The 55,826-nt window shown below is 61.8% G+C and carries 55 protein-coding genes, 1 tRNA gene and 2 pseudogenes (1 of these 58 running past the window's edge); 28 read left to right on the top strand and 30 right to left on the bottom strand.

Features of this window, described 5'->3' with window-relative positions:
• Nucleotides 1-285 carry the 3' portion of a LysR substrate-binding domain-containing protein gene (locus tag QWI18_RS23160; RefSeq protein WP_065991377.1) on the top strand. The gene continues 636 nt to the left of window position 1, outside the view, so the window shows 285 of its 921 coding nt (coding positions 637-921); its start codon lies off the left edge, out of view; it ends in the stop codon at nucleotides 283-285.
• A 617-nt stretch (nucleotides 286-902) separates the two neighbouring features.
• Here QWI18_RS23160 and madM read toward each other — a convergent pair.
• From madM to QWI18_RS23110, 10 genes are all read right to left on the bottom strand, one after another.
• Nucleotides 903-1,667 carry a malonate transporter subunit MadM gene (gene madM / locus QWI18_RS23155; RefSeq protein WP_037018905.1) on the bottom strand — a complete coding sequence of 255 codons (765 nt, stop codon included), beginning with the start codon at nucleotides 1,665-1,667 and terminating at the stop codon, nucleotides 903-905.
• A gap of 1 nt (nucleotide 1,668) precedes the next feature.
• Nucleotides 1,669-2,103: a malonate transporter subunit MadL gene (madL, locus tag QWI18_RS23150; protein WP_369319960.1), complete on the bottom strand. Its 435-nt coding sequence runs from the start codon at nucleotides 2,101-2,103 to the stop codon at nucleotides 1,669-1,671.
• A 67-nt stretch (nucleotides 2,104-2,170) separates the two neighbouring features.
• Nucleotides 2,171-3,106 (bottom strand): malonate decarboxylase subunit epsilon, encoded by a 936-nt coding sequence (gene mdcH, locus QWI18_RS23145; protein ID WP_369319959.1) that lies wholly within the window; start codon nucleotides 3,104-3,106, stop codon nucleotides 2,171-2,173.
• The gene (locus QWI18_RS23140) at nucleotides 3,103-3,735 is read right to left on the bottom strand and encodes a malonate decarboxylase holo-ACP synthase (RefSeq protein WP_369319958.1); all 633 of its coding nucleotides are present in this window, start codon (nucleotides 3,733-3,735) and stop codon (nucleotides 3,103-3,105) included. Before QWI18_RS23140 ends, mdcH begins: the two co-directional genes overlap by 4 nt.
• On the bottom strand, nucleotides 3,729-4,532 hold the full coding sequence (mdcE, locus tag QWI18_RS23135) for a biotin-independent malonate decarboxylase subunit gamma (protein WP_369319957.1): 804 nt from the start codon (nucleotides 4,530-4,532) through the stop codon (nucleotides 3,729-3,731). The genes QWI18_RS23140 and mdcE overlap by 7 nt, the downstream gene beginning before the upstream one ends.
• The gene (locus tag QWI18_RS23130; RefSeq protein ID WP_065991188.1) at nucleotides 4,529-5,380 is read right to left on the bottom strand and encodes a biotin-independent malonate decarboxylase subunit beta; all 852 of its coding nucleotides are present in this window, start codon (nucleotides 5,378-5,380) and stop codon (nucleotides 4,529-4,531) included. Before QWI18_RS23130 ends, mdcE begins: the two co-directional genes overlap by 4 nt.
• The gene (locus QWI18_RS23125) at nucleotides 5,373-5,672 is read right to left on the bottom strand and encodes a malonate decarboxylase subunit delta (protein WP_369319956.1); all 300 of its coding nucleotides are present in this window, start codon (nucleotides 5,670-5,672) and stop codon (nucleotides 5,373-5,375) included. Before QWI18_RS23125 ends, QWI18_RS23130 begins: the two co-directional genes overlap by 8 nt.
• A 2-nt stretch (nucleotides 5,673-5,674) precedes the next feature.
• A complete protein-coding gene (locus tag QWI18_RS23120; RefSeq protein ID WP_369319955.1) occupies nucleotides 5,675-6,577 on the bottom strand; it encodes a triphosphoribosyl-dephospho-CoA synthase in 903 nt (300 codons plus the stop codon).
• Complete coding sequence (gene mdcA / locus QWI18_RS23115) at nucleotides 6,577-8,253, bottom strand: malonate decarboxylase subunit alpha (protein ID WP_369319954.1); 1,677 nt, start codon at nucleotides 8,251-8,253, stop codon at nucleotides 6,577-6,579. The genes QWI18_RS23120 and mdcA overlap by 1 nt, the downstream gene beginning before the upstream one ends.
• Nucleotides 8,254-8,351: 98 nt before the next feature.
• Nucleotides 8,352-9,500, bottom strand: coding sequence for a DUF4172 domain-containing protein (locus QWI18_RS23110; RefSeq protein ID WP_192135505.1), 1,149 nt, complete (start codon nucleotides 9,498-9,500; stop codon nucleotides 8,352-8,354).
• A 271-nt stretch (nucleotides 9,501-9,771) separates the two neighbouring features.
• Between QWI18_RS23110 and QWI18_RS23105 the strand changes: the two genes are divergently transcribed.
• Nucleotides 9,772-10,005, top strand: a complete 234-nt coding sequence (locus QWI18_RS23105; protein WP_083233185.1) for a CopG family ribbon-helix-helix protein — start codon at nucleotides 9,772-9,774, stop codon at nucleotides 10,003-10,005.
• 358 nt (nucleotides 10,006-10,363) lie between these two features.
• Here QWI18_RS23105 and QWI18_RS23100 read toward each other — a convergent pair whose 3' ends face one another.
• The 6 genes from QWI18_RS23100 to pilG form a co-directional block, all read right to left on the bottom strand.
• Nucleotides 10,364-10,852, bottom strand: coding sequence for a chemotaxis protein CheW (locus QWI18_RS23100; protein ID WP_369319953.1), 489 nt, complete (start codon nucleotides 10,850-10,852; stop codon nucleotides 10,364-10,366).
• Nucleotides 10,845-16,826, bottom strand: coding sequence for an Hpt domain-containing protein (locus tag QWI18_RS23095; protein WP_369319952.1), 5,982 nt, complete (start codon nucleotides 16,824-16,826; stop codon nucleotides 10,845-10,847). Before QWI18_RS23095 ends, QWI18_RS23100 begins: the two co-directional genes overlap by 8 nt.
• Before the next feature lie 90 nt (nucleotides 16,827-16,916).
• Entirely contained in the window at nucleotides 16,917-18,953 is a 2,037-nt protein-coding gene (locus tag QWI18_RS23090; protein WP_065991174.1) for a methyl-accepting chemotaxis protein, read from the bottom strand.
• Between the two features lie 69 nt (nucleotides 18,954-19,022).
• Nucleotides 19,023-19,562: a chemotaxis protein CheW gene (locus QWI18_RS23085; RefSeq protein WP_369319951.1), complete on the bottom strand. Its 540-nt coding sequence runs from the start codon at nucleotides 19,560-19,562 to the stop codon at nucleotides 19,023-19,025.
• Between the two features lie 17 nt (nucleotides 19,563-19,579).
• Nucleotides 19,580-19,945, bottom strand: coding sequence for a twitching motility response regulator PilH (gene pilH / locus QWI18_RS23080; RefSeq protein ID WP_065991171.1), 366 nt, complete (start codon nucleotides 19,943-19,945; stop codon nucleotides 19,580-19,582).
• A gap of 45 nt (nucleotides 19,946-19,990) precedes the next feature.
• Nucleotides 19,991-20,401 carry a twitching motility response regulator PilG gene (gene pilG / locus QWI18_RS23075; RefSeq protein WP_065991170.1) on the bottom strand — a complete coding sequence of 137 codons (411 nt, stop codon included), beginning with the start codon at nucleotides 20,399-20,401 and terminating at the stop codon, nucleotides 19,991-19,993.
• A 242-nt stretch (nucleotides 20,402-20,643) separates the two neighbouring features.
• Here pilG and gshB point away from each other — a divergent pair, with 242 nt between their 5' ends.
• The 9 genes and pseudogenes from gshB to QWI18_RS23030 all read left to right on the top strand — a co-directional run bounded on the left by gshB (nucleotide 20,644) and on the right by QWI18_RS23030 (nucleotide 27,629).
• A complete protein-coding gene (gshB, locus tag QWI18_RS23070; RefSeq protein WP_369319950.1) occupies nucleotides 20,644-21,600 on the top strand; it encodes a glutathione synthase in 957 nt (318 codons plus the stop codon).
• Between the two features lie 495 nt (nucleotides 21,601-22,095).
• Nucleotides 22,096-22,166 (top strand) — tRNA-Asn (locus QWI18_RS23065).
• Nucleotides 22,167-22,199: 33 nt separating this feature from the next.
• Nucleotides 22,200-22,448: pseudogene (locus QWI18_RS23060) on the top strand (glutathione synthase); the annotation flags it as partial.
• Nucleotides 22,449-22,726: 278 nt separating this feature from the next.
• A complete protein-coding gene (locus tag QWI18_RS23055; protein ID WP_296313134.1) occupies nucleotides 22,727-23,629 on the top strand; it encodes an energy transducer TonB in 903 nt (300 codons plus the stop codon).
• Between the two features lie 107 nt (nucleotides 23,630-23,736).
• Nucleotides 23,737-24,306, top strand: a complete 570-nt coding sequence (locus QWI18_RS23050) for a YqgE/AlgH family protein (RefSeq protein WP_369319949.1) — start codon at nucleotides 23,737-23,739, stop codon at nucleotides 24,304-24,306.
• Nucleotides 24,306-24,746: a Holliday junction resolvase RuvX gene (gene ruvX, locus QWI18_RS23045; protein ID WP_369319948.1), complete on the top strand. Its 441-nt coding sequence runs from the start codon at nucleotides 24,306-24,308 to the stop codon at nucleotides 24,744-24,746. The genes QWI18_RS23050 and ruvX overlap by 1 nt, the downstream gene beginning before the upstream one ends.
• 76 nt (nucleotides 24,747-24,822) lie before the next feature.
• On the top strand, nucleotides 24,823-25,344 hold the full coding sequence (pyrR, locus tag QWI18_RS23040; protein WP_065991161.1) for a bifunctional pyr operon transcriptional regulator/uracil phosphoribosyltransferase PyrR: 522 nt from the start codon (nucleotides 24,823-24,825) through the stop codon (nucleotides 25,342-25,344).
• Nucleotides 25,345-25,356: 12 nt separating this feature from the next.
• Complete coding sequence (locus QWI18_RS23035) at nucleotides 25,357-26,361, top strand: aspartate carbamoyltransferase catalytic subunit (RefSeq protein WP_369319947.1); 1,005 nt, start codon at nucleotides 25,357-25,359, stop codon at nucleotides 26,359-26,361.
• The gene (locus QWI18_RS23030) at nucleotides 26,358-27,629 is read left to right on the top strand and encodes a dihydroorotase (RefSeq protein ID WP_369319946.1); all 1,272 of its coding nucleotides are present in this window, start codon (nucleotides 26,358-26,360) and stop codon (nucleotides 27,627-27,629) included. The genes QWI18_RS23035 and QWI18_RS23030 overlap by 4 nt, the downstream gene beginning before the upstream one ends.
• A 202-nt stretch (nucleotides 27,630-27,831) precedes the next feature.
• Here the strand turns inward: QWI18_RS23030 and QWI18_RS23025 are convergent, their stop codons facing one another.
• Entirely contained in the window at nucleotides 27,832-28,248 is a 417-nt protein-coding gene (locus tag QWI18_RS23025; RefSeq protein WP_065991157.1) for an NINE protein, read from the bottom strand.
• A 250-nt stretch (nucleotides 28,249-28,498) separates the two neighbouring features.
• Here QWI18_RS23025 and QWI18_RS23020 point away from each other — a divergent pair, with 250 nt between their 5' ends.
• Nucleotides 28,499-29,230 (top strand): C40 family peptidase, encoded by a 732-nt coding sequence (locus QWI18_RS23020; RefSeq protein ID WP_369319965.1) that lies wholly within the window; start codon nucleotides 28,499-28,501, stop codon nucleotides 29,228-29,230.
• A gap of 74 nt (nucleotides 29,231-29,304) precedes the next feature.
• Here QWI18_RS23020 and QWI18_RS23015 read toward each other — a convergent pair whose 3' ends face one another.
• Complete coding sequence (locus QWI18_RS23015) at nucleotides 29,305-30,339, bottom strand: type IV pilus twitching motility protein PilT (RefSeq protein ID WP_065991152.1); 1,035 nt, start codon at nucleotides 30,337-30,339, stop codon at nucleotides 29,305-29,307.
• A 54-nt stretch (nucleotides 30,340-30,393) separates the two neighbouring features.
• On the opposite strand from QWI18_RS23015, the gene QWI18_RS23010 reads away from it, so the two are divergent.
• From QWI18_RS23010 to QWI18_RS22975, 8 genes are all read left to right on the top strand, one after another.
• Complete coding sequence (locus QWI18_RS23010; RefSeq protein WP_369319945.1) at nucleotides 30,394-31,080, top strand: YggS family pyridoxal phosphate-dependent enzyme; 687 nt, start codon at nucleotides 30,394-30,396, stop codon at nucleotides 31,078-31,080.
• Between the two features lie 24 nt (nucleotides 31,081-31,104).
• Nucleotides 31,105-31,923 (top strand): pyrroline-5-carboxylate reductase, encoded by an 819-nt coding sequence (gene proC, locus QWI18_RS23005; protein ID WP_369319944.1) that lies wholly within the window; start codon nucleotides 31,105-31,107, stop codon nucleotides 31,921-31,923.
• A 10-nt stretch (nucleotides 31,924-31,933) separates the two neighbouring features.
• Nucleotides 31,934-32,524 (top strand): YggT family protein, encoded by a 591-nt coding sequence (locus QWI18_RS23000; RefSeq protein ID WP_369319943.1) that lies wholly within the window; start codon nucleotides 31,934-31,936, stop codon nucleotides 32,522-32,524.
• Nucleotides 32,525-32,761: 237 nt separating this feature from the next.
• The gene (locus QWI18_RS22995) at nucleotides 32,762-33,901 is read left to right on the top strand and encodes a homoserine O-acetyltransferase (protein WP_369319942.1); all 1,140 of its coding nucleotides are present in this window, start codon (nucleotides 32,762-32,764) and stop codon (nucleotides 33,899-33,901) included.
• A 7-nt stretch (nucleotides 33,902-33,908) separates the two neighbouring features.
• On the top strand, nucleotides 33,909-34,529 hold the full coding sequence (gene metW / locus QWI18_RS22990) for a methionine biosynthesis protein MetW (RefSeq protein WP_065991140.1): 621 nt from the start codon (nucleotides 33,909-33,911) through the stop codon (nucleotides 34,527-34,529).
• A 137-nt stretch (nucleotides 34,530-34,666) separates the two neighbouring features.
• On the top strand, nucleotides 34,667-35,275 hold the full coding sequence (gene rdgB, locus QWI18_RS22985) for an RdgB/HAM1 family non-canonical purine NTP pyrophosphatase (RefSeq protein WP_369319964.1): 609 nt from the start codon (nucleotides 34,667-34,669) through the stop codon (nucleotides 35,273-35,275).
• Nucleotides 35,272-36,486, top strand: coding sequence for a radical SAM family heme chaperone HemW (gene hemW / locus QWI18_RS22980; protein ID WP_369319941.1), 1,215 nt, complete (start codon nucleotides 35,272-35,274; stop codon nucleotides 36,484-36,486). The genes rdgB and hemW overlap by 4 nt, the downstream gene beginning before the upstream one ends.
• A gap of 22 nt (nucleotides 36,487-36,508) precedes the next feature.
• Nucleotides 36,509-36,832: a DUF3392 domain-containing protein gene (locus QWI18_RS22975; RefSeq protein ID WP_065991135.1), complete on the top strand. Its 324-nt coding sequence runs from the start codon at nucleotides 36,509-36,511 to the stop codon at nucleotides 36,830-36,832.
• Between the two features lie 90 nt (nucleotides 36,833-36,922).
• Here the strand turns inward: QWI18_RS22975 and QWI18_RS22970 are convergent, their stop codons facing one another.
• From QWI18_RS22970 to QWI18_RS22950, 5 genes are all read right to left on the bottom strand, one after another.
• Complete coding sequence (locus QWI18_RS22970) at nucleotides 36,923-37,363, bottom strand: hypothetical protein (protein ID WP_065991133.1); 441 nt, start codon at nucleotides 37,361-37,363, stop codon at nucleotides 36,923-36,925.
• A gap of 206 nt (nucleotides 37,364-37,569) precedes the next feature.
• Nucleotides 37,570-38,283, bottom strand: coding sequence for a tRNA (guanosine(46)-N7)-methyltransferase TrmB (gene trmB, locus QWI18_RS22965; RefSeq protein ID WP_369319963.1), 714 nt, complete (start codon nucleotides 38,281-38,283; stop codon nucleotides 37,570-37,572).
• A 55-nt stretch (nucleotides 38,284-38,338) separates the two neighbouring features.
• Nucleotides 38,339-39,133 carry a thiazole synthase gene (locus QWI18_RS22960; RefSeq protein ID WP_065991132.1) on the bottom strand — a complete coding sequence of 265 codons (795 nt, stop codon included), beginning with the start codon at nucleotides 39,131-39,133 and terminating at the stop codon, nucleotides 38,339-38,341.
• Nucleotides 39,134-39,199: 66 nt separating this feature from the next.
• Nucleotides 39,200-39,400 carry a sulfur carrier protein ThiS gene (gene thiS, locus QWI18_RS22955; RefSeq protein WP_065991131.1) on the bottom strand — a complete coding sequence of 67 codons (201 nt, stop codon included), beginning with the start codon at nucleotides 39,398-39,400 and terminating at the stop codon, nucleotides 39,200-39,202.
• A 136-nt stretch (nucleotides 39,401-39,536) separates the two neighbouring features.
• A complete protein-coding gene (locus tag QWI18_RS22950) occupies nucleotides 39,537-39,920 on the bottom strand; it encodes a DUF423 domain-containing protein (RefSeq protein WP_065991125.1) in 384 nt (127 codons plus the stop codon).
• A 75-nt stretch (nucleotides 39,921-39,995) separates the two neighbouring features.
• Between QWI18_RS22950 and mtgA the strand changes: the two genes are divergently transcribed.
• Nucleotides 39,996-40,706: a monofunctional biosynthetic peptidoglycan transglycosylase gene (gene mtgA / locus QWI18_RS22945; protein ID WP_369319940.1), complete on the top strand. Its 711-nt coding sequence runs from the start codon at nucleotides 39,996-39,998 to the stop codon at nucleotides 40,704-40,706.
• Between the two features lie 259 nt (nucleotides 40,707-40,965).
• Here mtgA and rpoH read toward each other — a convergent pair whose 3' ends face one another.
• The 4 genes from rpoH to ftsY form a co-directional block, all read right to left on the bottom strand.
• Complete coding sequence (gene rpoH, locus QWI18_RS22940) at nucleotides 40,966-41,820, bottom strand: RNA polymerase sigma factor RpoH (RefSeq protein WP_065991120.1); 855 nt, start codon at nucleotides 41,818-41,820, stop codon at nucleotides 40,966-40,968.
• A 142-nt stretch (nucleotides 41,821-41,962) separates the two neighbouring features.
• Nucleotides 41,963-42,988: a permease-like cell division protein FtsX gene (ftsX, locus tag QWI18_RS22935; protein ID WP_065991118.1), complete on the bottom strand. Its 1,026-nt coding sequence runs from the start codon at nucleotides 42,986-42,988 to the stop codon at nucleotides 41,963-41,965.
• Nucleotides 42,985-43,656, bottom strand: a complete 672-nt coding sequence (gene ftsE, locus QWI18_RS22930) for a cell division ATP-binding protein FtsE (RefSeq protein WP_037018829.1) — start codon at nucleotides 43,654-43,656, stop codon at nucleotides 42,985-42,987. Before ftsE ends, ftsX begins: the two co-directional genes overlap by 4 nt.
• Complete coding sequence (gene ftsY, locus QWI18_RS22925; RefSeq protein ID WP_369319939.1) at nucleotides 43,653-45,206, bottom strand: signal recognition particle-docking protein FtsY; 1,554 nt, start codon at nucleotides 45,204-45,206, stop codon at nucleotides 43,653-43,655. Before ftsY ends, ftsE begins: the two co-directional genes overlap by 4 nt.
• Nucleotides 45,207-45,477: 271 nt before the next feature.
• Between ftsY and QWI18_RS22920 the strand changes: the two genes are divergently transcribed.
• The 6 genes and pseudogenes from QWI18_RS22920 (at nucleotide 45,478) to QWI18_RS22895 (ending at nucleotide 51,060) form a co-directional block, all read left to right on the top strand.
• A complete protein-coding gene (locus tag QWI18_RS22920) occupies nucleotides 45,478-46,830 on the top strand; it encodes a M16 family metallopeptidase (protein ID WP_369319938.1) in 1,353 nt (450 codons plus the stop codon).
• Nucleotides 46,831-46,934: 104 nt separating this feature from the next.
• Nucleotides 46,935-48,323: pseudogene (locus QWI18_RS22915) on the top strand (M16 family metallopeptidase); the annotation flags it as partial.
• Nucleotides 48,323-48,943, top strand: a complete 621-nt coding sequence (gene rsmD / locus QWI18_RS22910; protein ID WP_065991110.1) for a 16S rRNA (guanine(966)-N(2))-methyltransferase RsmD — start codon at nucleotides 48,323-48,325, stop codon at nucleotides 48,941-48,943. The pseudogene QWI18_RS22915 and the gene rsmD, both read left to right, overlap by 1 nt.
• Nucleotides 48,927-49,943, top strand: a complete 1,017-nt coding sequence (locus QWI18_RS22905) for a hydrolase (protein WP_369319937.1) — start codon at nucleotides 48,927-48,929, stop codon at nucleotides 49,941-49,943. Before rsmD ends, QWI18_RS22905 begins: the two co-directional genes overlap by 17 nt.
• A 68-nt stretch (nucleotides 49,944-50,011) precedes the next feature.
• Nucleotides 50,012-50,740 (top strand): AzlC family ABC transporter permease, encoded by a 729-nt coding sequence (locus tag QWI18_RS22900; RefSeq protein ID WP_369319936.1) that lies wholly within the window; start codon nucleotides 50,012-50,014, stop codon nucleotides 50,738-50,740.
• Nucleotides 50,737-51,060: an AzlD domain-containing protein gene (locus tag QWI18_RS22895; RefSeq protein WP_369319935.1), complete on the top strand. Its 324-nt coding sequence runs from the start codon at nucleotides 50,737-50,739 to the stop codon at nucleotides 51,058-51,060. The genes QWI18_RS22900 and QWI18_RS22895 overlap by 4 nt, the downstream gene beginning before the upstream one ends.
• Nucleotides 51,061-51,078: 18 nt before the next feature.
• Here the strand turns inward: QWI18_RS22895 and QWI18_RS22890 are convergent, their stop codons facing one another.
• From QWI18_RS22890 to QWI18_RS22880, 3 genes are all read right to left on the bottom strand, one after another.
• Nucleotides 51,079-51,933 (bottom strand): sulfurtransferase, encoded by an 855-nt coding sequence (locus QWI18_RS22890; protein WP_369319934.1) that lies wholly within the window; start codon nucleotides 51,931-51,933, stop codon nucleotides 51,079-51,081.
• Between the two features lie 63 nt (nucleotides 51,934-51,996).
• Entirely contained in the window at nucleotides 51,997-52,683 is a 687-nt protein-coding gene (locus tag QWI18_RS22885; RefSeq protein ID WP_369319933.1) for a TetR/AcrR family transcriptional regulator, read from the bottom strand.
• Nucleotides 52,684-52,755: 72 nt separating this feature from the next.
• Nucleotides 52,756-53,952: an MFS transporter gene (locus tag QWI18_RS22880; RefSeq protein WP_192135549.1), complete on the bottom strand. Its 1,197-nt coding sequence runs from the start codon at nucleotides 53,950-53,952 to the stop codon at nucleotides 52,756-52,758.
• A 146-nt stretch (nucleotides 53,953-54,098) separates the two neighbouring features.
• On the opposite strand from QWI18_RS22880, the gene QWI18_RS22875 reads away from it, so the two are divergent.
• Nucleotides 54,099-55,538, top strand: a complete 1,440-nt coding sequence (locus tag QWI18_RS22875) for a coniferyl aldehyde dehydrogenase (RefSeq protein WP_369319932.1) — start codon at nucleotides 54,099-54,101, stop codon at nucleotides 55,536-55,538.
• The last annotated feature ends 288 nt before the right edge of the window (nucleotides 55,539-55,826 follow it).

Genomic DNA, 55,826 nt, shown 5'->3' with positions numbered 1-55,826 from the left:
GCCCGGGTGTTTGAACAGGCCGGATTTGAACCGAAGATCGCCATGCAGGTGAACGACATCTTCACGCTGCTGAGCATGGTCAGCTCGGGTGTGGGCTACGCGCTGCTGCCGGGGAGGATTGCGGCCGTGTATGAAAATCGTGTGCGGCTGATCCCATTGCAACAGCGCTATCGCATGCAGCAGCACATCGGACTGGTCTTCCTCAAAGCCCGCGAACGCGACCCGAACCTGCTGGCGTTGCTGGCGGAGTGCCGGATGTACTCGAACCGGCTGGCCCAGGCCTGATCCCGGCTTCAGCTCGATCCAATCTCCACTGTGGGTGTGAGCTTGGTCTGGGCCGCATCGGGGCGAAGAGGCCGGGGAGTTCAGCCACTTTCTCTGCAGGCTGAATGCAAGCCTTCGCGAGCAAGCTCGCTCCCACAGAATCTCCGTCAATTTGATATCTCGGGCGAGTCGTAGAACTTGTGGGAGTGAGCTTGCTCACGAAGAGGCCGGGGCGTGCAGCCAATTTCTCTGCAGGCTGAATGCAGCCTTCGCGAGCAAGCTCGCTCCCACAGGATCTCGGTCAATTTGATATCTCGGGCGAGTCGTAGGACTTGTGGGGGTGAGCTTGCTCACGAAGAGGCCGGGGCGTTCAGCACTTTCTCTGCAGGCTGAATGCAAGCCTTCGCGAGCAAGCTCGCTACCACAGAATCTCGGTCAATTTGATACCTCGGGCGAGTCGTAGGACTTGTGGGAGTGAGCTTGCTCACGAAGAGGCCAGGACATTCAGCTGCTTTCTCTGCAAGCTGAATGTAAGCCTTCGCGAGCAAGCTCGCTCCCATGATTCCGACGCTCGCAGGTAGATCTGCAATCAGGCGCGCAGCGGCAGCATGTTGCTGAACACCGCGCATCCCAAAGCCTCAGCCCAGAATCCCGCGGACGATGAAGTACAGCAGCGACGGCCCCAGCAGACAGCCGAGCCCGGTGTGGAAGGTCGCCGTCAGCGCGCCGTAAGGCACCAGCCGTCGATCCGTCGCCGCGAGCCCGGCTGTCACGCCGCTCACGGTGCCGGCCAGACCGCCGAAGACCATCGCGGAGCGCGGGTTATCCAACCCCATCCAGCGCGCGGCCATCGGGGTGCCGACCATCACCAGAATGGCTTTGATCAGACCGGTCGCGATCGACAGCGCCATCACGTCCGAAGTCGCGCCCAGCGCCGCACCGGTCACCGGCCCGACGATGTAGGTCACTGCGCCCGCGCCAATGGTGGTGATGCTCACGGCGTCGCGATAGCCGAAGGCATACGCCACGCAGCAACCGACGATGAACGGCAGCAACGTGCCGAGCAGCAGCGAGAACGCGCCGACCCAGCCAGCTTTTTTCGCTTCGGTGGCCTGCACTTCGAAGGCCGTGGCGACAATGGCAAAATCACGCAGCATCGACCCGCCCATCAGGCCGATTCCGGAGAACAGCGCCAGGTCCGCCAGCCCTTTCTGGCCGCCGGTCATCGTGCCGCCCACCCACGCCAGGACCAGGCCGATGACGATCGCAATGGCCGAACCATGAATGCGCCCGAACGTCAGTCGCTTGGACAGCACCACCGAAATCCACATCACCACGCCCACGACCGCAAACGCGGTGACCAGGCCCTGACTGATCAGGTCTTTCTGAATGAGCTCCCACATATCAGCGGCCTCCTGCTGGGGAAACAGTCGGCGCGATCACCGGGAGCGGATTCGCCAGTTCGTCCTCTTTGGGCAGCGGCTCGCCCTTATTGATGCGGCTAATGACGGCAATGGTGCAGCCGCAGACCACCACCGACACCACCGCCGCGATGACCGCGATCGGCCCGACCTTGAGCGCCGTAACGACATTTTGCTGAGCGGCCATGGCCACGACCACCGGGATGTACATGGCGCCCCAGAAGCCGACGCCCATTTCGCAGCCTTCGCTCATGCCGCCGCGCTTTTGCATGAACAGTCGTGCGCAGATCAACAGGATCATCGCGATCCCGACGCCGCCCACGTTGGATTTGACGCCCAGCAGCACGCCGAGCAGATCACCGAGAATCACCCCCGCGAGGGTGCAGATTGCGAGTAACGCCACGCCATAAATCACCATTGTTCTAATCCTCAAATTGCATCGTCGAAGTTGTTGTTTTTGTGTTCCTTCGAAAGCAGCAGTCGGTTTATGAGTGGCGGCGTTCCTCCTCTCGCGACAACGCGCTGAGCGTGTCCAGCCGGGCGCCTTGGAAAGCGACGGCCGATCCTTGATCGAAGACGCGGCGCGCCAGGCCCGTCAGCACCGTGCCCGGCGGCAATTCGATGTGCAGGCGCGCGCCGCGCTCGTACGCGGTTTGCACCGTGCTGCGCCAGTCGATGACACGGCACATGTTGAACGCCAGATCGTCGCGCACCTTGTCGGCGCTGAGCATCGGCCGCGCGGTGCTGCCGCTGAGGTATTTCAGCGTCGGTGCTTTCACCGCTACCCGGGAAAACGCTTCGGCGAGCGCCCGCGCAGGTTCAGCCAGCAGCTCGCAATGGGACGGCACGCTGACCGCCAGCCGCTTGGCCGCCGCAGCGCCCTGCTCTTTGGCGAGCGCAGCGACGGCCGTCATGGCCTCGTCTCGCCCGGCAATGACGAACTGGTTATCGGCGTTGATGTTGGCCAGATAGACCGGGCTCTCAACGCTATGAATTCGGGCAACCAGGGCTTCAACGGTGAGTTGGTCAAGCCCGATCAGCGCCGTCATGCCGTAGCCCTGTGGATAAGCGCTTTGCATCAGCTCGCCCCGCAGCGCCACCAGACGCACGGCATCCGAAAAATCCAAAGCCCCCGCGATGACCGCTGCGGGATAAGCGCCAATGGACAAGCCCGCGACCATGTCAGGGGAGTTTCCATCGGCCATCAGCACGCGCGCACAGGCGACGCCGGCGATCAACAAACACAGCTGAACGGCTCGCGTCGATTGCAGCGCGGGGGCGGTGTCCAGCGTCAGGACGTCCTCGCTCAATGCAGCGCTCGCTTCCGCCAGGCACTGTTCAACCAAGGGGTGCTCCGGCAGCCCGTGGAGCATGCCCGGCTGTTGCGCGCCCTGGCCGGGAAACGCCCAGAAACTGCTCATGCCGCAACCGCCTGCGCCAGCCAAGGGTTATCCACAAGCCGCGCGCCGTCTTCGGCTTTGAGCAGCACCTGGCGTGACGGTCCTGCCCATTCGCGCAGCGCTACGGCACCAACCGGGGTTTGCAGCTGAAGGTCGATGCGGCACACCGCGCTGGCAAGCTGCTCGACCAAACGAGCGGCGTGCTGGCGATCAAAGAAATCCGGGGTGCGCAATATCAGATCGAGGTCGCTGCCCGCGTGCAGCACCGGCACGCCACTCGCCAGCTCAAAACCGGCGCCACCCGCTACGCCCCATGGCAGGCCGAGCGCATGCATCACGGGACAGATCTGCTGCAAGGCGCGCAACGCCGGCCAATCGGCGTCAGGCGTCATGGCAATCAACTCTTCAGGCCGCACGCGCCGCTGCACATCGTCGAGCTTCATATGAGTGGCGTAGCGCTGATCCCGGGACCGACCCCTCACGCCCACCGCCACCAAGCCAGCCGGGACACGGGCGCGGCGCACCACCACGGGATGACCGAGGCCAACGGCTTCAAAAGCCCATGCCGGTGCGTCGATCGGCAACGCAGCCGCCGACAAACCCCACAACAAGTCGTGGGGCAGCACCGGCTGAAAAGTGCTCATCACCACTGCGCCCGCAACAGCTCGCGCACTTTCGACGACGCCGCACGGTTCGGCGCGCCCAGGCGTGTACTCAGGTCATTGGCCCCGGCCAGGGTGTCTTTAATCGCTGCAATCAGACAGTCCTGAACCAGGGTGAGATCCGACGCCGTTGGCTGCTCAATCTCACTGACCGACAGGGTTTCCCAGAGCAAACCGAGGCTGGCGTAGCTGTCGATGTCGTAGGCCATCGGCGGCACGCTCGCGGCGAGTTTTTCCAGTTCTTCGACGCTGCGCAGCGTCACCCGCGCCGCAGAAGCCTTGCCCATGGCGTGAACCATAACGCCGGGGTCGCGCAGGGCAATCAGGCGATTGGCCTGATATCCGTGGGCGAGAAACGCGCCGGACATCGCCTTGCCCACCAACAGCCCGATCACCGGATGCCCGGCCAGTCGGGCCCGCGCATAGGCGTCGACCGCACCGGCCAGCGCTTGGTGAATGCCCAGCGCTTCCTCGCGGCGGCCATAGGCCTGACTCGGCACGTCGATGATCGCAATCAGCGTGCGCTTGATGTCGCTGTGCCGATCCAGCTCAACGGCGCCGTCAACGGCCTGGGCCAGACCCCATCCTTCAAGCAAACCGACTTCGCCGTTTTGTGCGCGGGGAAAGCGGTTGGCAGGGTCAGCGACCACCGCCAGGAATCGCGCCGGGCGATCACCCAGCGTACCGTCAGCCGCTTTGACCGATGCCGGAAGCCCCGCCACTTCAGCGGCGTTTGCGGCCAGCGCGTTGAACCAGTTCAATCCACGATGGGAGTAAGCACTCATGACCGGTCTCCTTGATAGGCAGTGCGCACCGAAGCGGGCTCGATCTGTTGGGCCGTGTCGACTTGAGCCAGACGTGCGAGGAACCAGGCGTATCGACTGCTGCGTTCCTGCTCGGGCTTGCCCTTGTGCAACAACGCCTGCACCTGTTGCTGAATGGCGCTGATGTCGTCGGCGACAAAGGCGTCCACCAGACCGCTGGCAAAACGTTGCTCGCCCCCGGTCAGGCTCCAGATGAAGGGCCGGTCGCGGGAATCGTATTCTTCGATGCCGGCTTCCTGCTCGATGACTTGCGGACCGTTCAGGCCCAGACGGGCTTCCTGGGTGACGACCAGATAACTGCACAAACCCGCCGCAATCGACATGCCGCCAAAGCAGCCGACGCTGCCCGCCACTACGCCAATCACTGGCTGATAACGACGCAGATCAACGATGGCCGCGTGGATGTCAGCGATGGCCGCCAGCCCGAGGTTGGCTTCCTGCAAGCGCACGCCCCCGGTTTCCAGCAGCAGAACGGCTGCGGTGGGAATGCCCTTGCGATTGTCTTCGGCGGCCAGTTCCAGCGCGCCGGCCATTTTCGCGCCGCCGACTTCGCCCATGCTGCCGCCTTGAAAGCCGCCTTCGATGGCGCAGATCACCACCGGCTTGCCCTCAATCGTGCCCTTGGCGATCACCACGCCATCGTCGGCCTGGGGCACGACGCCCTGCTTGGCCAACCAAGGGGAGACGAGTCGCGCGAAAGGATCGATCAGCTCACGAAAACTGCCGTTGTCCAGCAGTGCGCGGGCGCGTTGCCGGGCGCCGAGCTCGACGAAGCTGTGCTGCTGCAGAAGCCGCGTGCTGTCAGTCATGGCCGACCTCCTCGAAACCTTGCTCCAGGCGCAGCCGAACCACGCCCGGCGTGGCGCCGAAATCATGGATGTCGATGCTCATGGCCGGTGGCGTCTGGCCGTCGAACATGCGCTGAAAGAGATTTTCCCAGCGCGCCGAACTGCCGTTGACCGACGTCAGCACCTGAATGGTCAACTTGCCCGGGGTCCCCGGCTCCAGCAGCACTTCCAGATCACCCGAACCGACGCAACCCACCAGCGCGCGCCCCATTGGCGGCTGCCCGGCAGGGAATTCAAAAGACAGGGTTTCCATGATCAGACGTTCCTCGTTTCATCGCCGAGCGCAGGCTCCAGGCGATCAATAAACAGGCAAGCGGCGAGCAGATCGGCAGCGCCGCCGGGGGAGGCATTCAGGCTCAACAGCTGTTGATCCAGCTGATTCAACGCGCGGCGTCCGCTGAGGGTCGCGCTGCCGCCGGCGTCCAGCACCCGCTGCGCGCCTTGCTGCATGGCGTGCAGGCCTGCTTCGCCAGCGCGATACAGCACGCAGGTGTCCGACAGCGTGGTCATGATTGCCAGCAGTGCATCGAGTCGTGCGTTTTGCTCGCCATGGCCGGCGGCGCGGCTGCGGATGAGTTGCGGCAAGCCGGTTTGAGTCACGGCAGGGAAGCCCGTTTGCGCCTGTCCCCGGGCACCCATTGCGCCGTACTTTTGCGCAACGGTCTGGCCATGGCTCTGGCTTTTGCTGGCGATTTGATGACGATCTTCGATCAGTGCCAGCTGGCCTGCGCGTTGGCACAGCCCATCTGAAGAAAGATCATCGGGGTTCAGCGCAGCAGCAGTGACCAGCAAACCCAGAGCCCAGATCGCGCCGCGGTGGGTGTTGACCCCGTTGGTGGTGCGCATCATCGCGGCTTCGCCTTCGCGACCGAGTCGGCCAATGGTTTCTCGCAGCGCCGGAGTGATCTCGCTAATGGCAATGGCGGCGTCGGCCATTTGCTTGAATGCAGGCCACAGCGACAGCGCAGACGCGTGCATCAGTCCCAAGTGCAGATCCGTGTGGGCGCCACTGCTGCGACGATCAACTAGCGCCGGTTTTGGTGACAAGTCGGCTTCGTCGATCAGCGCATCCACCGCAAGATCGGCCAGGCGTTCGGCCAGCGAGGACGAACCGGGCGCTGCATCGAAAGTCTCGAAAGCTACGTTGAAGGCGCGCATCACCAGCTCCTGAATTTCGCAGGCGGGTTGTACAAACCGCCGGACCATTGCACCAGATCGGCGACGCTCTTGGCCGCCAGCAGCTCGCGGCTGGCGTCGGTGCGGCGAATACCCAGATCTTCGGGGAGCGCGATCAGCCCTTCACGGCGCATTCGGGCGGTGTCTTTCGGGTTGTGACGCAGGCCGATGGAGGTCACGCCCGCGACGGCGGCGATCATGGCCTGACGCTCTTCCAAGCTGCGCGCCTTATACAGATAGGCGATGCCTTCTTCCGTCAGCAGATGGGTCACGTCGTCGCCGTAGATCATGATCGGCGCCAGGGGCATGCCGCTCTTCTTCGCGACTTCGACGGCGTCCAAAGTCTCGACGAAAGTGGGTTTGCCGCCTTCCTGGAAGGTCTCGACCATTTGCACGACGAGCTTCTTGCCGCGCTCAAGATAGGCGTCCGGCCCGTCACCGCTGTGCTGACGCATGTCCAGCCAGGCAGGCGTGGCGTGACGTCGACCGCGCGGGTCGTGACCCATGTTCGGCGCGCCACCGAAGCCGGCAAGGCGCCCACGGGTGACGGTGGACGAATGACCGTCGCCGTCGACTTGCAGCGTGGCGCCGATGAACAGGTCAACGGCGTACTGCCCGGCCAGTTGGCACATCATTCGGTTGGAGCGCATGGAGCCATCGTGGCCGGTGAAGAACACGTCGGGCCGCGCGGCAATGTAATTTTCCATGCCCAGTTCGGTGCCGAAGCAATGCACGCTTTCGACCCATCCGCTTTCGATGGCGGGGATCAGCGTCGGGTGTGGATTGAGCGTCCAATTGCGGCAGATCTTGCCCTTCAGACCCAGGGATTCGCCGTAGGTCGGCAGGATCAGTTCGATCGCCGCGGTGTTGAAGCCGATGCCGTGATTAAGAGATTGGACGTTGTGTTTTTCGTAGATCCCGCGAATCGCCATCATCGCCATCAGCACATGCACCGGTTTGATGTGGCGCGGGTCGCGGGTGAACAGCGGCTCGATGTAGAACGGCTTGTCGGCGACGACCACGAAGTCGACCCATGATGCCGGGATGTCCACGCGAGGCAGGTCGCTGACGTCATCCACCAACTGGTTGACCTGCACGATGACGATGCCATCGCTGAACGCGGCCGGTTCGATCAGGGCGGGGGTGTCTTCGGTGCTGGCGCCGGTGTAGATGTTGCCGGCGCGGTCAGCCATGAAGCCGGCCGAAAGCACGACGTTGGGAATCAGGTCAACCAGCAGGCGGGAATACAGCTCGATGTACGTATGAATCGCACCAATTTCCAGCAGGCCGTCTTCCAGCAACTGGCTGATGCGCAGGCTTTGGGTGCCGGCGAAAGAGAAGTCCAGCTTACGGGCGATGCCGCGTTCGAACAGGTCCAGATGCTCGGCACGGCCGACGCTGGGCATGATCATGTGCAGGTCGTGGAGCTTGGCGGGATCGGCCTTCACCAGTGAGCGGGACAGGAAATCCGCCTGCTTCTGGTTGTTGCCTTCCAGCACCACGCGATCACCCGGCGCAATCAACGCCTCAAGCGCCGCGACAATCTTGTCAGTCGGCAGTACAACGCCATCGGCGAAGGAACGCACCAGGTCGAGCCGTCGCAGTTTTTCAGTGCGACGACGCGACCAGCGCGGGTCAAGTTTCGTTGTTGTGGTCATGCTGACTCCACGAGTTCGCTGTCGTGGGGCAGATTAGGAGGGGTTCAAGTGCGGCATCAATCAAGTAACTGGCGGGATCGTTACGCTGAGAGTAATGATCAGTCCGCCCAGTTGATCTGATAACGGGTGCTGCGCCCGCCGCCCGGGAGTTTAAGCAGGCAGCCTTTTTCCAGAAGGTCTCGAAGATGCCGGGTGGCGGTGGCTTTACTGACTTTGGCAACCGCCTGGTATTGAGCGGCGCTGATGCCACCGGTAAAACCCGCGTCGGGTTTCTCCGACAGCAGGTCGCCATTCAACAATCGATTAAGCACCTTGGTCTGCTCGGGAGACAGCCCGTCATCCCGATGGGCTTGCCAGAATCTCGCCTTCGCCAGCACTCGCTCGATACGTTGCATGGCCTGCTCAAGCGTGTGGAGCAAGGTCTGTAAAAACCAGACGAGCCATTCAGTGATGTTCAGGTCACCACGCTGGGTCGCTTCCAGAATCCGGTAGTAGTCCTGACGGCGGGCGAGGATGCTCGCGGACATGGCGTAAAAGCGTATGGCCTGATGTTCGCCCTGGGCCATGGCCAAGTCAGTGATCGCGCGGGTCAAACGTCCGTTGCCATCGTCGAACGGGTGCAGCGTCACGAACCAGAAATGCGCGATGCCCGCGCGGACCAAAGGGTCGAGGGTAGGGTCGGCATGGCTGCTGTTGAACCAGTAGAAAAAGTCATCGAGCTTTTGCTCCAGGCCTTCGCGTCCAGGCGCCTCGAAATGCACCACGGGCCGGTCGATGCGACCGGACACGACCTGCATGGGCTCAGGCCCTCTGAGCGTTCCGACCTGAATGGGGCGTGCCGTCAGCGCGCTAGTGTCGGGAAACAACAAGCGATGCCAGTGCATCAGCCGCTCAGACGTAAGCGGCCCATCGTGCTGTTGAGTGGCGTCCAGCATCAGCTCCGCCAGACCTTCACTGCGTGCAGTCACGCGGTCATCGCTGGCGAGCCCGAGCCGCTTTGCCAGCGAAGAGCGCGCCGACTCCACGTTGAGTTGCTCACCTTCAATCGCCGAGGAGGTGATGACGTTTTGCAGCAAGGCGTCCAGTTCGCGCTCGACATTCGCGCCGGTGCCCGACGCGCCAATCATCCCCAATAACTGACCCTGCGCCTGGGTACACGCCCGCAACAGCGGCGCCAACGGCTCCACGTCCCAGGAAAAGGACGGCCATTTGGGGTGTTGCCAAATCCACGTTGCTGACTGTTTCACGGGACGCCTCGGAGGGGTGTGAGCCGATTAGCAACCCTATTCGGCTCACGGCATGAGCCGAATATGCGGTTTATTCGGCTCAGCGTCTAGAAGGGATTTGAGAGGAAAGCGATATATATGTACCGCAGTCGACCCTTTTTGACTGATTAAACTGTCTGCTTCACAAATTTGAAGTCTGATCCCGATGCCGCGACCGCCTGAATTGCCTTTTTCGACCCAGACTCCTACCTTTGAGAGCGACATATATGCCTTTCAAGCGCCCGGAGATCTCATGTCATCGACTGTCCTGTCATTTCAAGCCGATGAAGAAACAGTACAAACACTTGACCAGTTGGTCGGCGCCACTGGGCGTGATCGGCAATATCACCTTCAGCAAGCACTGAGCCGCTACCTCGAGGCCGAGAAGCACCAGATGCAGGCTGTCTCTGACGGCATAGCGGACGCCGACGCAGGAAACCTCACCGACATTGAATCTGTGAAAGCGAAACACTTCAGCCTGATCTGAGCCGGCTTCCGCTGGCAACTCCTGAATCCTTCGGACAGACACAAGTTGAGCACGCAGGAGATCAAATTGTGGGAGCGAGCTTGCTCGCGAAGAGGCCAGGACGGTCGCTAAATCTCCAGCAGCTGAAATGCAGTCTTCGTGAGCAAGCTCACTCCCACAAGGGCTGTGTTGGGCATGCAACCTGCGGCGGGTGACATGCAGTCCTGGAAGCGAGCTTGCTCTGGGCCGCATACGGACGAAAGGGTCGATACATCCACCAAATTTTCAGCGGCTGAAAAGCAGTCTTCGCGAGCAAGCTCACTCCTACAGGGGCTGTGTCCGGCATGCACCCTGCGGCGTTTGAGAGCCGGGGAGTCTCTTACAAGCTCGGCGTCACCTGAATCAACCCCGCCTCCACCAACCACTCTTCCAGCGCCACAAGGTCGGGGATCTTCGCCACGGTCTCGCCCACTTGCACCGCGGCCAGTTCCAGCTCGGCCAGCGGCACGTCGACATAACTGAGCTGGCTGTCGAGCTTGCAGGAGCGCGGAATCCCTTGGGTCAGCAGGGCGATGAATTTGAGGTCGGGCCGGCCGCCGAGGGCGTTGAGCACGACGATGCGGGCGCGGCCTCCGACCCGGGCGCGGCTGCCGCAGGCGGCCTCGAAGCTGAGCAGCGGCAGGCTGCGGTGGCGCCAATTGATCGGGCCCAGGTACCACTGGGGTGCGGCGGGGTCGGCGACGCTGTCCTGATAGTCGATCAGTTCGGCGACCGCCACGTTGGGCAGCAGCAGGTGCCGGTCACTCAAAGGGATGAGCAACCCGGTCAGGCTAGTGAGCCGCGCCGTTTGCGTCGTCGTGTCAGACATGGGCGTGGCTCCAGTGGGCAATGCTCTCCAGCAGTGCGGCTTCCTGATACGGCTTGCTCATGTATTCGTTAACCCCCAGCGCCATGGCGTGGTCGCGGTGCTTCTGCCCTGATCGCGACGTGATCATGATGATCGGCAGGTGCTTCAGCGCGTCGTCTCCGCGAATCTTGCTGACGACTTCGAAGCCGTCCATGCGCGGCATCTCGATGTCCAGCAGCATGATCTCCGGGGTGTGCTCCTGCAGCAGCGCCATGGCATCGACGCCATCTTTGGCCGTCAGCACGTTCATGCCGTTGCGCTCCAGCAAGCGGCCGGTGACCTTGCGCACCGTTACCGAATCATCCACCACCATCACCAGCAACGGCCGCGCCTGTTCGGGTTCGACATGGCGCACCGGCGCATGCCCCGCGACGTGCAGCGCCAGCAGCTTGGCGTGAAAGCGCCGGATGTGCGCAAACAGGTCGAGAATCAGCACCACGCGGCCGTCCCCGAGAATGGTCGCGCCGGCAATGCCGGGTATCGACGAAAACTGAGGACCCAGGTTTTTCACCACGATTTCCCGCGAGCCGGCCAGCGCATCCACCTGCACCGCGACCCACTGATCGTGTACGTGGACCAAAAGCACCGGCAGCGGCTGGGTCTGTGTCTGGCCACTCAGTTTCGGCGGATGACCGTTATTGAGCAGTTCGCCCAGATAACGCAATTCGTAACTCCGTCCGCTGTACTCGTAGCGCGGCGGCACCGAGTGATAACAGGTCTCCAGCTCGCTCGGCATCACGCGCACGATGCCCTCGATACTGTTCAGCGGCACGGCGTACTGCTCCTCGCCGCTTTGCACCATCAGCGCCCGATTGACCGACACCGAGAACGGCAAGCGGACGCGGAAACGCGCGCCCTCTCCCGCCCTGGAATCAATGACCATCGAACCGCCAAGGTCCTTGACCTCGGCGTGCACCACGTCCATGCCGACGCCGCGCCCGGAAATCTGGGTGATGGTCTCGACGGTGGAAAAGCCCGCGCGCAGGATGAACTGCAGAATGTCGTGCTCGCTCAGCTCGGCGTCGGGACTGATCATGCCGCGCTTGATCGCCTTGCGCCGCACGGCCTCGAAGTCGACACCGGCGCCGTCGTCGCGCATCTCAATGACGATGTCACCACCTTCGTGGGCAAGACTCAGCGTGATATGCCCCCACTCGGATTTACCGGCGGCCAGGCGTTCCTCGACGCTCTCCAGACCATGGTCGACGGCGTTGCGCAGCATGTGCTCCAAGGGCGCAACCATGCGTTCAAGCACATTGCGATCCATCTCACCCTCGGCGTTGATGACGTCGAACTTGACCTTCTTGTTCAGCTCGCCCGATACCTGACGGACAATTCGGCGCAGGCGCGGCACCATGCGTTCGAACGGCACCATGCGCGTGCGCATCAGGCTTTCCTGCAGTTCGGTGTTCACCCGTGCCTGTTGCAGCAGCAGGGTTTCGGCCTCATGGGCGCGGGTGTCGAGGGTTTCCTTAAGGTCCATCAGGTCGGACGCGGACTCGAACAGCGCGCGGGACAACTGCTGCAGCTGCGAATGACGGTCCATTTCCAGCGGGTCGAATGCTTCATATCCGTGCCGATCGGTGTGATGGTCGCGGCTGAGAATACGGCCCTGGGTCTCGATGTCGAGTCGGCGCAGCTGATCGCGCATCCGCTCGATGGTGGTTTCCATTTCGACCAGGGTGATCTGCGCGTCGCTGACCTGCTGCTCGACACGGCCCCGGAATATCGAGGTCTCCCCGGCCAGATTCGCCAGGTCTTCCAGCTGCTCGGCCGGGACCTTGATCATCTCCGGTCCGGTACGCTCGCCATCGGCCTCGGCCTGTGCCGCCGCCGGATCAACAGCAGGCGCTGGCAGCGCAGCCGGCACCTCCTGAGGTTTTTCGACGGGCTCGCGGGCGGCTCCGGACGAGGTGTAGTGACCGATGCTCTCGATCAGCAGCGCCGGATTGGGCAACGGCTCATAACCCCGAACGGCATCAACCATGTCGGCGAGCATGTCGTGGCCGCTTTGCAGCAGGCCGTTGAGCAGCGCGCTGTTTTTCAACGCGCCGGTCGACAATCCCTCGTACAGCGACTCCAGCTCATGGGCCAGATCGCCAATTGGCGCGATTTCTACCATCCGCGCGCCGCCCTTGAGCGTGTGCAGATCGCGCAGCAGGTTCTCGACTTCCTGCGCGTTCTGAGGGTCGGCCTGCCAACGTACCAATGCCGCACTGCTGCTCTCGATGATGTCGTCGGCTTCTTCGAGGAAGATCTCCAGCAGTTCCGGATCGCGCTCGTCCAGCGAGTGAATCATTGCGCTGACGTTGCGCGTCTCGCCGTCATTGGGCAGCAGGTAGCAGTTGCGCTGACGAAACTCGCGAATCTTCTCGATCAGGGGCGCGGGACTGGTCAGCGCCGAACGGTGCTGCAGCTGCTCAAGCATCAGCGACAGGTGATCGTGGCTGTGTACCAGCAAGTCGGCCAGTTGCGGCGAGTAACCGCAACGTCGGTCGAGCAGGCCTTCGTAGAGCGATTCCAGTTCATGACCGAGGTCACCCACCGGGCCGATTTCGGCCATGCGCGCGCCCCCTTTGAGGGTGTGCAGGTCACGCTGCAACGATGACAGCGGCAGCGGGTTTTCCGGGTCGTCGAGCCAGCGCTGCAGCGCAGGGCCCGCGATGTCGAGAATATCCACCGCCTCCTCGAGGAAGATCTCGACGATTTCCTGATCGAAATCATCCCGGGCAGGCTGGGCGGGTTGAGCGAGATGCTCGGTGACCTCCTCCATGTTCGTGATGCTTGTCGCCCCACCGCGATCACGTTTGATAACGCCCATTGCGCCGGGGTCCAGCGCTTCGGCGAGCAGACCGCGCAAGGCGCCCACGCGCTCGGGGCACGGCTGGACTTCCTGTCCGGCGGCGACCTGATCGAGCATGTTGATCAGCGCTTCGTGGGCCTTTTCGGCTTCGTCGAAAAACCGCTCGCTGACCGCAAGGCTGCTCTCCTCTACGGCGCCATACAGGTCGAGCAGTGCTTCGCAGAGCTCATCGACCTGGGGCAGGTCGGCTACGTGCGCGCCGTGGCCGAGCATGGTCAGTTCGTCGAGCAGCGCATTCAGTTCCTGGCGATGGCCGGGGTGCTGGCGCCAGTCTTTGAGCAAATTGTCAGCGTCCAGCAGAATGTCCATGCCTTCGGCCAGAAAGCTCGCAATCAGCTGCGGATTGCGCCGCGTGCGCAGGCCATTGCTGTCGTCGCTCAAAACATCGGCCAGGCGCGCGTCGAGCAACTCATGGGCTTGTTGAATCAGCGCAGCGGCGCCTTCGATGGGCATCAGCGGGTCGACATTCAACTGGGACAGGCCTTGATGGAACAAAGGCTCGGCCGCCCGCAGCAGGCCGATTTCGCCCTGGCTGACCGCGATCAGATTGGTCTTGAACTCGCGCACCAACTGATCCAGCGGGCTCGCCAGCTCGGCGATCGGCAAGACGCCGGCCATGTACGCGCTGCCTTTGAGGGTGTGCAGCGCGCGCAGCAAATCGTTGCTGAACACCGGCGCGTCAGCATCCTGCGCAGTGTCGAGGTAGCGGCTCACTGTGTTCAGGTGGGTGTGGGCTTCCTGTCGGAAAATCTCCAGCAACTGCGGATCAAAACCCTCTTCATCCGCCAGCCGCTTCGCAGGCTCGACGTCGCCCGCCTCACCCTGGGCCAGCGCGTGGGCCTGGGCCGCCAGTTGGTCGACATCGTCGCGCTGGCGCTGAACATCCTCGGCGAAATCGCGAATCACGTCCGGCAGTAAGGCCTGCACGTCTGTGAGCAACTGCTGCACCCGTGCGTCCGGCTCGACGCTGCGCTCCAGCACGCGGTTCAGCAGGTTTTCCACCGACCACGCCAGCTCGCCCAGAATCAGCGCACGGACCATCCGGCCGCTGCCCTTGAGCGTGTGAAACGCCCGACGAATTTCGCCCAGCGCCGAGAGATTGCCAGGATCGGCAAGCCAGCGCGGCACGTACTCGCGCAGGGCTTCGAGCATCTCGTCGGTTTCTTCAAGGAAGACTTCGCGCAGCTCGTCATCGATTGCCTGCTCACCCTTCGGCGGCGGCAACAGGCTGGCCGGCATATCGCGCGCCGGCGGGTTGACCGCCGACAACGGGCTGGCCAGCACTTCGGCGAGGGTCCGGCTCGGGCTGACCAAGGCCTGGCGTTCGTGCAGGTCTTGCAGCTCTTCTTCGCTGATGATTTCTTCGAGCACCGGCACATCCAGTGCTTCCGGGACCGGTGAATAACCGAGCCTGGCGAGACTTTCCTGAGCCAGATCCAGCACGTGCTCACCCGGCGCTTCCGGGTCCTCGGCCATGCGTTCGAGGTAATACTCGACGCCGATGATCACGTCCGCCAAGTGATCGAGCTGCGAGGCCGCCGGGCTTTCGGTGTCGACCAGCAGGTGCTCGGTGATGTAATCGTTACAGGCCGCCAGCAGGCCGGATGCCCGCGCCAGGGGGATCATCGCCAATGCGCCGCGCACCTGAACCAGTTGCTCGGACAGCGGCAGCAGACGTGCCCGGTCCAGCTCGCCGTCGACGTAATCGTCGATCACATCCTTGGCCTGCTGCAGGACAATGCGCGCTTCCTTGATGACCAGCTGGTGAATCTGACTGAGGTCTGTGGTGGGCAGACGGCTCTCTTCGGGGCTGCTCTGGTTGACCGTTCCGGCCATGCCCGCGAGGGTGGACTCGACGTACAGCAACGCACCGGCGACGTCCATCAACGTGGCATCGTCGGGCGCGCGTTGTCCTTGGGCCATGCCCTGCACCACGGTCATCTGATCGATGATAACTTTGCGCGGCTGCCCAAATCCCAGCACCGCCAGGGTGTCGGCGATCTGCCGTAGCGGCGGCAGCAAAGCGCTCAGCTCACTGACGTGTTGACGGTCCCCGCGCACAAAAACGTCGAGCCGCTCCTTGGTGCGCACCAGCTCATCGCACAGGGCAATGATCACCGAGCGCATGGCGTCGCGATCCGGCCCGGCCATACGCGCACGTTCTTCAGCAACCAAGGCACTGTGGGGCAGGGCATCGGCAAGGGCGTACTGATCCTTCAAGTCCGTCATCTTCTGCGCCTCGCTGTCGGACTTGGCGATGTAAAACAACAGGCTTTTCAGGAGTTCGTCGGGCGCAGGCTGATTGATGCCTTCAATACCCTGATCCAGCAGACGTTTGAGTTCTTTGTCAGCGTCCTTGAACAGACTGCGCAGCGCCGGGCTGTTGGTGAAGTTGCCGCTGAGCATGGTTTCGACCAGCGCGGAAGCGATGCGCCACAGCGGTTCGAGGGGCGCGTCCTCGCACAACACCTCAAGCCGCGAGAACACCTTGCCCATGTAACCGAGCTGAGTCTGAACATCCTGATCGCGAAGCAGCCCGACCAGTGCCGTTTGCAGCGTTTGCCGCAGCTTGCGCAGTTTCGCGGGCAGTTCCGGGCTGTCGCGCTCGGCCAACGCGTCGGCATCAAGGGCGGGAATGGACAGCAATTGCGGCGAGAACAGGCTGGTCTCGGACAGCAGGCTTTCGCCCCTGGCGCTGCGTAAGTCGTTGAGCAGCGGCAGCACCACCAACGGCAGATCACGGCGAGCGGAGTGCACACGCTCCAGATAGACCGGCAGCTGGGTCATCGCCAGATTCAGCAGTTGAATCGCTTCGTTTTCCTGGGCGACATGGCCTTGTTTCAGTGCCAGCGCCAGCTGTTCGATTTCCTCGGCGAACAGCGCGGCGCCGTAGAACTCGATCATCTGCAGGCTGCCGTGAACCTGATGGATGAGCTCGAGGCACTCGTCCATCGCCGCTGCGTCGTGAGGCTGGGCGACGAAGGTGTCCAGCGCCTGTCGGGCGTGGGTGAGGGTTTCGGCTATTTCGCCTTTGACCCACTCCAGGGCCACGTAATCGTGACGGTCAGCCATGGTGACTCCGGTTGCCTGTGCCTTGACGCTGCTTCATGTGCAGTAACGGGTGCATTAGCGGGGCTATCAAACGCGCCTTCACAACGGCCATCACTGCCGCGATGTCGGCAGCGTGAAGCCGGACACCGAGCGGCGCATCTCGCTGGCCATCTTCGCCAGATTGCCCATGCTCCGAGCGGTGGCCGCCGTGCCTGAGGTGGTCTGCGTGGTGGTCTGCTGAATCACCAGCATGGTCGAGGATATCTGCTGACCCAATGCCGCCTGCTGCTGCGCTGCATTGGTGATGCTTTCGACCAGCGCGGCGAGGATCTTGGACACGCCTTCGATCTCTTCGAGCGCGACACCGGCATCCTGCGCCAGCCGCGCACCGCGCACCACTTCCGCGGTGGTCTGCTCCATGGAGATCACCGCTTCGTTGGTGTCGTTCTGAATCGCACGCACCAGCGTCTCGATCTGCTTGGTGGCTGACGACGAGCGCTCGGCCAGCCGCTGGACTTCATCGGCCACCACCGCAAACCCGCGCCCGGCATCACCGGCCATGGAGGCCTGGATCGCGGCGTTGAGCGCGAGAATGTTGGTCTGGTCGGCGATGTCATCAATCAGGCTGACGATATCGCCGATCTCCTGGGAAGACTCGCCCAACCGCTTGATGCGCTTGGACGTGTCCTGAATCTGCTCGCGAATGTTATCCATGCCGGTGATGGTGTTATGCACCACTTCGTTGCCCTTGTTGGCGATGGTCACGGACCGCTCGGCCACCGCGACGGACTCGGACGCATTGGCCGAGACCTGATCGATGGAAGTCGCCATGTCATGGATGGCGTTGGACGCCGCTGCGATCTGCAACGCCTGATGCTCGGACGCCGCGGCCAGTTGCGTGGCGGTGGTCTGCGTGTCTTTCACGGCGCCGAACACTTGCTCGGCGGTGAGGTTGATGGTCGACACCAGCTCGCGCAGTTGATCGATGGAGTAGTTGATCGAATCGGCAATGGCGCCGGTGAAATCCTCGGTGACCGAAGCGGCCACGGTCAGATTACCGTCCGCCAGGTCTTCGATCTCGTCGAGCAGGCGCATGATCGCGTTCTGATTGCGCTCGTTCTTCTCGGCGGTTTCGCGCAGCTGCCGATTGGTTTCGCGCACCATCACCAGGCCTATCAGGATGATCGACGCCAGGGCCAGCAGGCCCAGCATGTAGCCGGCATAGCTGTACACCGCGCGGCCACCGGCCATGTGCTCGAAGCTGTTAGCGAGCACCGAGGCTTCGTCGAGGAGCGTTTGCGACAGATTAAAGATGCTGCCTGCCGCTTCCCGGACTTCCAGCAGCTCTGGCGAGGTTTCGAGAATCTCGTCCACCGACCCCGAGACGAACTGGAACAACTCGGCGATCTCGGCCAGCCGCGCCCGCGCATCCCGGTCTTCGACCTGCGCGATCTTCAGGGTGGCATTGCCTTCGAGCATGCCGTTGAGCACGCGCCCGAACTGGCTGGCATCGCGACCGAAAGCATCCGCTGCCTGAACCGCCGTTTCGTCGCCCGACAGCACCGTGTTGACTGCGCCCAGTATCCGCTCGGCCAGCAGCGACTGCCGCTGGGCAAGGGCCACCTGGCTGGCGGGCGCACGGGTTTGCAGGAGAATGTCGACGACCTTTTCCGATTCGATCTGCAACTGCGGTATGGTCTCGGCCAGCGTCGCCGCGACCTGATGCAGCGAGAGCACGGTTTGCTCGCGGGCAAGAATCACGTCAGTGCTTTTGCGCAGGTTTTCCCAATCGGTCTGCACCGCTTTCAGCTCATCGCTCACCGCGTCGGGCGCAGCAGGCAGGCCGGTGTTCTTGTCGCCTTTCTTCAGATACTGCCAGCGCGTGTCGAAGTCGTTGCGCGCGTCGGCCAGCAGCTTGAACGCCGCCGCCTTGCCCGCCGCCGCTTCCGTGGCGTTTTTGGCGATGCGCTGGGACAGCACCCGCAGCTCGCCGGCGTGGCCGATGTATTGTTTGTCGTAGTTGGACTGCGTGCTGAGGTACGCGAAGTTGACGAACAGCAGCATGATAAAAACGATGAGGCAGATGAACAGCACGACGATCTGTGATCGACTGCGCGCGCCTTCCAGTGACTTGCCGGTATTACTCATTGCTCAGGGCTCCGCCTGATGTTCGATTTAGGGGGCGTCGGCACAGTGGCGCAACGCTGCCGTTCTGTATCAAACCGCTACGTCCATGAAATCCGGCGACTGAACCAGCGATCTCGGGCTGAACACCTGCCAGACCTGCTCGCGCACGAAACGCCCCTGTATATAAGGCGCGACGCGGGCTTCGCTGTCGTGCCCCGGTTCCGGCATCAGACTGCGCTCGCTGAAATGCTGCATGCCCAGCACCTCGTCAATGAGCAAGCCGACAAAAACCCCCTGAAAATCGATTACCAGCACGCGACGCTGTTTGCGCAAGGGCGAGAGCTCGTGGCCGAAGAATGCGCACAGATCCATGATCGGCAACAAGCGGCCGCGCAGATTGGCAATGCCGCAGACCCATGCCTTGGCGCCCGGCAACACCGCGCAGCGCGGCTCGTGGAGGATTTCGTCGACCTCGCCCATGGGCGCCACGTAATGGCGCTCGCCCATGCGAAAGCCAATGCCGCCCCAACCCTGCTGTCGGGTTTCCTGCAGCGGAAGGCCGGCAGCGAGGGAGCGGCAGCGCTGGTCGATATCGAGCAGCAGCTGGAAGGCGGTTCGTGACTGGGCCATGAGCGTCAGCCGGGGGGTCAGCCCGCGAGCACCGCGTTCAGGGTTTTCATGAGGGTTTCTTCGTCCACCGGCTTGGTCAGGTAATCCCGCGCGCCCTGGCGCTTGCCCCAGACCTTGTCGGTTTCCTGATCCTTGGTGGTGATCATGATCACAGGGATCATGCTGGTGTCAGCGTCTTTGGTCAGCTGACGGGTCGCCTGAAAACCGTTCAAGCCCGGCATGACGATGTCCATCAGCACGGCATCGGGCTTTTCCTGACGGGCCAGCGCCACGCCGTCGGCACCGTTTTCGGCCTTGAGGACCTGATGGCCGTGCTTCTCCAGCATGCCGGTCAGCTTGTACATTTCGGTCGGCGAGTCATCGACGATCAGAATTCGAGCCATGGTGCTTCCCCATAGAAACAGCCGTCCCGCACGAGGGGGACAGCATCAAGATAGTTGTTGTTCGACTGCAACGAACCCGGGCACATGGGCCTTGATCGCACTGAGCAGTTCTTCCTTGCTGAACGGTTTGGTCAAAAACTGATCGGAACCGACGATGCGCCCCTTGGCCTTGTCGAACAGCCCGTCCCTTGAGGACAGCATGATCACCGGCGTGGATTTGAACGCCCGATTGTTCTTGATCAACGCGCACGTCTGATACCCGTCGAGCCTGGGCATCATGATGTCGACGAAAATGATTCTGGGATGATTGTCGGCAATCTTGGCCAATGCATCGAAGCCGTCGATGGCGGTGATCACTTCACAGCCGACGTTTTTCAGCAGGGTCTCGGCGGTGCGACGAATCGTTCGGGAGTCGTCGATGACCATCACTTTCAATGGGGCTGAATGCTGTTCCATATCTGCTCTACCATCGCCGCGGCGAATCAGATGGGTTGCCTTCTGCCGGGCATCTGGTTTTGGGTCGGGGGCATCGGGAAGCGGCAAGGCAAGGCTGGCGCGACACCGGATGCCGAGCCTTTTTAGCACACTCTCCACGGTCAATCCATAAAGCCTTGCCCCTTGACCCAAAGCCGGCGCGGCGCCACCCTGACGCCTATTTTCGGCCTGTCGTGGCCTTTACCGATCAGAGGATATTACCCATGAGCATTCGCCTGGGAATCGTCATGGACCCCATCGAGCGCATCTCCTATAAAAAGGACAGCTCGCTGGCCATGCTCCTGGCAGCGCAAGCCCGCGGCTGGTCTTTGTTCTATATGGAGCAGCACGACCTGTATCAGGACGCCGGCCAGGCCCGCGCCCGCATGAAACCGCTGAAAGTCTTCGCCGACCCGGCCCACTGGTTCGAACTCGAAGCTGAAGTGGACAGCGGTCTGGACGACCTGGATGTGATCCTGATGCGCAAGGATCCGCCGTTCGACATGGAGTTCGTCTACTCCACCTATCTGCTCGAACAAGCCGAGCGCGCCGGCGTGCTGGTGGTCAACAAGCCGCAAAGCCTGCGTGACTGCAACGAGAAGCTGTTCGCCACGCTGTTCCCGCAATGCACCCCGCCGACGCTGGTCAGCCGCCGTGCGGACATCATTCGTGAGTTCGCCGCGAAGCATGGCGACGTCATTCTCAAGCCGCTGGACGGGATGGGCGGCGCGTCGATCTTCCGCCACCGCGTCGGTGACCCGAACCTGTCGGTGATTCTCGAAACCCTGACCAAGCATGGCCATGAGCAGATCATGGCGCAGGCGTATCTGCCGGCGATCAAAGACGGCGACAAGCGCATTCTGATGGTTGACGGCGAACCTGTGCCCTATTGCCTGGCAAGGATCCCGGCCGCTGGCGAAACCCGAGGCAATCTGGCTGCGGGCGGTCGTGGCGAAGCCCGTCCCCTGAGTGACCGCGATCGCTGGATCGCCGCCGAAATCGGCCCGACCCTGCGCGAAAAAGGCCTGCTGTTCGTAGGCCTGGACGTGATTGGCGAGCACCTGACCGAAATCAACGTCACCAGCCCGACCTGCATCCGCGAGATCGACAACGCGTTCGGGACGGACATTGGCGGCATGTTGATGGATGTGATCGAGAAGAAGCTGCAGGCGCGCGTTTAACCCGGCTCCTTGTGGGAGTGACCGGGGTGGCGCTCCACCTTGCTCACGAAGGCGGCATTCCAGCCGCCGAGGATTCAGCGGATGCTCAAGCCTCTTCGCGAGCAAGCTCCCTCCCACGGGAAATGGTGGGGCCCGCCCCTCCCGCTAATCGGCCCGGATCTAATCGCTATATATCAAAGTTTTATAATTTCGATTGGCAATAAAAAAACCTGTAGAGGGCATGAGAATAAAACGCGCACATATGCCGTCAGGACTTATTCGAAATAATGCTTGGATTCGTAATAGCAAATTCATTTTACGGGCAGCACCCCGCTTCGATAACGCTTATAAAAATCTTCGAAAAAAAATCCACATAGGCCAGCAAATTCAATTAGTTAATGAATAATCGCCGAGACACCATCTCAACACTAACACCATAACTCGCAGGAACTATCCACATCTGCAGCCAATGCCATTGAGTGGCATCGCTCACACCATCAACTACAGTCTTATTGTGTGTGGGTAATTTAATGGCAGAATAGGCGACTATTAATCGTCCAACGGAGGTTCGATTCCTTCCCCACATACTTTTACCCTTATACCATGCCAATAAATGGGAACATCTGGCGTAAGGAGGCTGGGGGGAAGCACGCCCGCTGACCGACCGCGATCGCTGGATCGCCGCCGAAATCGGCCCGACGCTGCGGGAAAAAGGCCTGCTGTTCGTAGGCCTGGACGTAATTGGCGAGCACCTGACCGAAATCAACGTCACCAGCCCGACCTGCATCCGCGAGATCGACAACGCGTTCGGGACGGACATCGGCGGCATGTTGATGGATGTGATCGAGAAGAAGCTGCAGAAGGTCTAGCCGCGACGTTGTAGGAGCGTGGCTTGTCCCGCGATCTGCCGGGAACCGGCAGCAAATCTGGCGAATACGGCATATCGGGTGTACACCATTTGCCGGTTTTGCGACGGGTGCCCCGCCGTTCGCGGGACAAGCCACGCTCCTACAAGGGACCGCACCTCCCACTAATCGGCCCGGTGACATCAAACGCAAAGCCAGTCCTGACATTGCGTTATCATGCGCGGCCTGAATTTTTGCGCTAGGTGAGTAGTAATGCTGGCACATGTGCTGCCGGAGCGTGGATGAACGCTGCGGTCGACGATGATCTCCCCCTGTCCCTGACCCGCACCGGCGTGCGCCCTGCCGATCGCCTCGGGTTTACCCTGATGATCGCGGCACTGGTGCATCTGGCGGTGATCCTTGGCGTCGGTTTCACCTACGTCAAACCGGAAAAGATCAGCCAGACCCTGGAGATCACTCTCGCCCCCTTCAGGAGCGACACCAAGCCCAAGGACGCGGACTTCCTCGCCCAGGAAAACCAGCAGGGCAGCGGCACCCTCGACAAGAAAGCGGTGCCCAAGACCACCGAAATCGCCCCGTATCAAGACAATCAGATCAACAAGGTCACGCCACCGCCTGCCGCCAAACCGGTGATCAAGCAGGACGCGCCGAAGACAGCTGTCGCCACGAAAGCCCAGTCCACGCAAAAGACCGTCGCCAAGCGCGATGAGGTCAAACCGGAAGAACAGAAGAAGGTCGCGCCCACCATCGACAGCACGCAGCTGAACAGCGAAATCGCCAGCCTTGAAGCCGAACTGGCGGATGAGCAGCAGGCCTACGCCAAGCGTCCGAAGATCCACCGCCTGAGCGCGGCCTCGACCATGCGCGACAAGGGCGCCTGGTACAAAGAGGACTGGCGCAAGAAGATCGAGCGCATCGGCAACTTGAACTACCCGGATGAGGCGCGCCGCAAGCAGATCTACGGCAGCCTGCGGATGATGGTGTCGATCAATCGCGACGGCTCGTTGTACGAAGTGCTGATTCTCGAATCATCAGGCCAGCCGCTGCTGGATCAGGCAGCGCAGAAGATCGTCCGGCTGGCCGCACCCTTTGCGCCGTTCAGTGGCGATCTGGCCGACATCGACCGGCTTGAAATCATCCGCACCTGGAAATTCGCGCGCGGGGACAAGCTGTCGAGTAATTGATCAGCCAATGCCGCGCACTATGAAACCTGACCTGCGTCGCGATTTATCCGCCCGCGAGTCAGTTCTGCCAGTTGTCACAACAGCCCCGCAACGCCACACTAGGGCTCATGAAAAACGTCTCTCCGTCGTACCTCAAACATCAGTTTCTGATCGCCATGCCCCACATGCACGATGAGAACTTCGCTCAGACCTTGACCTACATCGTCGAGCACAACGCCAATGGCGCCATGGGCCTGATCATCAACCGACCGCAAAGCCTGTCGCTGGCAGACATCCTTGAACAGCTGCGCCCCGAGTTGCCGCCCCCTGCGCGGTGCAAAGACATAGCCATTCACCTCGGCGGCCCGGTGCAAACCGATCGCGGCTTTGTCCTGCACCCTTCCGACCAGGTGTTCCAGGCGACCGTGGATCTGGGCGGTATTTCGCTCTCGACCTCCCAAGACATCCTCTTCTCTATCGCAGACGGCTACGGTCCTGATCAGAATCTGATCACTCTCGGTTATGCCGGTTGGGACGCGGGCCAGCTAGACGCCGAGTTTGCCGCCAATGCGTGGCTCAACTGCGCGTTCGACCCGGCAATCCTGTTCGAGGTTGAAAGCGAAGACCGGCTCAACGCCGCCGCCGCCAAACTGGGCGTCAACCTGAGCTTGCTGACCAGCCAGGCGGGTCACGCCTGATGGCCGGACTGCGCCTGCTGCTGGGATTCGACTACGGCACCAAACAGATCGGCGTGGCCGTCGGGCAAGTGGTCACCGGACAGGCCCGCGAGCTCTGCACACTGAAAGCGCAAAACGGCGTGCCGGACTGGGACAAGGTTCAGGCGCTGATCAGCGAGTGGAAACCGGACGCCATCGTCGTCGGCCTGCCGCTGAACATGGACGGCACGCCCAGCGAGATGAGCGCACGCGCCGAGAAGTTTTCGCGCAAGCTCAATGGCCGCTTCAACCTGCCGGTCTACACCCACGACGAGCGTCTGACTACGTTCGAAGCCAAAGGCGAACGTGCCTCTCGCGGCGGCCAGAACGGCAGCTACCGGGATAATCCCGTGGATGCCATCGCCGCAGCGCTTCTGCTGCAAAGCTGGCTGGAAGCCAACGCCGCGCTGTTTGAAACCTGATCCATCTACGCTGAACCGAATTCGATTTACCCCGGACGTTCGTGCAGCGCACGCCGGGGCACCTGAAGGAGCAACCATGAGCCTGCCAAATCCCGCCGAACTGATCAGCCAGATGGCCATTGATCTCGACGCGCACCTGAACAAACGCGGCATAAAAGAGCCTCGTTTCATTGGCATTCGCACCGGTGGTGTGTGGGTCGCGCAGGCGCTCCTCGAAGCCCTCAACATTGAGTCCCCGCTGGGCACGCTGGACGTCTCCTTTTATCGGGACGACTTCAGCCAGAACGGCCTGCACCCGCAGGTGCGGCCTTCGGAACTGCCGTTCGAAATCGAAGGCCAGCATCTGGTGCTGATAGATGACGTGCTGATGAGCGGGCGCACCATTCGTGCGGCGCTTAACGAACTGTTCGATTACGGCCGCCCGGCCAGCGTGACCCTGGTGTCGCTGCTGGATCTGGACGCCGCCGACCTGCCGATTCGGCCAAACGTGACGGGCGCGACCCTGTCACTCGCGCCCAATGAGCGGGTGAAGCTGTCCGGGCCAACGCCGCTGACGCTTGAACTGCAAGACCTTTCCACCGATTCCGCCGCCCTCTAAGAGTCCTTTGCGATGACGCCTCTCGACGCCAAGCGCCCGCTGCAACTGAACCATCAGGGCCAGCTGCAACATTTTCTCTCCCTCGACGGTTTGCCCCGCGAACTGCTCACCGAAATCCTCGACACCGCCGACTCGTTCCTCGAAGTCGGCGCCCGGGCGGTGAAGAAGGTCCCGTTGCTGCGCGGCAAGACCGTGTGCAACGTGTTCTTCGAAAACTCGACCCGCACCCGCACCACGTTCGAGCTGGCAGCGCAAAGGTTGTCGGCGGACGTCATCACGTTGAATGTGTCGACCTCCTCCACCAGCAAGGGCGAGACGCTGTTCGATACGCTGCGCAACCTTGAGGCCATGGCCGCCGACATGTTCGTCGTGCGACACGGTGACTCTGGTGCGGCGCACTTCATCGCTGAGCATGTCAGCCCGCAGGTCGCGATCATCAATGGCGGCGACGGCCGTCATGCGCACCCGACCCAGGGCATGCTGGACATGCTGACCATCCGCCGCCACAAGGGCGATTTCGAGAACCTCTCGGTGGCGATCGTCGGCGATATCCTGCATTCCCGTGTCGCGCGCTCGAACATGATCGCGCTCAAAGCGCTGGGCTGCCCGGACATCCGCGTGGTCGCGCCGAAAACCCTGCTGCCGGTGGGCGTCGAGCAATACGGCGTGAAGGTCTACACCGACCTGACCGAAGGCCTGAAGGACGTCGACGTGGTGATCATGCTGCGCCTGCAGCGTGAGCGCATGTCGGGCGGTCTGCTGCCGAGCGAGGGTGAGTTCTACCGACTGTTCGGTCTGACCACTGCGCGTCTGGCCGGCGCCAAGCCCGATGCCATCGTGATGCACCCCGGCCCGATCAACCGTGGCGTGGAAATCGAATCAGCGGTGGCCGACGGCGCGCATTCGGTCATTCTCAATCAGGTGACTTACGGCATTGCGGTGCGCATGGCCGTTCTGTCCATGGCCATGAGTGGCCAAACCGCACAACGTCAGTTCGAGCAGGAGATCGCCCAGTGAAGTTCAGCATCCTCGGCGCTCGCGTCATCGACCCTGTCAGCGGTCTGGATCAAGTCACCGACATCCATCTTGAAGCGGGCAAAGTTCTCGCCCTCGGCGCGGCCCCTGCCGGCTTCAGCCCTACGGAAACCATCGACGCCGCCGGCCTGATCGCCGCCCCCGGGCTGGTTGACCTGAACGTGTCGTTGCGCGAGCCGGGTTACAGCCGCAAAGGCAACATCGCCAGCGAAACCCGCGCCGCAGCAGCAGGCGGCGTCACCAGCCTGTGCTGTCCGCCGCGTACCAAACCGGTGCTCGACACCTCCGCGGTCGCCGAGCTGATCCTCGACCGCGCCCGCGAAGCCGGCCACAGCAAGGTGTTCCCGATCGGCGCCTTGAGCAAGGGCCTGGAAGGCGAGCAACTGGCCGAGCTGATCGCCCTGCGCGACGCGGGCTGCGTCGCGTTCACCAACGGCATGGTCAATTTCCGCAGCAATCGCACGCTCTGCCGTGCCCTCGAATACGCGGCGACGTTCGATCTGACGGTGATTTTCAACTCCCAGGACCACGATCTCGCTGAAGGCGGTCTGGCCCACGACGGCCCGACGGCGGCGTTTCTCGGCCTGCCGGGCATTCCGGAAACGGCTGAAACGGTGGCCTTGGCGCGGGACCTGTTGCTGGTCGAGCAAAGCGGTGTGCGTGCGCATTTCACGCAGCTGACCAGTGCGCGCGGTGTGGCGTTGATTGCCCAGGCCCAGGCGCGAGGCCTGCCGGTGACGGCGGACGTGGCGCTGTATCAGTTGATCCTGACCGACGAGGCGCTGACGGGCTTTTCGAGCCTGTATCACGTACAGCCGCCGTTGCGCACACGTGCCGACCGCGACGCATTGCGTGAAGCGGTGAAGTCGGGCGTGGTGCAGGCGATTTCCAGTCATCACCAGCCCCATGAGCGTGACGCCAAGCTGGCTCCGTTTGGCGCGACCGAGCCGGGCATCAGCAGCGTGGAGTTGTTGCTCCCACTGGCGATGACGCTGGTTGAAGACGGTCTGCTGGACCTGCAGACGCTGCTGGCCCGCCTCAGCTCAGGCCCTGCCGCTGCACTGCGCCTGCCCGCCGGAACGCTGATCGCCGGCTCGCCTGCGGATCTGGTGCTGTTCGACCCCGCCGCGTCGACGGTGGCGGGCGAAAAGTGGCTGTCGAAAGGCGAGAACTGCCCGTTCCTCGGCCATTGCCTGCCGAGTGCGGTGAAGTACACGTTTGTGGATGGGCGGGTCAGCTATAACGGGTGAGATTCACCCGCTTTGTCCAGCGTCCGCGCAGTTGCGCGGCAGGCACTGTTTATGTGGGAGCAAGCTTGCTCGCGAAGGCTTACTTTCAGCCCCAGAGAAAGTGGCTGAATGCACCGAACCCTTCGTGAGCAAGCTCACTCCCACAATTCCGGCGTCACCAGTATGACCCTGCAGGAGTGAGCCGTATTTCGCAGCGCTCCTGCTATCTACGAGCGTTCTTCACCGAGATCTGGTCATTCAGCGTCCAGAAGTCGTACAGCACGCCCAGCAGCGCCAAACCTCCCGTGAACAGGTAAATGATCCCGGTGATCCATTTGCCCTGATACATCCGGTGCACACCGAACACGCCCAGAAAGGTCAGCAAAATCCAGGCGAGGCTGTAATCGGTCGACCCCGCGTTGAATCGCAGGTCCGCTTCCCGATCCATCGCCGGAATCAGGAACAGGTCAATCAGCCAGCCAATGCCAAACAGACCGAGCGTGAAAAACCAGAGCGTACCGGTCACCGGCTTGCCGTAATAAAACCGGTGAGCGCCGGTGAATCCCACAATCCAGAGCAAATAGCCCATGACCTTACTGTGGGTATCAGGACGTTGAACGTCCGCTTGATAGGTGTTCATTGTTGACCTCGCCTTCTGCAATAGAAAAAAATATGCGTAAGTTTTGTGACTTTCGTGACGCCGTCCGACGTATGGCTTGAACCTCTTTTCAATCGTGCAAACCCTTGTTCTGCAAGGTGATCAGCACAGCAAGATGACGATTTTGCCGCCAAAACTGACTCCAAGGGCAGTAAATTGTTCGACAAGGGGGCTCAGAATTTCGCCAAAAGCTGTTATAAAGTTGCGCGCTGACCAACATGAGCCCTGCCTAATGCGTCCATTTTTCAAGACATGGCTGACTATTTGTCTATTTATGCCACTGGCCGCCCACGCCACCAATCGTGAGCAAACCCTTCCACCGAGCTTCACCGGTTTCACCGCCAGGTCCGAGTCGCCGGAATCCGTTTCACGCAACATTGCCGCTCAACGCGCTGCAATGGCTGCATTGGAACAGACGGCTACTCCACTCGAGTCCTCCGGCAAGCGAGCCAAAGCTGTTAAGGGGAAACCATCCCGCAGCACTCGCAAGATTTCGCAGAACACTGTCGCCCTGGCCAACACGGCGCAGATGGGTACCAAACAGAGCAGCACCGTGGTCAACCGGGCCGTTAACGCCATCGGTACACCTTATCGTTGGGGCGGCACCAGCCCGACAAATGGGTTCGACTGCAGCGGACTGGTGAAATATGCCTTCAACGACGTGAGCGAAGTCGATTTGCCGCGCACCTCCAACGCCATGGCCGAAGGCCACGGGCAGAAGGTTGACCGCAAGGACTTGAAGCCGGGCGACTTGCTGTTTTTCAACATCAAGAGCCGCAAGGTGAATCACGTGGCGATTTACCTCGGCAACGACCGGTTCGTTCACGCGCCACGCCGTGGCAAATCCGTGACGATCGATACGCTGAAGAAGCCGTATTGGGACAGCCATTACGTCGTCGCCAAGCGTGTGCTGCCAAAGCAGCCGCCGAGTCAGAAAGGCACTGTGCGCATCGCCCAGCGTTGATCGCACACGCCGCCTGACAAACAACACGGTGGGGAGCGGAGTCATTCGCTCCCCACCGTCGTTTGCCCTCCCGATCAAAAATTGTCCGGCGTCTTCGCCTTCTCCCGCGCACTCTCCCGCGTGATCAGCCCCTTGCTGATCAGATCCTTCAGGCACATATCCAGCGTCTGCATCCCCAGCGACCCCCCGGTCTGAATCGACGAATACATCTGCGCCACCTTGTCCTCGCGGATCAGGTTACGGATCGCCGACGTGCCGATCATGATCTCGTGGGCCGCGACACGGCCTCCGCCGACCTTCTTCAACAGCGCCTGAGACACGATGGCGTGGAGCGACTCGGAGAGCATCGAGCGGATCATCGACTTCTCCTGCGCCGGAAACACATCGACGATACGGTCGATGCTCTTGGCAGCGGACGTAGTGTGCAGCGTGCCGAACACCAGGTGGCCGGTTTCGGCTGCCGTCAGCGCCAGGCGAATGGTCTCCAGGTCGCGCAGCTCGCCCACCAGAATCACGTCAGGGTCTTCACGCAGGGCCGAACGCAGCGCTTCGGCGAAACCGTGGGTGTCGCGATGGACCTCGCGCTGGTTGATCAGGCTTTTCTTGGACTCGTGAACGAACTCGATCGGGTCTTCGATCGTGAGGATGTGGTGATGCTTGTTGCTGTTCAGGTAATCGACCATCGCCGCAAGGGTGGTCGACTTGCCCGAGCCGGTCGGACCGGTCACCAGCACCAGGCCGCGGGGCACGTCGGTAATCTTGCGAAACACTTCGCCCATGCCCAGCTCTTCCATGCTCAGGACCTTCGACGGAATGGTCCGGAACACCGCGCCGGCGCCGCGATTCTGGTTGAACGCGTTGACCCGGAAGCGCGCCACGCCCGGCACTTCGAAGGAAAAGTCTGTCTCCAGATCCTCCTCGAAGTCCTTGCGCTGCCTGTCGTTCATGATGTCGTAGATCAGCGCCTGGACCTCTTTCTGGTCCAATGCGGGCAGGTTGATCCGCCGCACATCGCCATCGACGCGAATCATCGGTGGCAGGCCGGCAGAGAGATGCAAGTCCGACGCGCCTTGCTTGGCACTGAAGGCCAGCAGCTCGGTAATATCCATACAGCTCCTCATCACATAGAATGCCGCAGACTTTAGCCCTGCTGGCGCAAATCAATGTCCACGATAGCAGAGAACATTTCAACGCTCGCCGAGCGAATTCGTAGCGCGGCGCAAGCGGTGCAGCGCGACCCGGGCTCTGTCGGCCTGTTGGCGGTGAGCAAGACCAAACCGGCGAGCGACCTGCGGGAAGCCTACGACGCCGGCCTCCGCGATTTCGGCGAGAACTACCTTCAGGAAGCCCTCGGCAAACAGGCCGAATTGAACGACCTGCCCTTGATCTGGCATTTCATCGGCCCCATCCAGTCCAACAAGACTCGCGCCATCGCCGAGAATTTTGCTTGGGTGCATTCCGTGGACCGTCTGAAAATCGCACAACGGCTGTCCGAGCAGCGGCCGCCAGCACTGCCGCCGCTGAACATCTGCATTCAGGTCAACGTCAGCGGCGAGGCCAGCAAGTCAGGCTGCAGCCCTGAAGACCTGCCCGCACTGGCCCAGGCCATCAGCGCGCTGCCGAATCTGAAACTGCGCGGCCTCATGGCCATTCCCGAACCTACCGACGACCGCGACGAACAGAACGCTTCGTTCGCCGCCGTCAGCACGCTGCAGGCACAACTTGGCCTGCCGCTGGACACGCTTTCCATGGGCATGAGCCACGACCTCGAAGCCGCCATCGCACAAGGTGCGACCTGGGTGCGGATCGGCACTGCCCTCTTCGGCGCCCGCCATTATGGGCAGCCTTAACCTTTGCCCCACAGGAAACCGTTCATGAGCAAAACCCGTATCGCGTTCATCGGCGCCGGCAACATGGCCGCCAGCCTGATTGGCGGCATGCGCGCCCAAGGCGTCGACGCTGAGCTGATTCGTGCCAGCGATCCTGGCGCAGAAACCCGCGAGCGCGTGGCAAAAGAACACGGCATCAAGGTGGTCGCCGACAACGCCGAAGCCATCGAAGGCACCGATGTGGTGCTGCTGGCGGTCAAGCCGCAAATGATGAAGTCCGTGTGCGAAGCGCTGAAACCGGCGCTCAAGCCTCAACAACTGATCGTGTCGATCGCCGCCGGGATTACCTGCGCCAGCATGCGAGCCTGGCTGGGCGAGCAACCCCTCGTACGCTGCATGCCAAACACGCCCGCACTGCTGCGCCAGGGTGTCAGCGGCCTTTACGCCACCGCCGATGTCACTCAGGCACAGCGCGAGCAGGCCGAGACGTTGCTGTCGGCGGTCGGGATTGCCCTGTGGGTCGATGAAGAAGCACAGATCGACGCGGTGACTGCGGTATCAGGCAGCGGCCCGGCGTATTTCTTCCTGCTGATCGAGGCGATGACCGCCGCAGGCGTCACGCTCGGGCTGCCGGCTGACGTTGCCAGCAAGCTCACCCTGCAAACCGCGCTGGGCGCCGCACTGATGGCCACCGGCAGCGACGTCGATGCGGCAGAGCTGCGTCGCCGAGTGACATCGCCTGCGGGCACCACCGAAGCGGCCATCAAATCGTTCCAGGCCGATGGCTTCGAAGCAATTGTGGAGAAGGCGCTGGGCGCTGCCGCACATCGCTCCGCCGAACTCGCCGAACAGCTGGGCAAATAAGGAGCAACACATGAATGCACTCACCGGCGCCACGATTTTCGTCATCCAGACGCTCATCAGCCTGTACCTGACCATCGTTCTGCTGCGCTTCGTGCTGCAGTTGGTCAAAGCCAACTTCTATAACCCGCTGTGCCAGTTCGCTGTTCGTGCGACCCAGCCGTTGCTCAAGCCTATCCGGCGCATCGTGCCGAGCGTTTTCGGGCTCGACACGTCCTCGCTGCTGCTGGCGATCGTCATTCAGGCGCTGTTGATGGCCTTCGTGCTGATGATGACCTACGGCACCATCGGCGATATCCCACACCTGTTGATGTGGTCGATCATCGGCATCACGTCGCTGCTGCTGAAGATCTTCTGGGTGGCGATGATCATCATGGTCATCGTGTCGTGGATTGCTCCGGGCAGCCACAACCCGGCGGCCGAGCTGGCCTATCAGATCAGCGAGCCGATTCTGGCGCCGTTCCGCCGCATCATCCCCAACCTGGGCGGCATGGACATCTCGCCGATCTTCGCCTTTATCGCGATTCAGGTGCTGCAGTCCTACGTCATGCCTGCGCTGGCGGCCTATACCGGCATGCCGCAAGAGCTGTGGCGTTTGATCTGACAGCCGCCGCATGCAGCAAATGGGAATGCGGTAACTCTGACCGTAGGACCGGCTTCAGCCGGGAAGCTTTTGATCTTGGGGCGACGGCACCAGCAGCCGTCGCCCTTTTCCCCGCCTCATGAATGTCGCGCGGGCAAAAACCCAAAGCGTCACCCTCCGCGCATTCAGCCATTTAGTTTGTTGCCGCACCCCGGCGCGATCTTTAGACTTACGCCTCATTTCAGCGAGAGCAGGTCGATGTCCACGGTCTTTCCCAAAGATTCTGTCGGTCTAGTCACGCCGCAAACGGCGCATTTCAATGAGCCGCTGGCCTTGGCCTGCGGGCGTTCGTTGCCAGCCTACGATCTCATCTACGAAACCTACGGTCAGCTCAACGCCGCCAAGAGCAACGCGGTGCTGATTTGCCACGCGCTTTCGGGTCATCACCACGCGGCGGGCTATTACAGCGCCGAAGATCGCAAGCCGGGCTGGTGGGACAGCTGCATCGGGCCCGGCAAGCCGATCGACACCGATAAGTTCTTCGTCGTCAGCCTGAACAACCTCGGCGGCTGCAACGGCTCCACCGGCCCCAGCAGCCTCAACCCGGAAACCGGCAGACCTTTTGGTGCCGACTTCCCGGTGTTGACGGTCGAAGACTGGGTGCACAGCCAGGCGCGTCTGGCCGACCGGCTGGGCGTCGATCAATGGGCGGCCATCGTCGGCGGCAGTCTGGGCGGCATGCAGGCGCTGCAATGGACGATCACCTACCCCGAGCGCGTGCGTCATTGCCTGGCGATTGCTTCCGCGCCCAAGCTGTCGGCGCAGAACATCGCGTTCAACGAAGTCGCGCGGCAAGCGATCCTGACGGACCCGGAATTCCACGGCGGCTCGTTTCAGGAGCACGGCGTGATCCCCAAACGCGGCCTGATGCTGGCGCGCATGGTCGGGCACATCACGTACCTGTCCGATGATTCGATGGGTGAGAAATTCGGCCGGGGCCTGAAGAACGAAAACCTCAACTACGACTTCCACAGCGTGGAATTCCAGGTCGAAAGCTACCTGCGGTACCAGGGCGAGGAGTTTTCCGGGCGCTTCGACGCCAACACCTATCTGCTGATGACCAAGGCGCTGGACTACTTTGATCCGGCCGCCAACTTCAACGACAACCTCGCCGCCACCTTCGCCAATGCCAGCGCCAGGTTCTGCGTGATGTCGTTCACCACTGACTGGCGCTTCTCCCCGGCCCGCTCGAGGGAACTGGTCGACGCGCTGATGGCGGCGAAAAAGGATGTCTGTTATCTGGAGATCGATGCGCCCCAGGGACACGACGCCTTCCTGATCCCGATCCCGCGCTACTTGCAGGCCTTCTCCAGCTACATGAACCGAATTGCACTCTGAGGACACCATGAGAGCCGACCTGGAAATCATCCAAGACTGGATACCGGCAGGCAGCCGTGTGCTCGACCTCGGCTGCGGCGACGGCGAATTGCTCGCCTGGCTGCAGGAGCACAAGCAAGTGACGGGCTATGGCCTGGAAAACGACGCCGACAACATTGCGCGTTGCGTGGCGCGAGGCGTCAATGTCATCGAACAGGATCTGGACAAGGGGCTGGGCAACTTCGCCAGCAACAGTTTCGATGTGGTGGTCATGACCCAGGCGCTTCAGGCCGTGCACTACCCGGATCGCATCCTCGACGAAATGCTGCGCGTCGGCCGCCAGTGCATCATCACCTTCCCCAACTTCGGGCACTGGCGCTGCCGCTGGTACCTGGCGAGCAAAGGGCGGATGCCGGTTTCCGAATTCCTGCCGTACACGTGGTACAACACCCCGAACATCCACTTCTGCACCTTCGAAGATTTCGAAGAGCTGTGCCGGGGTCGCTCGGCGAAGGTCATTGATCGGCTCGCGGTCGATCAACAGCATCGGCACGGCTGGGCCAGCAAGCGTTGGCCTAATCTGTTGGGTGAAATCGGCATCTACCGCGTCAGCAGCCCAGGCTTGCAGGACCATCAGATTGCCGTGTGACCTGCGCCGCAGGGCGTTAATGCCCTGTCGGCCAGCGCCAGCACTCAGGTAAAAGCAGGCAACAGCCACACACTGGCTCAGCTTCAATCAGCAGATTTTCACGCAGCCGTTTTCACGCAGTCGATTTTCACGGACTCATCATGAATCTCACCCACCTTGTACTGGCCAGCCATAACGCCGGCAAACTCAAAGAACTTCAGGCCATGCTCGGCGCCAGCGTTCAGCTGCGCTCGATCGGCGAGTTCAGCACCGTGGAGCCCGACGAAACCGGGCTGTCGTTCGTCGAGAACGCCATCCTCAAGGCGCGAAACGCCGCACGTATTTCCGGCCTGCCGGCGCTGGCCGATGATTCGGGGCTCGCGGTGGATTATCTGGGCGGTGCGCCGGGCATCTATTCCGCGCGTTACGCCGACGGACAGGGCGATGCGGCGAACAACGCCAAATTGCTGGACGCCCTCAACGACGTCCCCGCCGAACAACGCGGCGCCCAGTTCGTCTGCGTTCTGGCCCTGGTGCGCCACGCCGACGACCCGCTGCCGATCCTCTGCGAAGGCCTGTGGCACGGCCGCATCCTCACCGCCGCCAGCGGCGAGCACGGCTTTGGTTATGACCCATTGTTCTGGGTGCCGGAGCGCAACTGCTCAAGCGCCGAACTCACCCCGGCCGACAAGAACCAGATCAGCCACCGCGCCCGCGCCATGGCCATCCTGCGTCAGCGTCTGGGCCTGAGCCCTGATCAGCAATGACTCAGGATTCCACCACCCGGCCGCTGATTCTCGGCGCGGCCGGCTTCACGACAGAGCCGTCGCGGGCGCCCCTTGCCGAGCTGCCGCCGCTGTCGCTGTACATCCATATCCCATGGTGCGTACGCAAATGCCCGTACTGCGATTTCAACTCCCACACGGCGAGCCCGGTGTTGCCGGAGCAGGAATACGTCGACGCGCTGCTGGCCGATCTCGACCAGGACCTGCCCCACGTCTACGGCCGCGAGCTGAGCACGATCTTTTTCGGTGGCGGCACGCCCAGCCTGTTCAGCGCCGATGCGCTGGGCCGCCTGCTGAGCGGCGTTGAACAACGCATTCGCTTCGCCCCAGACATCGAGATCACGCTGGAAGCCAACCCCGGCACCTTCGAGCAGGTGAAATTCAGCGCCTATCGCGGTCTAGGCATCAATCGTCTGTCCATCGGCATCCAGAGTTTTCAGGAGGCCAAGCTCAAAGCGCTGGGGCGTATCCATAACGGCGATGAGGCCGTGCGGGCTGCCGACATGGCGCGTCGGGCGGGTTTTGATAATTTCAACCTGGACCTTATGCACGGTCTCCCGGACCAGTCCCAGGAAGACGCCCTCGGCGACCTGCGTCAGGCGATCGCCCTCGCCCCGACCCACCTGTCCTGGTATCAGCTGACCCTTGAGCCGAACACGGTGTTCTGGAATCAGCCGCCCACGCTGCCGGAAGATGACATCCTTTGGGATATTCAAGAGGCCGGTCAGACGCTGCTTCGGGAAAACGGCTACGGCCAATACGAAGTGTCGGCCTACGCCCAGCCGGGACGCGAAGCACGGCATAACCTGAATTACTGGAGCTTCGGGGACTTTATCGGGATCGGCGCAGGCGCCCATGGCAAGCTCAGCCATCCGGACGGGCGCATCATCCGCACCTGGAAAACCCGACTGCCCAAGGATTACCTCAACCCGGCCAAGGCTTATCAGGCTGGCGAAAAGCGGCTGCCACTGGATGAGATGCCCTTTGAATTCCTGATGAACGCCCTGCGCCTGACAAAGGGCGTGGACGCTGCATTATTTCAGCACCGCACCGGTCTAAGCGTCGATTCGCTGGCCAGCGCCCGTCTTGAGGCCGAACAACGCGGCTTGCTGGAGACCGATCCGGCACGGCTGGTGGCGACCGCTCGCGGCCAGTTATTCCTCAACGACTTGCTGCAGCACTTTCTTCTGTAAGGCTCAACATTAAGGACACTGAATGGAATTCGTACTCGACTTGCTGGCCACCGTCTCGCGCTGGAGTCGCAGCAATTTGTCGGAAATCGCCTTGGCGTTGGTCGGCTGCCTGCTGATTCTGTTCGGGACCGACATCAAGGGCTGGATCGAAGGCCGCCTCGGCAGCTTTGCCGGCGCGTTGCGCATTCCGATCATGGCGCTGCTCTGCACCGTTGGCAGCGGCGCTGCGCTGATTTATGCCACGCCGTGGGTCGTGCGAGGCCTGAGCCAGTTCAACAACTACAGCCTGGCGCCGGTGTTGGTGGTGGTGCTGGTGTTGATCGGGGTGGTGGCGGATCGGAAATAACCGACCGGAATGCAAAAGCGCCCTTGCCCGCGATGGCGGGAAGGGCGCTCAAGAAATCACACTCCGCTGTTGCCGCGTGCGATCAATCCATCAGCGAATGCTCTGGATGCTGCCTTTGTTGCCGGTCACTTTTACGTTCACTTGCTTGAAGATGAAGTAATCGTTGACGGTGACTTCATAACGCGGCGCGACGATCAGGTCGGAACCGGACGATTTGACCGCCTTGAACGCTGCGGCTGCTTTGGTGGAGGAGATCGGGTCCGGCAGAGGAAGGCCCATGCCACCGCCGCTCGCGCCGCCGTAGGTCACGCCGTCCGCAAACTGCGTGTCGCCGCCGATGTTCAACCAGCCGAACAGAACATTGGTGGATGACTCGCCGCTGATGGCTTCACCGACTTTGACGTCAGCCTTCAGATCAGTCTTCACGTCGCCGGACAGCGAAGCGCTTGGCTGGCTGACGTTGTAGCTGACACAGCCGCTGGTGGTCGCAATCAGCGTGGCGATCGCAGCCATTTGCCAAAACTTGTTCATCTTTATTCCTCGTCATCGATATGGATATATGCAACGGCGGGGACTATGAAGATCAGAACTGAAAATGGATGTCGGACGATTCCGAAGACCCTGTAGCCTTCTTAGGAAGAAATCGAAGGGTTCGTCGTACAAGGCAATTATCGGCTGAAATGTGCTGTAAAAACTCAAAAGCGGCCGCTATTGGGCCGCTCCTGGTCAAGAAGTGATCAGGCCAGCTTCTCGAACTTCAGATCCCAGACCCCGTGACCGAGGCGTTCGCCACGGCGCTCGAACTTGGTGATCGGACGTTCCGCAGGGCGCGGAACGCATTTGCCGTCCTCGGCCAGGTTGCGGTAACCCGGGGCCACATTCATGACTTCCAGCATGTATTCGGCATACGGTTCCCAGTCGGTCGCCATGTGCAGCACGCCGCCCGGCTTCAACTTGGTGCGCACCAGTTCGGCAAATTCGGCTTGAACGATACGGCGCTTGTGATGGCGCGACTTGTGCCACGGGTCCGGGAAGAACAGCATCAGCCGGTCCAGGCTGTTGTCGGCCACACAACGGTTGAGCACTTCGATCGCATCGCAATCGTAAACGCGCAGGTTGGTGAGACCTTGGGTCAGCACGCCGTTGAGTAAAGCGCCAACCCCCGGACGGTGCACTTCCACGCCGATGAAATCCTGCTCTGGCGCGGCGGCGGCCATTTCCAGCAGCGAGTGCCCCATGCCGAAACCGATTTCGAGAGTGCGCGGGGCCGAACGACCAAACACTTCGTCGAAATCAACGGGGGCGTCCGCCAGCGGCAGCACGAACAACTCCTTACCCTGATCCAGGCCACGTTGCTGACCTTCGGTCATGCGACCGGCGCGCATCACGAAGCTCTTGATGCGGCGGTGATGGCCGTCATCGCCTGGCGCTTTGGCATTTTCGTCATTCATCACTTCATCGTCCGGAAGTGGGTCGGGCGTTTGCGAATCAATCATCAACAGGCTCTTACTTGATCAGACCATCCAGCGGCGAGGACGCGCTGGCATAGAGTTTCTTGGGCATACGACCGGCCAGGTAAGCCATGCGTCCCGCCAGAATGGCGTGCTTCATGGCTTCGGCCATCAGCACCGGGTGCTGCGCGTGAGCGATGGCCGAGTTCATCAGCACCGCTTCGCAACCCAGCTCCATGGCAATAGTAGCGTCGGAAGCAGTGCCGACACCCGCATCTACCAGCACCGGGACTTTCGATTCTTCAAGGATGATCTGCAGGTTGTACGGGTTGCAGATCCCCAGGCCAGTACCGATCAGGCCCGCGAGGGGCATCACCGCGCAGCAACCGATTTCGGCGAGCTGGCGGGCAATGATCGGGTCATCGCTGGTGTAGACCATGACGTCGAAGCCGTCCTTCACCAGCGTTTCGGCTGCCTTGAGGGTTTCGATGACATTAGGGAACAGGGTTTTCTGGTCAGCGAGGACTTCCAACTTGACCAGATTGTGGCCATCGAGCAGCTCGCGGGCCAGGCGGCAAGTGCGCACGGCCTCGATGGCGTCGTAGCAACCGGCGGTGTTCGGCAGGATGGTGTAGCGATCCGGCGGCAGCACGTCGAGCAGGTTCGGTTCGCCCGGGTTCTGCCCCAGGTTGGTCCGGCGCACGGCAACGGTCACGATCTCGGCGCCCGAGGCTTCGATGGCCAGTCGGGTCTGTTCCATGTCCGTGTACTTGCCAGTGCCGACCAGCAGGCGCGACTGAAAAGTACGACCGGCCACGGTAAACGGCTTGTCGCTGCGAACGTTGCTCATCTGAAATCCTCTTTACGGTTGAGGTTCTTGCAGTGCTTGCGGATCAGGCCGACAGCACGTCGAAGGCTAGCCGCCACCGATGGCGTGTACCACTTCGACCTGATCGCCCTCGGACAGCGTCGTGGCGGCATGCTGGCTGCGCGGGACGATGTCCAGATTGAGCTCGACGGCGACTCGGCGCCCGGTCAGATCCAGACGTGTCAGCAATGCCGAAACGGTCTCGCCGTCGGGCAGCTCAAAGGATTCACCGTTCAACTGAATGCGCATGCGAGGGGGCAGCCATCATTTTAGGGGGCGAGCATTCTAGCCCGATCGGGCGGTATGACCAAGGCAAAGCCACGCCATTCGTCTCAGGCGTGGCCGAGGGTTGCTGCGCGCTCGACATGAGCGCACGCATTCGGGATCAGAGCGTGTCGAGGCCCAGGCGCCAGGCTGTCCAACCGAGAATCGCCCAGCCGATCAGGAAAAACAGGCCGCCGAAGGGGGTGATGATGCCCAGCTTGGTCGCGCCGGTCAGCGTCATCAGGTAGAGGCTGCCGGAAAACAGGATGATGCCCAGTGTGAAGGAGATGCCTGCGTAGGTGACGAGCCGGCCCTGGATCTGCATCGCCAGCAGCGCCACGCCGAAAATTGCCAGGGCATGAATCAGTTGGTAGAGCACGCCAGTGTGGAAAACCGCGAGGTACTCGGGTGTCAGGCGGTTTTTCAGGCCATGGGCGGCGAACGCGCCAAGGGCGACGCCGGTGAATCCGAAGAAGGAGGCCAGCATCAGAAAGGTTCGTAACATGTACAACTCCAGGCAAGTTCAATGACGCGTCGTCTGTATAATGGCCCGCTCAACCGGTTCGGCCAAGCCATCTCTATGCTGCAATTACTTCTCCGTCGTGTCGCCAAAGGCCTGCTCTGGTTCGCAGCGGCAAGTGTCGTGCTGGTACTGATTTTCCGGTGGGTACCTCCTCCGTTCACTGCGTTGATGGTCGAACGCAAGATCGAATCCTGGTTCGACGGTCAGCCCATTGACCTGCAACGCGACTGGGAGTCATGGGACAACATTTCCGACGACCTGAAAATCGCTGTCATTGCCGGCGAGGATCAGAAGTTCGCCGAGCACTGGGGTTTCGATATCGACGCCATTCAGGCGGCACTGGTTCACAACGAACGGGGCGGCTCCCTGCGCGGGGCCAGTACGCTGAGCCAGCAGGTGTCGAAAAACCTGTTTCTATGGTCGGGCCGCAGCTACTTCCGCAAGGGCCTGGAGGCCTGGTTCACCGGGCTGATCGAGGTGTTCTGGTCCAAGCAGCGCATTCTTGAGGTCTACCTGAACAGCGTGGAATGGGACGACGGCGTCTTCGGCGCCCAGGCCGCTGCGCAGCATCACTTTCATGTGAATGCGAGCCAGCTTTCCACGCAACAGGCCAGCTATTTCGCCGCCGTCCTGCCCAATCCGCGGGAGTGGAGCGCCAGCCACCCCACCAGCTACGTCTCACGCCGCGCAGGCTGGATCCGCCAGCAGATGCGTCAGTTGGGTGGGGATGAGTATTTGATGGGGTTGAATCACAGTCGCAAGTGGTAAGCCCAAGTCTGGCTTTATAGCTTTCGTAGGACTGGCTTTAGCCGGGAAAGCGTTACGCGTCACGCCGCAATCCTAATGGTGCTCAACCCGGCCTCTTCCCGGCTGAAGCCGGTCCTACTCAGAAACCGCGTCCACCTTGCGGGATGGGCAGGGTCAGATTCGCGTTCACGCTGTTAGTAGTTTCCGCATCAGGCGCAATACGTCCCACAAACAAAAACGCCCCGATCACTTCGGGGCGTTTTGCGTTTCGGCGCGGCGATCAGGCAGCGATCGACAGCTTCAGCTTGTTCATCGCGCTCTTTTCGAGCTGACGAATACGCTCGGCAGAGACGTTGTACTTCTCGGCCAGGTCGTGCAGCGTCGCCTTTTCTTCCGCCAGCCAGCGCTGGTACAGAATGTCGCGGCTGCGGTCGTCGAGCACATTCAACGCTTCGTGCAGGTTGGCCGTCGAGCTGTCAGTCCAGTCGGAATCTTCCAGCTGACGCGCCGGATCGTAACGATGGTCTTCCAGGTAGTTGGCCGGCGACTGGAAGGCGCTGTCGTCGTCGGCTTCTGCCGCCGGGTCGAACGCCATGTCGTGGCCGGTCAGACGACTTTCCATCTCGCGCACTTCGCGGGGCTCAACGCCGAGGCTTTCCGCCACGCGATGCACTTCTTCGTTGTTCAGCCAGGCCAGACGCTTCTTCTGGCTGCGCAGATTGAAGAACAGTTTGCGCTGAGCCTTGGTAGTTGCGACTTTTACAATGCGCCAGTTGCGCAGGATGAACTCGTGAATCTCGGCCTTGATCCAGTGCACTGCAAAGGACACCAGGCGCACGCCCATCTCGGGGTTGAAGCGCTTGACGGCCTTCATCAGGCCAACGTTACCTTCCTGAATCAGGTCAGCCTGAGCCAGTCCATAACCGGAATAACTGCGTGCGATATGCACGACAAATCGCAGGTGGGCGAGCACCATCTGCCGAGCCGCCCCTAAATCCTGCTCGTAATAGAGACTCTCGGCCAGTTCACGCTCCTGCTCAGGCGTCAGCAGTGGAATGCTGTTTACCGTATGCACATAGGCTTCCAGGTTTGCACCCGGAACCAAGGCATAAGCAGGTTGCAAAGAATTGGTCATACGAAAAAACCTCCGACACATAACTCGTGCAGTTCAGCACTGCGAAATTGACCGGGAACCGCTAGACAAGTTCCCTCAGCTGAAAAGTCAATAGGTGAAACAAAATTTACTCAAAACTCATGACAACACTACATTCACATCACTAACGAGGCGCCAGCTCTCTCAAATGGCGTGCCACTGCAATCCACGCACCGATATACCCCAACAACACCGCTCCAAGCAAGAGCGACACGCCGTCGGACACCGGCACGCCGGCAAGCGCAAAATCGCTGCCGTAGAGCCCAGCCAGTTTGACCACCGCATCGTTCAGCCAGTCTAGCCCAAAAGCCAGAACACCCCAGGAAAGCACCCCGGCGCCCAGCCCGTACAACGCCCCCATATAAAGGAAAGGCCGACGCACGTAGCTGTCTGTACCGCCTACTAACTTGATGACCTCGATTTCCGTACGACGGTTCTCGATGTGCAGACGAATGGTGTTGCCGATGACCAACAGCAGTGCCGCGACCAGCAAGACGGTCAGGCCGAAGACAAATCGGTCGCCCAGCTTCAGGATAGCGGCCAGCCGCTCAACCCAGACCAGGTCAAGCTGGGCCTGCTGCACCTTGGGCAACTCGGCCAGACGCGTACGTAATGCTTCCAGCGCGGCTTTGTCAACTTCCAGTGGCGTCACCAGCACAACGCCGGGCAGCGGGTTTTCAGGCAGTTCCTTCAACGCCTCGCCCAGACCGGACTGTTTCTGGAACTCGTTCAGTGCCTCATCGCGGCTGATGTACTCGGCATCAGCGACGCCGCCCATTTCCTTGATCTGACGGACAAGACCCTCGCCTTCACTCGGCGATGCGTCCAGTTGGAGGTACAGAGATATCTGCGCCGCACGCTGCCACGAACCGCCCAAGCGCTCGACATTGTTCAACAGCAATGACAGGCCCATCGGCAAGCTCAGCGCGATGGCCATGACCAGACAGGTAAAGAAGCTACCGATGGGCTGCTTGCCGAGACGGCGCAGGCTGTCCAGCAGGCTTGAACGGTGGGCCTCGATCCAGGCGTTGAACAACTCGCCGAAACTCGGGCCGTCATCGTCATCGCGTTTCTTTTTCTTTTGCGGCGCCGGGTCTGAGGCCTTGGGCGCTACACGTTCGGAAACCTTGGGACTGCGGGTGGCACTCATACGCCAGCCTCCCCGTCGCCGATCAATCGGCCGCGCTGCAACGTCAGCATGCGGTGGCGCATCCGCGCGATCAGTGCCAGGTCGTGGCTCGCAATCAGCACACTGGTGCCCAGTCGGTTGATGTCTTCGAACACGCCCATGATTTCGGCGGCGAGTCGCGGGTCGAGGTTACCGGTGGGTTCGTCCGCCAGCAGCAGCGCCGGGCGGTGAACAATGGCGCGAGCAATGCCGACGCGCTGTTGCTGACCGGTGGACAAATCGCCCGGGTACAGCTCGGCTTTGTCGGACAGCGCCACGCGCTCAAGGGCCGAATCGACGCGTTTGACCACTTCGGTCTTGGACAGGCCGAGGATCTGCAGCGGCAGCGCGACGTTATTGAACACCGTGCGATCAAACAGCAGCTGGTGGTTCTGGAACACGACGCCGATCTGACGACGCAAAAACGGAATCTGCGCGGTGCTGATCTGACCCAGGTCCTGACCTGCCAGCAACAGCTTGCCGGTGGTCGGACGTTCCATCGCCAGGAGCAGGCGCAGCAAGGTGCTCTTGCCCGCGCCGGAATGGCCGGTCACAAACAGAAATTCGCCACGACGTACTCGAAAGCTCAGCTCATGCAAGCCGACGTGTCCGTTCGGATAGCGTTTACCGACCTGTTCGAAACGAATCATGGGCGCTCCCGCTCGGCGAATAGGGCTTGGACGAACGGTTCGGCTTCGAAGGTTCGCAGATCGTCGATGCCTTCACCGACACCAATGTAGCGAATCGGCAGGCCGAACTGCTTGGCCAGGGCGAAGATCACGCCGCCCTTGGCCGTCCCGTCGAGCTTGGTCAGCGCGAGGCCGGTCAGCTGGACAGTCTGATTAAACTGCTTGGCCTGATTGATCGCGTTCTGGCCTGTGCCGGCGTCCAGCACCAGCAGGACCTCATGGGGCGCGTCGGCGTCGAGCTTGCCGATCACGCGGCGAACCTTCTTCAACTCTTCCATCAGGTTGTCTTTGGTGTGCAGACGGCCCGCCGTGTCGGCGATCAGCACGTCGATACCGCGCGCCTTGGCGGCCTGCACAGCATCAAAAATCACCGAAGCCGAGTCAGCACCCGTGTGCTGGGCGATCACCGGAATCTTGTTGCGTTCGCCCCAGACCTGCAGTTGCTCAACGGCTGCAGCGCGGAAGGTGTCGCCCGCCGCCAGCATGACCTTCTTGCCTTCCATCTGAAGCTTCTTGGCGAGCTTGCCGATGGTGGTGGTTTTACCCGCGCCATTGACGCCGACGACCAGGATCACGAATGGCTTGTGCTGCGAAGTGATGACCAGCGGTGCTTCCACTGGTTTGAGCATTTCGGTCAGTTCGTTTTGCAGCGACTTGTACAGCGCGTCGCTGTCGGTGAGCTGCTTGCGCGCCACTTTCTGCGTCAGGTTGCGCACGATCGCCGACGTTGCTTCCACACCGACATCTGCGGTCAACAGCCGGGTCTCCAGCTCGTCGAGCATGTCGTCGTCGATGGCTTTTTTGCCGAGGAACAGACTGGCCATGCCTTCGCCAAGGCTGGCGCTGGTTTTCGACAGGCCCTGCTTCAGACGCGCGAAAAAACCAGGCTGCTTGGGTGCCGGGGACCCTTCAAAAGGGACTGGTGGTACGTTGGTTTCAAGAACGGGCACGGCGGCCGCGGCTGGAACCAGCGGCGCAGTGGTCAACGGCGGCGTCAGCGCAGGAAGATCATTGCCGCAAACCGGATCAGGCAGCGCGACGGGGGTCGGCTCGATGGACGGAGCCACTTCAAACGAGCGGGTGTCGATGACCGCCGGCTGAGCGGGGGCTTGCGCCAATGGAGTCGCTGCGGATTCCACGTTGGACTCGGTGTGAACCGGAATCGACGGCGTAACGTGAGGCTCGCGCTCATCGGTGAAAGCCACTGGCTCTTCAGCAACAGGCAGGTGCAGCCAAGGATCTTCGACCGGGGCCGAAAGCGCTTCAGTCGTAGCTGTTTGTGGCAAGGGCTGCGGCGCGGTTTGCGGCGCGCGCTCGGCCGGGATGACCGGGGCGTTGTGCTGCTCAGCAACAGCCGGGGCCTGATCGGGCACGGACTCTGGCGCTGGTGCGGGGGTGTTCTGAGGCGGCTCGGGAGTGACTTCCTGCGGCTTTTTGCGCAGCCATCCGAACAGGCCTTTTTTCTCGCCAGCCGGGGCTGGGGTCTTCTTGTCGTCGTTGGAACCAAACATGGAGGACGGCTATCTCACGGTAACGACGCGCCAGAGCGGCGCCTCTGAAAAATTCTGTATGGGAAACAGACTGCTTTTAGGTCCGCTTGTTCAGCGTTCGCCCTGCCACAGGGGCGGCGCAGTCCCATTGAGCGCACTGCTCGGCCATTTCTTACGAAGCAGGCTTCCGACGCTGACATCTTAGTCATGGTCGTCAGGCAAACTCGCCGCTATCCTAACACCCCCGCGCCCGCTGACGCTAAGCAGGCCGTCTCCAAGGTTCAAATCACGAATGAATGCTCTAGCCCGCTGTGCCGCAGGCCTGCTGCTCAGCACAATCTGTTTGCCCTTCGCCGCATTGGCTGCCGACCCACAACCCACCACCGAATTCAGGCTGGACAACGGCCTGAAGGTCGTCGTGCGTGAAGATCACCGCGCACCGGTCGTGGTTTCGCAGGTCTGGTACAAGGTTGGCTCCAGCTACGAGACGCCTGGACAGACGGGCCTTTCCCATGCGCTGGAACACATGATGTTCAAGGGCAGCTCGAAGGCGGGTCCGGGCGAAGCGTCGCTGATCCTGCGCGACTTGGGCGCCGAAGAGAACGCCTTCACCGGCGACGACTACACCGCTTATTACCAGGTCCTGGCTCGTGATCGACTGGCGGTTGCCTTCGAACTGGAAGCCGACCGCATGGCCACCCTGCGCCTGCCGCCTGAAGAGTTCGCCCGGGAAATCGAAGTCATCAAGGAAGAGCGCCGCCTGCGCACCGATGACAAGCCGAACGCCAAGGCCTACGAGCGCTTCAAGGCCATCGCCTACCCCGCCAGCGGCTACCACACGCCGACCATCGGCTGGATGGCGGACCTTGAGCGCATGAAGGTCGAGGAGCTGCGCCACTGGTATGAATCCTGGTACGTACCCAACAATGCCACGCTGGTGGTGGTGGGCGACGTGAAGCCCGATGAGGTCAAGGCCCTGGCTGAGCGCTTCTTCGGCCCGGTTCCGCGCCGCGATGTACCGCCCTCGAAAAAGCCGCTGGAGCTGGCCGAACCTGGTCTGCGCCAGATCACTGTGCATGTCGCCACGCAGATGCCGAGCCTGATGTATGGCTTCAACGTGCCGAGCCTGGCCACCGCCACCGATCCACAGTCGGTCAACGCACTCCGCCTGATTTCGGCCTTGCTCGACGGTGGCTACAGTGCGCGCATTCCGACCCGCCTGGAGCGCGGCGAAGAACTGGTGACCGGCGCTTCGTCCGACTACGACGCCTACACCCGCGGCGACAGCCTGTTCACCCTCAGCGCCACACCCAATCAACAGAAGAAGAAAACCCTCGCCGACGCTGAAGCCGGTATCTGGCGCCTGCTCGACGAGCTGAAAACCAAGCCGCCCGCCAAGGAAGAGCTGGAACGGGTCCGGGCCCAGGTGATCGCCGGGTTGGTCTATGAGCGCGACTCCATTACCAGTCAGGCCAGCACCATTGGCGAACTGGAAACAGTGGGCCTGTCCTGGAAGCTCATCGATCAGGAACTGGCAGGGCTGCAAAGCGTGACGCCGGAAGACATCCAGAAAGCCGCCCGTACTTACTTCACCCGCGAGCGCCTTGCCGTTGCGCATGTTTTGCCTGAGGAGAAAGCCCAATGAGCCAGCGCTACGAATCCCGCTTTGCGCGAACGCGGGCCTGCTCATTCGCACTCGCCGTAACGCTTGGTCTGTTAGGTGCCCCATGGGCGATGGCAGAGACCGCCGCCGAAGCCCCGAAAGCCATCGACAAGGCGGCCAGTACGCTGGAGTCCCTGAAGGAACTGGACGGTAAAGCGCCGGCGCGCCGTTCGCTGAACATCCAGTCGTGGAATACCGCCGAAGGCGCTCGCGTGCTCTTTGTTGAAGCCCATGAGCTGCCAATGTTCGACATGCGCCTGCTGTTCGCGGCCGGTAGCAGTCAGGATGGCGCCACCCCCGGCATCGCGCTGGTCACCAACGCGATGCTCAACGAAGGCATCAAAGGCAAGAACGTCAGCGCCATCGCCGAAGGTTTCGAAGGGCTGGGCGCTGATTTCGGCAACGGCTCCTATCGCGACATGGCAATCGCTTCGCTGCGCAGCCTGAGCGCCGCCGACAAACGCGAGCCCGCGTTGAAACTGTTTGCCGACGTGGTGGGCAAACCGACATTCCCGGCGGACTCGCTGGCGCGAATCAAAAACCAGTTGCTGGCGGGCTTTGAATATCAGAAGCAGAACCCGGGCAAGCTGGCAGGCGACGAGCTGTTCAAGCGGTTGTACGGCGATCATCCCTACGCGCACCCGAGCATGGGCACGGCTAAAAGCATCGCGCCTCTGACGTTGGCTCAACTGAAGGCCTTTCATGCCAAGGCCTACGCCGCTGGCAACGCAGTGATCGCGCTGGTTGGCGACCTGACGCGCGCAGAAGCCGAAGCGGTAGCAACCCAAGTGTCCGCCGCGCTGCCGAAAGGCCCGGCGCTGGCACAAACCGTTGCCCCGACCGAGCCCAAGCCGAGTGAAACCCACATCGAGTTCCCGTCCAAGCAGACGCACCTGATGCTGGCTGAACTGGGCATTACCCGAGGCGACCCTGACTACGCGGCCCTGTCACTGGGCAACTCGATCCTCGGTGGCGGCGGCTTCGGCAGCCGCCTGATGACCGAAGTCCGGGAAAAACGCGGCCTGACCTACGGTGTGTCTTCAGGCTTCACGCCGATGCAGGCACAGGGTCCGTTCATGATCAGCCTGCAGACACGGGCCGAACTGAGCGAAAACACCCTGAAGCTGGTCAAGGACATTACCCGTGACTTCCTTGCCAACGGCCCGACCCAGAAAGAGCTCGACGATGCCAAGCGCGAACTGGCCGGCAGCTTTCCTCTGGCGACCGCCAGCAATGCGGCCATCGTTGGCCAACTGGGCGCGGTCGGCTTCTATAATCTGCCGCTGACCTACCTGGAAGATTTCATGACGCAGTCCCAGAGCGTGACGGTCGAACAGATCAAGACCGTGATGAACAAACATCTGGACGCTGACAAGCTGGTGATCGTGACCGCAGGTCCGACCGTCCCGCAGAAGCCGCTGCCACCCCCTACCGACAAACCCGCTGAGCAACCGCTCGGCGTTCCGGAGCACTGATGACCTCGACTTCCAAGCCGCCGCGTATCCACAAAGGGCACAAAATCCACACGGGCCTCGGCCAACTGCGGATCATCGGCGGCGAATGGCGCAGTCGGCGTCTGAGTTTCCCTGACGCCCCCGGTCTGCGCCCGACGCCGGACCGTGTGCGGGAAACCCTGTTCAACTGGCTGGCGCCGTACATCGAGGGCGCGCGCGTCCTCGATCCGTTCGCCGGCAGCGGCGCGCTGTACCTTGAAGCCCTGTCGCGCGGCGCCAGCATGGGCTTGGCGCTGGACACCAACTCCATGGCGATCTCCAGCCTGCGCGAACACCTCGGCACGCTGCGTTGCACCGTCGGCAAAACCGCGACGGGCGACGCACTCCGCCATCTGGAAACCCAGCCGGCTGAACAGTTCGACGTGGTCTTCCTCGACCCGCCGTTCCACCAGGATTTGCTGATGCCTGCGTGCACGTTGCTGGAAGAGCGCAACTGGCTGGCGGACAGCGCGTGGATCTACACCGAAAGCGAGACCGCGCCGTCGACGCTGGGCATGCCTGCCAACTGGCGCCTGCACCGTGAGAAGAAAGCCGGTCAGGTTCACTACGCGGTGTGGGAACGAAGTGCCGTCGCGAGCTGACCTTCCCGTGTTCGTCCCGGCCTTCGGCCTGGGCAACCCGCACTTGCAGACGCTGTGGGGACCGCTCTGGCGTCCGACCACGCACCTCGAGCGTAGGCGTGAGCGCATCTGGCTGGAAGACGGCGATTTCCTCGACATGGACTGGCACGGCCCGCACGACGCAAACGTGCCGGTCGTGCTCGTGCTGCACGGTCTGACCGGCTCGTCCAACTCCCCCTATGTCGCCGGGCTGCAGCACGCCATGGAAAAACGCGGCTGGGCGAGCGTCGCCCTCAATTGGCGAGGTTGCTCGGGGGAGCCAAACCTGTTGCCCCGCAGCTATCACTCGGGGGCCAGTGAAGACCTTGCCGCCGTAATCGATCATCTGCGCAAGGCAAGACCGTTGGCGCCGCTTTACGCGGTCGGGTATTCCCTCGGCGGCAACATCTTGCTCAAGCACCTCGGCGAAACCGGGCTCGACAGCCACCTGCAAGGCGCTGCGGCGGTGTCGGTGCCGTTTAGGCTGGATGAATGCGCCGACCGAATCGGGCTGGGGTTTTCCAGGGTTTACCAGCGGCACTTCATGCGCGAGATGATCGGCTACATCAAGGACAAGCAGAGACGCTTTCAGCATGAAGGTCTCAGCGATGGCCTTGCAGAACTCGCGGCGCTGGGTTCGCTGAAAGACATGCGCACATTTTGGGATTTCGACGGCCGTGTGACAGCGCCACTGAATGGATTCGTGGACGCCCATGATTACTACCGGCGCGCCTCCGGTCGGTACTTCCTCGGCGCCATCCGTACGCCCACCCTGCTGATCCAGTCCCTGGACGACCCGTTCGTGTTCAAGCACAGCCTGCCTGAAGCCTCTGAGCTGTCGTCCAGCACCGCGTTCGACCTGCAGAAAAAAGGCGGGCATGTGGGTTTTGTCGGCGGCACCATCAGAACGCCGACGTATTACCTGGAGCAGCGGATTCCGGCGTGGCTGGCGGACGTCCATGGCGCGCAGATAAACCGCTAACGTCTGCACGATCGTTCAAGACACTTATGCGCCGCCCGCTTACCATCCGGGGCATAAGGAGAAAAACCATGTCCCGTTACCCATTCTTCGTCCGCGGCCTTCGCGACAGCGTGCCGATGCTGGTCGGCATTGCACCGTTCGGCATTATCTTCGGCACCCTCGCCGGCGTGGGCGGGCTGACGTTATGGCAGGCCGTCGGCATGTCGATGTTCGTTTACGCAGGGTCGGCGCAATTCATCGTCATCAGCCTGATGGGCGCCGGGGCCGGCGCGGTGGTGATTCTGTTGACGACCTTCATCGTCAATCTGCGCCATGTGCTGTACAGCGCCACCTTGCAGCCACAGGTTCAGGGACTGCCACAGCGCTGGCGACTGTTGCTGGCGTTCTGGCTGACGGACGAAACCTTCGCGATCGTCCAACGCCACTACCTGGTCCACGGCCGGACGCCACTCGCACATTGGTACTGGCTGGGTGTCGCGAGTTCGCTGTATGCCTGCTGGGTCAGCAGCTCGCTGGTGGGCGTGCTGTTTGGTCAGGCTTTTCCCGATATGGCCAGCTGGGGCCTGGAGTTCGCGATGCTGGCGACCTTCATAGGCATCGTCGTGCCCCTGCTGCGCAACCAGCCGCAGATTGCCGCCGCGTTGGTCGCCGGCGCAGTTGCCCTGCTGACGTGGTCGTGGCCCTACAAGCTGGGGCTCATGGCCGCGGCCTTCAGTGGCATCACAGCGGGGGTGCTTCTGGAAAGACGGCAGCCAGAAAGGCAGGACGAGATGCACCCGGACGAGGTGCGCCCATGACGTACTGGTGGCTGATTATGGGCATGGCTGCGATCACTTTTCTGATGCGCTACAGCCTGTTCGCTTGGCCGAACCTGCGTTTCTCGCCGCTGGTGCGCCAAGGCCTGCATTACGTACCCACCGCCGTGCTGACGGCCATCGTCGTGCCTGGCATGTTGCTGCCCGACGGCGCGCATTGGCAGCTGTCCCTGGACAACGCCTATTTGCTGGCCGGGATCGTGTCGATTGGCATTGCGGCCATGAGCCGCAATCTCCTGGCGACCATCGGCGGCGGGTTGCTGGTGTTCTTCTTGCTGCGCTGGGCGATGGGGCAGATGTGAGGCACACACGCCGCCACCTCAGTCCCCGGTCGCGACGCCCCGCTGCGGATCATTGATCCACTCGCTCCACGAGCCCGCGTACAGCGCCCCCAACGGATACCCGGCGAGGGCCAGGGCAAACAGGTTGTGACAGGCCGTCACGCCGGAACCGCAATAAGCGACCAGCGCTTCTGCAGGGCGACCATGCAGCGCCTCGGCGAACCGCTGCTTCAGCTGCTCCGGTGGGAGAAACCGGCCATCCGGCCCGAGGTTGTCGGTGAATGCCGCGCACTGCGCGCCCGGAATGTGCCCCGCGATAGGATCGATGGGCTCGACCTCACCCCGGAACCGCGCGGGTGCACGCGCATCGACCAAGGTCATGGCGGGATCGCCGATGCGGGCCTTTAGCTGCCCGGCCGTCAGCACCATCGCGTCATCCGGCACGCCGTCGAACGAACCCTCGGGCTGATGCGGCGGATCAAGACTCAGCGGTAGACCCGCCCCATGCCAGGCTTTGAGCCCGCCATCGAGCACAAAAACGCCGTCGCGCTTGCCCAGCCACGCCAGCAACCACCAGGCTCGGGCGGCATAAGCACCCGGGCCATCGTCGTACAGCACGATGTCGCTCTGATCGTTCACACCCCAGAAGCGCAAGCGCTCGATCAGCCGCTGGGGATCCGGCAGCGGGTGGCGACCGGTGACACCTTTGGTGATGGACCCACTGAGGTCATTGAGCAAATCAGCGTAAGAAGCCCCTTCGATATGGCCCTCTGCGTAGCTGCGCTGGCCGTAGTCCAGATCGTCCAGCGACGAACGACAATCCAGTATCACTAGCCCGGGCCGGGTCAGGCGTTCTGACAATTGTTGCGGGCTGATCAGTTGCGCGATGGACATGACAGGCTCCTGCAGGCAGTAAAAAATGGCGATATGACAATCAGTTCAGACAGCCAGGCTGATTCAGCCGGCGTCTTCCAGTGCCTTGGCCAATGGCACATAAAACTCCGCGCACAGCGCATTCACCGCTTCCCGCGCCTGGGGCGTCACGTAGGCCAGTTCCAGCATCAGCACCTGATAGACCCCGCGACGAATCGCGTCCTCATTCGGGTGCGCGGCGTTTTCCCGCGTGGTGCACAGAAAACGTACCCATGACGTGAGGATGATCCAGGCATTGAGCGTCAGTGATTCGATCTGCACCTTATCCATGCTCAGAATCTGCGCGTCGACAAAGCCGCTGTAAATGGACATCGCCTTGATCAGGCAGTGTTGGGAAAAGCGTCGGTAGCGCACCGCCAGCTCTGGATCGGTTTCAAGCAGATGCTCGAGGTCGCGGTGCAGAAAACGATAGCGCCACATGCCGTCGAGAATCGCCATCAAGTAATGGCGCTTGTCTTCAACACCCGGCAGGCGACCCTTGGGCGGGTGCAGAAAGCTGTCGACCAGCGTTTCGTATTCAGTGAACAACTCGGCGATGATCGCCTGCTTGTTGGGGAAGTGGTAGTACAGATTGCCAGGCGACATTTCCATGTGCGCAGCGATGTGATTGGTGCTGACGCCGCGCTCGCCCTGCTGATTGAACAGCTCCAGGCTGCTGTGCACGATGCGTTCACGGGTGTTGATGCGTACGGTTTTGATGCGCGGCGCCATGTTCAACTCGAACGTCGAAACGTAACAGGGATGTGCCGGATCTTAACGCAAGCGTTGGGCCCGTTGCAGACTTCATCGCTCCAGGGCAGTCGCCAGCCTGATCCGAACCACCGCTGCGACGCCGATACCCAGCCCGGCTGCCGCCAGCATGTTGATCAAGATGACGCCGCGCAGCCCGATCGGCGCTGTCAGTATCCCGACGAGCAGACCGGCCAGCGGTTGCGACAGGTTGTTCAGCAGTGTGATGACGCCCACGGTCTTGCCGAAGTCGCGCGCGGGGATGACCCGCTGACGGATGCTGCGCATGTACACGTTGAACATCTTGTCGAAGCCGACGATCAGCAGAAAGCCGACAAGGTAGACCTCGGATGACGCGCTCGTGGCGGTAATGAATGCCCCCAGCAGCAAGGCAATGTATGACATCGCACCGAGCAGTTTCAGCGGCAGGCTGACCCGTGCCAGGACAAACAGAATTCCGATGGTCAGCAAGGCGCCCGCCGCCTGCAGCCCAGCGTAGTAATCTTTACTCTCACTGAATGAGCCGATGACCATCGCCGCCGAGCTGGCCAGCGTGACACCGACGATCAGGTTGACGCCGACCGCCAGCAAAATGATCTTCTTCAGCTCGGCCAATCGGAAGATGTGTCCGAAGGCGATTTTCAACGGCTGTGTCCAGCGGCCTACGTCCTGATCGAACCGCTCCAGCGTAATATTGCTGTTGCGCTGCCAGACTCGCATGGCGAGATCCGCCGCGACGAAAACCAGCGCCACGCCGATGACAACGCCCCACCACGGGCAGATTTCCAGCGCCAGCGCCGCCAGCAAAGGCCCGAGCACCAGGCCGGTCTGGTCGGCAATCTGTGAGTAGGACAGCGTCTTGCCGTAGCGGTAATCCGGGAAAATATGCGGCATCACCACTTCCCGGGCCATGATCCCCTGGGTGGTCAGGACGCCACAGACCGCCGACAGAATGATCAGCCAGTAGATCCCGCCAAACAGGCCATATAGCCCCATTGCGGCCAGGCAGATAACAGCCCGGTAAACCTGACTGATGTGCAGCAGCCGGATGGGCGAGTATTTATCGCAAAGCGCGCCGCAAACCGGGAATGCAAGGAAGCGCGGCAATGTCTCGACGAAGAACGCCAGCCCCGCCAGGGAAGCGCTGTTGGTGGTCTGGAAAACAATCAGCGGCACCAGAAACAGGAGCACCTGATCGGCGAGACGAGACAGGAAAAGGGAAAGAAAAAACGCCAGATAGTCCGTGCGCATTGAGACTCCGTGTCAGGTGGTGCGGGGCGGCAGTTCAGTTTTTGCCCGGACAGTCTGGCGTGCGCCTGCGAGCGAATGCAAGGGCCGTTGACTTCATAGAGCAATGACTCTAAAAGCACTGCATAACTTCAACAAGGACCGCCGCGATGCCCGTCGACTCTAATCTTCTGCCATATGCAGACGACGCTCCTTGCCCGCGCCGCCATCTGGAGCAGGTATTCGACGAACAACGACGCGCATTCGCCGCCAATCCGATGCCGGTCCTGCAAGAGCGCAAACAATGGCTCGATCGCTTGCACACGCTGCTCAGCAGCGAGCGCCAGGCGATCATTGATGCAATCAACGCTGATTTCAGCCACCGCAGCGCCGACGAAACGCTTCTCGCCGAGCTGATGCCCTGCCTGCACAACATCCGTCACGCCCAGCGTCATTTGAAGAAATGGATGCGGCCCGCCCGCCGAAGCGTCGGCATGGCGTTCCAGCCCGCCAGCGCCAAAGTCGTTTACCAGCCATTGGGCGTGATCGGCGTGGTGGTGCCTTGGAATTACCCGCTGTACCTGGCCATCGGGCCGCTGGTGGGCGCACTGGCGGCGGGTAACCGCGTGATGCTCAAGCTCAGCGAATCCACGCCCGCCACCGGCGCGCTGCTGAAAAGCCTGCTGGCGCGGGTGTTTGCGGAAGATCACGTCAGCGTTGTACTGGGCGAGGCGGAGGTTGGCGTGGCCTTCTCGATATTGCCGTTTGATCACTTATTGTTCACGGGCGCCACCAGCGTCGGGCGGCATGTCATGCGCGCGGCGGCGGACAACCTCACGCCGGTGACGCTGGAGCTGGGCGGAAAATCCCCCTCCATCGTGTCCCGCGACGTACCGCTCAAGGACGCCGCCGAGCGCATCGCTTTCGGCAAAACCCTCAACGCCGGACAAACCTGCGTGGCTCCCGACTACGTGCTGGTGCCCAAGGATCGCGTTGACGAATTCGTCGAATCCTACAAGGAGGCGGTCACACGGTTTTATCCGACATTGACGGATAACCCGGACTACACCGCGATCATCAATCAGCGGCATGTCGCACGCCTGAATTCGTATCTCGCCGACGCGCAAGCCAAAGGTGCTCGGGTGATTCAGCTTTTCCCCGAGGGGCAGGACAGGAGGATGCCGTTCAGCCTGATTCTGGATGTGAGCGACGACATGCTGATCATGCAGGACGAGATCTTCGGCCCGCTGCTGCCGATCGTGCCCTACGACCAGATCGAGCAGGCGTTCGCCTACATCAATCAGCGGCCCAGGCCACTGGCGCTGTACTACTTCGGCTACGAACGGCATGAACAGAGCCGCGTGCTGGAGCAGACGCATTCGGGCGGCGTCTGCTTGAATGACACCCTGCTCCATGTCGCCCAGGACGACTTGCCTTTCGGCGGCATCGGCGCGTCAGGCATGGGCCATTACCACGGACACGAGGGGTTTTTGACGTTTAGTCATGCCAAAGGCGTGTTGATCAAACAGCGGTTCAACGCGGCGCGGCTGCTCTACCCGCCCTATGGAAAGGCGATCCAGACGCTGATTCAGCGACTGTTCGTGCGCTGATGCGCTTGCGAATTCTGACTGACCCAACGCCCCCGTGCATTGGGCTGGCTGTGGAACATTGTGGGACTGGCTTTAGCGCGTCACACCGCAAATCTGACGGTGCCCACACTGGCCGCTTCCCGGCTGAAGCCGGTCCCACTATTTGAACGCGATCGTCCTGTAGCACAGGCTTTAGCCGGGAAGACGTCTCGCGTCAGACCGCAAATCTGACGGTGCCCACACTGGCCTCTTCCCGGCTGAAGCCGGTCCCACTATTTGAACGCGATCGTCCTGTAGGACTGGCTTTAG

This window comes from Pseudomonas sp. W2Oct36 (assembly GCF_041060465.1).
Lineage (GTDB): Bacteria > Pseudomonadota > Gammaproteobacteria > Pseudomonadales > Pseudomonadaceae > Aquipseudomonas > Aquipseudomonas graminis_B.
Note: the sequence above shows the minus strand (reverse complement) of the source record. Positions and strands in the feature narration are given on the sequence as shown.

Coding starts and splice junctions, on each gene's coding strand:
- madM (WP_037018905.1), bottom strand. CDS start 1,667: ATGTGGGAGCTCATTCAGAAAGACCTGATCAGTCAGGGCCTGGTCACC.
- madL (WP_369319960.1), bottom strand. CDS start 2,103: ATGGTGATTTATGGCGTGGCGTTACTCGCAATCTGCACCCTCGCGGGG.
- mdcH (WP_369319959.1), bottom strand. CDS start 3,106: ATGAGCAGTTTCTGGGCGTTTCCCGGCCAGGGCGCGCAACAGCCGGGC.
- mdcE (WP_369319957.1), bottom strand. CDS start 4,532: ATGAGTGCTTACTCCCATCGTGGATTGAACTGGTTCAACGCGCTGGCC.
- QWI18_RS23130 (WP_065991188.1), bottom strand. CDS start 5,380: ATGACTGACAGCACGCGGCTTCTGCAGCAGCACAGCTTCGTCGAGCTC.
- QWI18_RS23125 (WP_369319956.1), bottom strand. CDS start 5,672: ATGGAAACCCTGTCTTTTGAATTCCCTGCCGGGCAGCCGCCAATGGGG.
- QWI18_RS23120 (WP_369319955.1), bottom strand. CDS start 6,577: ATGCGCGCCTTCAACGTAGCTTTCGAGACTTTCGATGCAGCGCCCGGT.
- mdcA (WP_369319954.1), bottom strand. CDS start 8,253: ATGACCACAACAACGAAACTTGACCCGCGCTGGTCGCGTCGTCGCACT.
- QWI18_RS23105 (WP_083233185.1), top strand. CDS start 9,772: ATGTCATCGACTGTCCTGTCATTTCAAGCCGATGAAGAAACAGTACAA.
- QWI18_RS23100 (WP_369319953.1), bottom strand. CDS start 10,852: ATGTCTGACACGACGACGCAAACGGCGCGGCTCACTAGCCTGACCGGG.
- QWI18_RS23095 (WP_369319952.1), bottom strand. CDS start 16,826: ATGGCTGACCGTCACGATTACGTGGCCCTGGAGTGGGTCAAAGGCGAA.
- QWI18_RS23090 (WP_065991174.1), bottom strand. CDS start 18,953: ATGAGTAATACCGGCAAGTCACTGGAAGGCGCGCGCAGTCGATCACAG.
- QWI18_RS23085 (WP_369319951.1), bottom strand. CDS start 19,562: ATGGCCCAGTCACGAACCGCCTTCCAGCTGCTGCTCGATATCGACCAG.
- pilH (WP_065991171.1), bottom strand. CDS start 19,945: ATGGCTCGAATTCTGATCGTCGATGACTCGCCGACCGAAATGTACAAG.
- pilG (WP_065991170.1), bottom strand. CDS start 20,401: ATGGAACAGCATTCAGCCCCATTGAAAGTGATGGTCATCGACGACTCC.
- gshB (WP_369319950.1), top strand. CDS start 20,644: ATGAGCATTCGCCTGGGAATCGTCATGGACCCCATCGAGCGCATCTCC.
- QWI18_RS23055 (WP_296313134.1), top strand. CDS start 22,727: ATGAACGCTGCGGTCGACGATGATCTCCCCCTGTCCCTGACCCGCACC.
- QWI18_RS23050 (WP_369319949.1), top strand. CDS start 23,737: ATGAAAAACGTCTCTCCGTCGTACCTCAAACATCAGTTTCTGATCGCC.
- ruvX (WP_369319948.1), top strand. CDS start 24,306: ATGGCCGGACTGCGCCTGCTGCTGGGATTCGACTACGGCACCAAACAG.
- pyrR (WP_065991161.1), top strand. CDS start 24,823: ATGAGCCTGCCAAATCCCGCCGAACTGATCAGCCAGATGGCCATTGAT.
- QWI18_RS23035 (WP_369319947.1), top strand. CDS start 25,357: ATGACGCCTCTCGACGCCAAGCGCCCGCTGCAACTGAACCATCAGGGC.
- QWI18_RS23025 (WP_065991157.1), bottom strand. CDS start 28,248: ATGAACACCTATCAAGCGGACGTTCAACGTCCTGATACCCACAGTAAG.
- QWI18_RS23020 (WP_369319965.1), top strand. CDS start 28,499: ATGCGTCCATTTTTCAAGACATGGCTGACTATTTGTCTATTTATGCCA.
- QWI18_RS23015 (WP_065991152.1), bottom strand. CDS start 30,339: ATGGATATTACCGAGCTGCTGGCCTTCAGTGCCAAGCAAGGCGCGTCG.
- QWI18_RS23010 (WP_369319945.1), top strand. CDS start 30,394: ATGTCCACGATAGCAGAGAACATTTCAACGCTCGCCGAGCGAATTCGT.
- proC (WP_369319944.1), top strand. CDS start 31,105: ATGAGCAAAACCCGTATCGCGTTCATCGGCGCCGGCAACATGGCCGCC.
- QWI18_RS23000 (WP_369319943.1), top strand. CDS start 31,934: ATGAATGCACTCACCGGCGCCACGATTTTCGTCATCCAGACGCTCATC.
- QWI18_RS22995 (WP_369319942.1), top strand. CDS start 32,762: ATGTCCACGGTCTTTCCCAAAGATTCTGTCGGTCTAGTCACGCCGCAA.
- metW (WP_065991140.1), top strand. CDS start 33,909: ATGAGAGCCGACCTGGAAATCATCCAAGACTGGATACCGGCAGGCAGC.
- hemW (WP_369319941.1), top strand. CDS start 35,272: ATGACTCAGGATTCCACCACCCGGCCGCTGATTCTCGGCGCGGCCGGC.
- QWI18_RS22975 (WP_065991135.1), top strand. CDS start 36,509: ATGGAATTCGTACTCGACTTGCTGGCCACCGTCTCGCGCTGGAGTCGC.
- QWI18_RS22970 (WP_065991133.1), bottom strand. CDS start 37,363: ATGAACAAGTTTTGGCAAATGGCTGCGATCGCCACGCTGATTGCGACC.
- trmB (WP_369319963.1), bottom strand. CDS start 38,283: ATGAATGACGAAAATGCCAAAGCGCCAGGCGATGACGGCCATCACCGC.
- QWI18_RS22960 (WP_065991132.1), bottom strand. CDS start 39,133: ATGAGCAACGTTCGCAGCGACAAGCCGTTTACCGTGGCCGGTCGTACT.
- thiS (WP_065991131.1), bottom strand. CDS start 39,400: ATGCGCATTCAGTTGAACGGTGAATCCTTTGAGCTGCCCGACGGCGAG.
- QWI18_RS22950 (WP_065991125.1), bottom strand. CDS start 39,920: ATGTTACGAACCTTTCTGATGCTGGCCTCCTTCTTCGGATTCACCGGC.
- mtgA (WP_369319940.1), top strand. CDS start 39,996: ATGCTGCAATTACTTCTCCGTCGTGTCGCCAAAGGCCTGCTCTGGTTC.
- rpoH (WP_065991120.1), bottom strand. CDS start 41,820: ATGACCAATTCTTTGCAACCTGCTTATGCCTTGGTTCCGGGTGCAAAC.
- ftsX (WP_065991118.1), bottom strand. CDS start 42,988: ATGAGTGCCACCCGCAGTCCCAAGGTTTCCGAACGTGTAGCGCCCAAG.
- ftsE (WP_037018829.1), bottom strand. CDS start 43,656: ATGATTCGTTTCGAACAGGTCGGTAAACGCTATCCGAACGGACACGTC.
- ftsY (WP_369319939.1), bottom strand. CDS start 45,206: ATGTTTGGTTCCAACGACGACAAGAAGACCCCAGCCCCGGCTGGCGAG.
- QWI18_RS22920 (WP_369319938.1), top strand. CDS start 45,478: ATGAATGCTCTAGCCCGCTGTGCCGCAGGCCTGCTGCTCAGCACAATC.
- rsmD (WP_065991110.1), top strand. CDS start 48,323: ATGACCTCGACTTCCAAGCCGCCGCGTATCCACAAAGGGCACAAAATC.
- QWI18_RS22900 (WP_369319936.1), top strand. CDS start 50,012: ATGTCCCGTTACCCATTCTTCGTCCGCGGCCTTCGCGACAGCGTGCCG.
- QWI18_RS22895 (WP_369319935.1), top strand. CDS start 50,737: ATGACGTACTGGTGGCTGATTATGGGCATGGCTGCGATCACTTTTCTG.
- QWI18_RS22890 (WP_369319934.1), bottom strand. CDS start 51,933: ATGTCCATCGCGCAACTGATCAGCCCGCAACAATTGTCAGAACGCCTG.
- QWI18_RS22885 (WP_369319933.1), bottom strand. CDS start 52,683: ATGGCGCCGCGCATCAAAACCGTACGCATCAACACCCGTGAACGCATC.
- QWI18_RS22880 (WP_192135549.1), bottom strand. CDS start 53,952: ATGCGCACGGACTATCTGGCGTTTTTTCTTTCCCTTTTCCTGTCTCGT.
- QWI18_RS22875 (WP_369319932.1), top strand. CDS start 54,099: ATGCCCGTCGACTCTAATCTTCTGCCATATGCAGACGACGCTCCTTGC.